The 57347-nt window shown below is 70.5% G+C and carries 51 protein-coding genes (1 of these 51 running past the window's edge); 19 read left to right on the top strand and 32 right to left on the bottom strand.

Features of this window, described 5'->3' with window-relative positions:
- The first annotated feature begins 295 nt into the window (after window positions 1-295).
- The 5 genes from FCL41_RS13480 to FCL41_RS13500 are packed head-to-tail and all read left to right on the top strand — an operon-like array spanning window position 296 to window position 5475.
- Entirely contained in the window at window positions 296-1504 is a 1209-nt protein-coding gene (locus FCL41_RS13480) for a proline-rich domain-containing protein (protein WP_137065140.1), read from the top strand.
- A complete protein-coding gene (locus FCL41_RS13485) occupies window positions 1501-2118 on the top strand; it encodes a DUF4129 domain-containing protein (RefSeq protein ID WP_137065139.1) in 618 nt (205 codons plus the stop codon). Before FCL41_RS13480 ends, FCL41_RS13485 begins: the two co-directional genes overlap by 4 nt.
- Window positions 2115-3215: a DUF4350 domain-containing protein gene (locus tag FCL41_RS13490; RefSeq protein ID WP_137065138.1), complete on the top strand. Its 1101-nt coding sequence runs from the start codon at window positions 2115-2117 to the stop codon at window positions 3213-3215. Before FCL41_RS13485 ends, FCL41_RS13490 begins: the two co-directional genes overlap by 4 nt.
- Window positions 3212-4189 carry an AAA family ATPase gene (locus FCL41_RS13495; protein WP_137065137.1) on the top strand — a complete coding sequence of 326 codons (978 nt, stop codon included), beginning with the start codon at window positions 3212-3214 and terminating at the stop codon, window positions 4187-4189. The genes FCL41_RS13490 and FCL41_RS13495 overlap by 4 nt, the downstream gene beginning before the upstream one ends.
- Window positions 4186-5475 (top strand): DUF58 domain-containing protein, encoded by a 1290-nt coding sequence (locus FCL41_RS13500; RefSeq protein ID WP_137065136.1) that lies wholly within the window; start codon window positions 4186-4188, stop codon window positions 5473-5475. Before FCL41_RS13495 ends, FCL41_RS13500 begins: the two co-directional genes overlap by 4 nt.
- Window positions 5476-5501: 26 nt before the next feature.
- Here the strand turns inward: FCL41_RS13500 and FCL41_RS13505 are convergent, their stop codons facing one another.
- Window positions 5502-6497, bottom strand: a complete 996-nt coding sequence (locus tag FCL41_RS13505) for a stage II sporulation protein M (protein WP_137065135.1) — start codon at window positions 6495-6497, stop codon at window positions 5502-5504.
- Window positions 6498-6535: 38 nt separating this feature from the next.
- On the opposite strand from FCL41_RS13505, the gene FCL41_RS13510 reads away from it, so the two are divergent.
- Complete coding sequence (locus FCL41_RS13510) at window positions 6536-7351, top strand: RDD family protein (RefSeq protein WP_137065134.1); 816 nt, start codon at window positions 6536-6538, stop codon at window positions 7349-7351.
- Between the two features lie 3 nt (window positions 7352-7354).
- Here the strand turns inward: FCL41_RS13510 and trmB are convergent, their stop codons facing one another.
- From trmB to FCL41_RS13555, 9 genes are all read right to left on the bottom strand, one after another.
- Window positions 7355-8077, bottom strand: a complete 723-nt coding sequence (gene trmB, locus FCL41_RS13515; protein WP_239021646.1) for a tRNA (guanosine(46)-N7)-methyltransferase TrmB — start codon at window positions 8075-8077, stop codon at window positions 7355-7357.
- Between the two features lie 22 nt (window positions 8078-8099).
- Window positions 8100-9365 (bottom strand): threonine ammonia-lyase IlvA, encoded by a 1266-nt coding sequence (gene ilvA / locus FCL41_RS13520; RefSeq protein ID WP_212723068.1) that lies wholly within the window; start codon window positions 9363-9365, stop codon window positions 8100-8102.
- Between the two features lie 101 nt (window positions 9366-9466).
- Complete coding sequence (gene tuf, locus FCL41_RS13525; protein ID WP_137065133.1) at window positions 9467-10660, bottom strand: elongation factor Tu; 1194 nt, start codon at window positions 10658-10660, stop codon at window positions 9467-9469.
- Window positions 10661-10729: 69 nt separating this feature from the next.
- Window positions 10730-12844, bottom strand: coding sequence for an elongation factor G (fusA, locus tag FCL41_RS13530; RefSeq protein ID WP_137065132.1), 2115 nt, complete (start codon window positions 12842-12844; stop codon window positions 10730-10732).
- A 78-nt stretch (window positions 12845-12922) separates the two neighbouring features.
- A complete protein-coding gene (gene rpsG / locus FCL41_RS13535) occupies window positions 12923-13393 on the bottom strand; it encodes a 30S ribosomal protein S7 (RefSeq protein WP_137065131.1) in 471 nt (156 codons plus the stop codon).
- The gene (gene rpsL, locus FCL41_RS13540) at window positions 13393-13767 is read right to left on the bottom strand and encodes a 30S ribosomal protein S12 (RefSeq protein ID WP_011757353.1); all 375 of its coding nucleotides are present in this window, start codon (window positions 13765-13767) and stop codon (window positions 13393-13395) included. The genes rpsG and rpsL overlap by 1 nt, the downstream gene beginning before the upstream one ends.
- Window positions 13768-13916: 149 nt before the next feature.
- Window positions 13917-15179 (bottom strand): MFS transporter, encoded by a 1263-nt coding sequence (locus FCL41_RS13545; protein WP_170970197.1) that lies wholly within the window; start codon window positions 15177-15179, stop codon window positions 13917-13919.
- Window positions 15180-15187: 8 nt separating this feature from the next.
- A complete protein-coding gene (locus FCL41_RS13550; RefSeq protein ID WP_212723067.1) occupies window positions 15188-15625 on the bottom strand; it encodes a MarR family winged helix-turn-helix transcriptional regulator in 438 nt (145 codons plus the stop codon).
- Window positions 15626-15736: 111 nt separating this feature from the next.
- Window positions 15737-17218, bottom strand: a complete 1482-nt coding sequence (locus tag FCL41_RS13555) for an NCS2 family permease (RefSeq protein WP_137065128.1) — start codon at window positions 17216-17218, stop codon at window positions 15737-15739.
- Between the two features lie 81 nt (window positions 17219-17299).
- Between FCL41_RS13555 and FCL41_RS13560 the strand changes: the two genes are divergently transcribed.
- Window positions 17300-17611: a DUF2530 domain-containing protein gene (locus FCL41_RS13560; RefSeq protein WP_239021647.1), complete on the top strand. Its 312-nt coding sequence runs from the start codon at window positions 17300-17302 to the stop codon at window positions 17609-17611.
- Window positions 17612-17633: 22 nt separating this feature from the next.
- On the opposite strand, the gene FCL41_RS13565 is transcribed toward FCL41_RS13560, so the two are convergent.
- The 4 genes from FCL41_RS13565 to FCL41_RS13580 form a co-directional block, all read right to left on the bottom strand.
- The gene (locus tag FCL41_RS13565; protein ID WP_239021648.1) at window positions 17634-18395 is read right to left on the bottom strand and encodes a DUF3027 domain-containing protein; all 762 of its coding nucleotides are present in this window, start codon (window positions 18393-18395) and stop codon (window positions 17634-17636) included.
- Window positions 18396-18414: 19 nt separating this feature from the next.
- Window positions 18415-18810, bottom strand: coding sequence for a cold-shock protein (locus FCL41_RS17655; RefSeq protein WP_137065126.1), 396 nt, complete (start codon window positions 18808-18810; stop codon window positions 18415-18417).
- A 117-nt stretch (window positions 18811-18927) separates the two neighbouring features.
- The gene (locus tag FCL41_RS13575) at window positions 18928-20025 is read right to left on the bottom strand and encodes an FHA domain-containing protein (protein WP_137065125.1); all 1098 of its coding nucleotides are present in this window, start codon (window positions 20023-20025) and stop codon (window positions 18928-18930) included.
- Window positions 20026-20108: 83 nt separating this feature from the next.
- On the bottom strand, window positions 20109-20882 hold the full coding sequence (locus FCL41_RS13580) for a PP2C family protein-serine/threonine phosphatase (RefSeq protein WP_137065124.1): 774 nt from the start codon (window positions 20880-20882) through the stop codon (window positions 20109-20111).
- 58 nt (window positions 20883-20940) lie between these two features.
- On the opposite strand from FCL41_RS13580, the gene FCL41_RS13585 reads away from it, so the two are divergent.
- Together FCL41_RS13585 and FCL41_RS13590 are read left to right on the top strand one after the other, a co-directional pair.
- Window positions 20941-23244 carry a helicase-associated domain-containing protein gene (locus FCL41_RS13585; RefSeq protein ID WP_137065123.1) on the top strand — a complete coding sequence of 768 codons (2304 nt, stop codon included), beginning with the start codon at window positions 20941-20943 and terminating at the stop codon, window positions 23242-23244.
- A 59-nt stretch (window positions 23245-23303) separates the two neighbouring features.
- Window positions 23304-24938: a DNA repair helicase XPB gene (locus FCL41_RS13590; RefSeq protein WP_137065122.1), complete on the top strand. Its 1635-nt coding sequence runs from the start codon at window positions 23304-23306 to the stop codon at window positions 24936-24938.
- A gap of 3 nt (window positions 24939-24941) precedes the next feature.
- On the opposite strand, the gene FCL41_RS13595 is transcribed toward FCL41_RS13590, so the two are convergent.
- From FCL41_RS13595 to FCL41_RS13605, 3 genes are read right to left on the bottom strand one after another with little or no spacing between them, the layout of a single operon-like run.
- A complete protein-coding gene (locus tag FCL41_RS13595) occupies window positions 24942-25664 on the bottom strand; it encodes a GntR family transcriptional regulator (protein ID WP_137065121.1) in 723 nt (240 codons plus the stop codon).
- A 60-nt stretch (window positions 25665-25724) separates the two neighbouring features.
- Entirely contained in the window at window positions 25725-28244 is a 2520-nt protein-coding gene (locus FCL41_RS13600; protein WP_239021649.1) for an ABC transporter permease, read from the bottom strand.
- A gap of 52 nt (window positions 28245-28296) precedes the next feature.
- Window positions 28297-29088: an ABC transporter ATP-binding protein gene (locus FCL41_RS13605; protein WP_137065119.1), complete on the bottom strand. Its 792-nt coding sequence runs from the start codon at window positions 29086-29088 to the stop codon at window positions 28297-28299.
- A 137-nt stretch (window positions 29089-29225) separates the two neighbouring features.
- Between FCL41_RS13605 and FCL41_RS13610 the strand changes: the two genes are divergently transcribed.
- Window positions 29226-29837: an alpha-ketoglutarate-dependent dioxygenase AlkB gene (locus FCL41_RS13610; protein ID WP_137065118.1), complete on the top strand. Its 612-nt coding sequence runs from the start codon at window positions 29226-29228 to the stop codon at window positions 29835-29837.
- An 18-nt stretch (window positions 29838-29855) separates the two neighbouring features.
- Here the strand turns inward: FCL41_RS13610 and FCL41_RS13615 are convergent, their stop codons facing one another.
- Genes FCL41_RS13615 through FCL41_RS13635 form a run of 5 tightly spaced genes read right to left on the bottom strand, consistent with a single transcriptional unit; the run spans window position 29856 to window position 37863 of the window.
- Window positions 29856-31022 (bottom strand): DUF2207 domain-containing protein, encoded by a 1167-nt coding sequence (locus FCL41_RS13615; protein WP_137065117.1) that lies wholly within the window; start codon window positions 31020-31022, stop codon window positions 29856-29858.
- Window positions 31023-31052: 30 nt separating this feature from the next.
- A complete protein-coding gene (narI, locus tag FCL41_RS13620) occupies window positions 31053-31787 on the bottom strand; it encodes a respiratory nitrate reductase subunit gamma (protein WP_137065116.1) in 735 nt (244 codons plus the stop codon).
- A complete protein-coding gene (gene narJ / locus FCL41_RS13625) occupies window positions 31787-32485 on the bottom strand; it encodes a nitrate reductase molybdenum cofactor assembly chaperone (protein WP_137065115.1) in 699 nt (232 codons plus the stop codon). The genes narI and narJ overlap by 1 nt, the downstream gene beginning before the upstream one ends.
- The gene (gene narH / locus FCL41_RS13630) at window positions 32482-34143 is read right to left on the bottom strand and encodes a nitrate reductase subunit beta (protein WP_137065114.1); all 1662 of its coding nucleotides are present in this window, start codon (window positions 34141-34143) and stop codon (window positions 32482-32484) included. Before narH ends, narJ begins: the two co-directional genes overlap by 4 nt.
- Before the next feature lie 30 nt (window positions 34144-34173).
- Window positions 34174-37863, bottom strand: coding sequence for a nitrate reductase subunit alpha (locus FCL41_RS13635; RefSeq protein ID WP_137065113.1), 3690 nt, complete (start codon window positions 37861-37863; stop codon window positions 34174-34176).
- A 214-nt stretch (window positions 37864-38077) separates the two neighbouring features.
- On the opposite strand from FCL41_RS13635, the gene FCL41_RS13640 reads away from it, so the two are divergent.
- Window positions 38078-39424 carry an MFS transporter gene (locus FCL41_RS13640; RefSeq protein WP_137065112.1) on the top strand — a complete coding sequence of 449 codons (1347 nt, stop codon included), beginning with the start codon at window positions 38078-38080 and terminating at the stop codon, window positions 39422-39424.
- A complete protein-coding gene (locus FCL41_RS13645) occupies window positions 39421-40815 on the top strand; it encodes an MFS transporter (protein WP_137065111.1) in 1395 nt (464 codons plus the stop codon). Before FCL41_RS13640 ends, FCL41_RS13645 begins: the two co-directional genes overlap by 4 nt.
- A 20-nt stretch (window positions 40816-40835) precedes the next feature.
- On the opposite strand, the gene FCL41_RS13650 is transcribed toward FCL41_RS13645, so the two are convergent.
- The 6 genes from FCL41_RS13650 to FCL41_RS13675 form a co-directional block, all read right to left on the bottom strand.
- The gene (locus tag FCL41_RS13650) at window positions 40836-42068 is read right to left on the bottom strand and encodes an NAD(P)/FAD-dependent oxidoreductase (RefSeq protein WP_137065110.1); all 1233 of its coding nucleotides are present in this window, start codon (window positions 42066-42068) and stop codon (window positions 40836-40838) included.
- A gap of 9 nt (window positions 42069-42077) precedes the next feature.
- Window positions 42078-42515, bottom strand: a complete 438-nt coding sequence (locus tag FCL41_RS13655; protein ID WP_137065109.1) for a hypothetical protein — start codon at window positions 42513-42515, stop codon at window positions 42078-42080.
- 330 nt (window positions 42516-42845) lie between these two features.
- Window positions 42846-44474, bottom strand: a complete 1629-nt coding sequence (gene groL, locus FCL41_RS13660) for a chaperonin GroEL (protein WP_137065108.1) — start codon at window positions 44472-44474, stop codon at window positions 42846-42848.
- A gap of 283 nt (window positions 44475-44757) precedes the next feature.
- Window positions 44758-46332: a TadE/TadG family type IV pilus assembly protein gene (locus FCL41_RS13665; protein ID WP_137065107.1), complete on the bottom strand. Its 1575-nt coding sequence runs from the start codon at window positions 46330-46332 to the stop codon at window positions 44758-44760.
- Window positions 46329-46751, bottom strand: coding sequence for a TadE/TadG family type IV pilus assembly protein (locus tag FCL41_RS13670; protein ID WP_137065106.1), 423 nt, complete (start codon window positions 46749-46751; stop codon window positions 46329-46331). Before FCL41_RS13670 ends, FCL41_RS13665 begins: the two co-directional genes overlap by 4 nt.
- A 147-nt stretch (window positions 46752-46898) precedes the next feature.
- A complete protein-coding gene (locus tag FCL41_RS13675; protein ID WP_170970196.1) occupies window positions 46899-47744 on the bottom strand; it encodes an ATP-grasp domain-containing protein in 846 nt (281 codons plus the stop codon).
- Between the two features lie 102 nt (window positions 47745-47846).
- Between FCL41_RS13675 and FCL41_RS13680 the strand changes: the two genes are divergently transcribed.
- Genes FCL41_RS13680 through FCL41_RS13695 form a run of 4 tightly spaced genes read left to right on the top strand, consistent with a single transcriptional unit; the run spans window position 47847 to window position 50957 of the window.
- Window positions 47847-49082: a DUF2157 domain-containing protein gene (locus FCL41_RS13680; protein ID WP_137065104.1), complete on the top strand. Its 1236-nt coding sequence runs from the start codon at window positions 47847-47849 to the stop codon at window positions 49080-49082.
- Window positions 49079-49552, top strand: coding sequence for a GDYXXLXY domain-containing protein (locus FCL41_RS13685; protein ID WP_170970195.1), 474 nt, complete (start codon window positions 49079-49081; stop codon window positions 49550-49552). Before FCL41_RS13680 ends, FCL41_RS13685 begins: the two co-directional genes overlap by 4 nt.
- Window positions 49553-49593: 41 nt before the next feature.
- Complete coding sequence (locus FCL41_RS13690) at window positions 49594-50121, top strand: DUF2243 domain-containing protein (protein WP_137065102.1); 528 nt, start codon at window positions 49594-49596, stop codon at window positions 50119-50121.
- Entirely contained in the window at window positions 50118-50957 is an 840-nt protein-coding gene (locus FCL41_RS13695; RefSeq protein WP_212723066.1) for a cytochrome c oxidase assembly protein, read from the top strand. The genes FCL41_RS13690 and FCL41_RS13695 overlap by 4 nt, the downstream gene beginning before the upstream one ends.
- On the opposite strand, the gene otsB is transcribed toward FCL41_RS13695, so the two are convergent.
- The 3 genes from otsB to FCL41_RS13710 all read right to left on the bottom strand — a co-directional run bounded on the left by otsB (window position 50928) and on the right by FCL41_RS13710 (window position 52654).
- Window positions 50928-51764: a trehalose-phosphatase gene (gene otsB / locus FCL41_RS13700; protein WP_137065101.1), complete on the bottom strand. Its 837-nt coding sequence runs from the start codon at window positions 51762-51764 to the stop codon at window positions 50928-50930. The genes FCL41_RS13695 and otsB overlap by 30 nt on opposite strands.
- Before the next feature lie 85 nt (window positions 51765-51849).
- Entirely contained in the window at window positions 51850-52344 is a 495-nt protein-coding gene (locus FCL41_RS13705) for a LytR C-terminal domain-containing protein (RefSeq protein WP_239021650.1), read from the bottom strand.
- A 13-nt stretch (window positions 52345-52357) separates the two neighbouring features.
- The gene (locus tag FCL41_RS13710; protein ID WP_137065100.1) at window positions 52358-52654 is read right to left on the bottom strand and encodes a DUF3263 domain-containing protein; all 297 of its coding nucleotides are present in this window, start codon (window positions 52652-52654) and stop codon (window positions 52358-52360) included.
- Between the two features lie 173 nt (window positions 52655-52827).
- On the opposite strand from FCL41_RS13710, the gene FCL41_RS13715 reads away from it, so the two are divergent.
- Window positions 52828-54222 carry an alpha,alpha-trehalose-phosphate synthase (UDP-forming) gene (locus FCL41_RS13715; RefSeq protein WP_137065099.1) on the top strand — a complete coding sequence of 465 codons (1395 nt, stop codon included), beginning with the start codon at window positions 52828-52830 and terminating at the stop codon, window positions 54220-54222.
- 25 nt (window positions 54223-54247) lie between these two features.
- On the opposite strand, the gene FCL41_RS13720 is transcribed toward FCL41_RS13715, so the two are convergent.
- Window positions 54248-54916: a glutamate synthase-related protein gene (locus FCL41_RS13720; RefSeq protein WP_212723065.1), complete on the bottom strand. Its 669-nt coding sequence runs from the start codon at window positions 54914-54916 to the stop codon at window positions 54248-54250.
- A 116-nt stretch (window positions 54917-55032) separates the two neighbouring features.
- On the opposite strand from FCL41_RS13720, the gene FCL41_RS13725 reads away from it, so the two are divergent.
- Window positions 55033-56415, top strand: coding sequence for an MFS transporter (locus FCL41_RS13725; protein ID WP_137065098.1), 1383 nt, complete (start codon window positions 55033-55035; stop codon window positions 56413-56415).
- Window positions 56415-57347, top strand: partial view of a pyridoxal phosphate-dependent decarboxylase family protein gene (locus FCL41_RS13730; protein ID WP_137065097.1) — the 5' portion only. Its footprint extends 498 nt past the window's final position; 933 of the gene's 1431 nt are visible here — the first part of the coding sequence; its start codon is at window positions 56415-56417; its stop codon lies beyond the right edge, outside the window. Before FCL41_RS13725 ends, FCL41_RS13730 begins: the two co-directional genes overlap by 1 nt.

The raw sequence follows: 57347 nt of genomic DNA on the forward strand, positions 1-57347 counted from the left end.
ACAGACCAGGGATTGAGTTGTGGACTTGCATGTGGCATCCGACGGTTCGTCGGTATCGGATCGGGTCTCGGCCTGACAACTCAGGAGTGGTGCTTCAGCACACACGACCACCGAGTCCAGGCACACGATGGACAAGCCATCGGGAGACGCGATTCAGTAGTCAAGGTGTTGACGCACCCCGGCACCCGCCGGAGCAACTTGCCAATCTTGACAGACTTCTCCGTCAAGTTCCAAATCGTCCGTCAAGCTCGACGATCCCGGCGTGGCAAGCGGCCCGACCTGCTTGGATGACGGCATGGCCGGACATGAACAGACTCCCCCATCCGACCCCTCCGACGCCAATCGCGGTTGGGCGGCACCTGGAGACCCGGCCACCGCGCAGGGCGGGCAGGCCCCCGGTTGGTCCGGCCAGGCCGGCCAGTCCCCCTACCCGCAGCCCGGGTATGGCCAGGTGCCGCCCTCGTACGGACTGGTGCCACCGTCGTACGGGCAGGTTCCGCCCTCGTACGGCCAGGTCCCCCCGTCGTACGGGCCACCGGCCCAGTTCGGCACCCGGCAGGCGGCGCACAAGCCGGGGGCGGTCCCGCTGCGTCCGTTGGGCCTGGGCGACCTCCTCGACGGTGCCGTCAAGATCGTGCGGATCAACCCCGGCGCGACGATCGGCGCCAGCACCCTGCTCGGCGCGGTGGCCATCACGGTGCCGGCGGTCGTCAGCACGGTCTTCGGCCTCGGCGGAAGCCTCGACCTGCTGGTCTCCGAGGACTCCACCTTCGTCAGTGACTCCGACGTCATGGGCCTCGTGCTCACGGGCCTGTCCTGGGTCTTCGGCCTCCTTCTGCTCAGCTTCGGCGGCGTGTACGTGCAGGCGATGGTCGCCCACACCGTGCAGGCCGCCGCGATCGGCCGCACGCTCACGTTGGCCCAGGCCTGGGCGGCCACCCGCGGGCAACGCGCGCGCCTGCTCGGCCTGGCCCTCCTGCTCGGACTGATCGGCAGTGCCCCGGTGGCGGTCTTCGTCGTCGTGGTGGCGCTCTTCGCCAGCAGCGGGATGTTCGGCAGCGCCCTGGCCCTGGCCCTCGTGGTCATCCCGGTCCTGATCGCGGTCTACGCCTGGTACTTCGTGAAGGTCTACACGCTCTCCGTGCCGGCCCTGGCCGTCGAGGACCTGCGTCCGCTCGCCGCGATCTCGCGCGGCTCCCGCCTGTCCCGGGGGCACTTCTGGCGGATCCTGGGGACGGTCCTGCTCGTCTCCATCCTGGTGCAGATCGCCCTGTCGTTGATCACGATGCCGATCGGCTTCCTCGCGGTGGTGCCGCCCCTCGCCGGCGCCTCGGAGGCGACCACCCTCGTGTCCCTCGTGGCTGTCCAGGCCCTCACGCTCCTCATCACCACGTCACTGAGCGTCCCGGTGATGGCTGCGGTCGCCGCGCTGCTGCACCTCGACATGCGCATCCGCCACGAGGCCTACGACGTCGAGCTCCTCACCCGGTCCACCTCGTCGTGAACGCGTGGCAGCTCCCACTGGCGTGGGAGGAGGACGAGGCGCGCTCGCTGCTGCGTCGTGAGCTCCTGAAGCCCGAGTACCAGGACTCCGACCTGCTCGGCCGCATGATGCGTTGGCTGGAGAGACTCTTCGCCTCCCTGCTCGGCGACGCCGTGAGCATGCCCGCCCTCTCCTACGTGGCCATCGGGGTGGTGGTCCTCCTGCTGGCCCTGGCTGTCGTGCTCACGGTCAGCCGATGGCGCCGCGCCGGCGCCGTCACGGCGCCCACCACGACCTCGGTGCTCGCCGAGCGGGTCAGCGCCGACGAGCTGCGTGCCCGGGCCGAGGCCGCGCTCACCGCCGGTGACGCGACGGCGGCGGTGGTGGAGGCCTACCGCGCCCTGGCCGTCCGGCAGGTGGAGCGGCGGCGCATCGACGACGTGCCGGGAGCCACCGCCCACGAGGTCGGCGAGATGCTGGCCGCCGCTCTCCCCGAGCACGCCGCCCAGGTGCGCGAGGCCGCGACGCTGTTCGACCTCGCGCTCTACGGCGAGCACCCCGCGACGGGTGAGCAGGCGCATACGCTGCTCGCCCTCGACGACCTGCTTGCCGGCCGCGTCGGGGTGCCGCGATGAAGCGCCGCGGCACCCGCGCGGGATGGGTGATCGGTGCGGTCGTGGCGGCGAGCCTCCTCGCCGCCGTGCTCCTGCGTCCCGACGACGCCCGCACCTCTGCACCGTTGGACCCCCACAACCCCGCCCCGTCCGGAGCCCAGGCCGTGGCGCGCGTCCTGGCCGACGAGGGCGTCGAGGTGGTCGTCGCGCGCGGCCGCAGCTCCCTCGAGGACGTCACCGTGGACGCCCGAACCACCGTCCTGGTCACCTCGACCGAGGAGCTCGGCGCCAGCACGGTGGAGCACCTGCGCTCCCACGCCGGCGCAGGCGACCTGGTGCTGGCGTCGCCGCCTCCCGGGGTCGTCGACCTCTTCGGCGAAGGTCTCGACGCGCTCACCCAGTCGCACGGCCCCACCGACGCCTCGTGCGACGACGCGGTGCTGGGCCGGCACCGGCTGCAGGTCGATGAGGCACTCGTCTTCCCGGGTCCCGGCTGCTTCCCCGTGGACGACGGGGTGCTGCTGGCCCAGGTGGGCGAGCGCGTGCGCTTCCTCGGGGCCGCACAGCTGTTGACGAACGAGCAGGTCACGACCTCCGGCAACGCCGCCGTGGCCCTCTCGCTGCTGGGGTCGACCGGACGCCTGGTCTGGTACGTCCCCGACTCCGCCGACCTGTCGCCCTCCGAGCTCGGCGGGCTGGACGCTGCCCTGCCGCCCTGGATCGGGCCGGGCCTGTGGATCCTGGTGCTGACCGGCGTCGCCCTGGTGCTGTGGCGCGTGCGCCGCCTCGGCCCGCTGGCCGTCGAGCCGTTGCCGATCCCGGTGCGAGCCATCGAGTCCGTCGTCGGGCGAGGCCGCCTCCAGCAGCGCTCCGGCGACCGTACGCACGCCGCCGGCGTGCTGCGCACCGCCGCCCGACGGCGGATCGGCGAGCACCTCCAGGTGCCTGCGGACCGGGTGGAGGACCTCTGCCTGGTCGTCAGCCAGCGCAGCGGCCGCCCCCTCCCCGAGGTCCGGGCGCTGCTCACCCCCGACTCCCCCGCCCCCACGTCCGACACCGCCCTGGTCCGCCTGGCCCAGGAGCTCACCGCACTCACCGAAGAGGTACGCACACGATGAACGACGCCGAGCAGCACCAGGCCCGGGAACGCCTGACCCAGGTCCGCGCCGAGGTGGCGAAGGTGGTGGTCGGGCAGGACGCCGCCGTCTCCGGCCTGCTGGTGGCGCTGCTGTGCGGCGGCCACGTCCTGATGGAAGGGGTGCCGGGCGTCGCGAAGACGCTGCTGGTGCGCACGCTGGCCCAGGCCCTGTCGGTCGACACCCGACGGGTGCAATTCACGCCCGACCTGATGCCGGGCGACATCACCGGCTCGATGGTCGTCAACCAGTCGAACGACGGCGCCCGCACCGAGCTCACCTTCCGCGAGGGCCCGGTCTTCACGCACCTGCTGCTGGCCGACGAGATCAACCGCACGCCCCCGAAGACCCAGTCGGCCCTGCTCGAGGCGATGGAGGAGGGCCAGGTCTCCGTCGACGGCGTGACCCGGCCGCTCCCCCGCCCCTTCCTGGTGGCGGCGACCCAGAACCCGATCGAGTACGAGGGCACCTACCCGCTGCCCGAGGCCCAGCTCGACCGCTTCCTGCTCAAGGTGGTGCTGCCGGTGCCGGAGCGCGACGACGAGCTGGAGATCCTCACCCGCCACGCCGCGGGCTTCGACCCGCGTGACCTGCCCTCCGCGGGCGTACGACCGGTGGCCGGCCCCGCCGACGTGCTGGCGGGCGCAGCGGCCACCGCCGCCGTGTTGGTCTCCCCCGAGGTGGTCGCCTACGTCGTCGACATCGCGCGGGCCACGCGCCGCTCCCCCTCGCTGCAGGCGGGCGTCTCACCGCGTGGAGCCACCGCCCTGATGCGGGCCGCCCGGGCGTGGGCCTGGCTCAACGGGCGCGACTTCGTGACGCCGGACGACGTCAAGGCGCTGGCCCAGGCGACGCTGGCCCACCGCCTCACGTTGCGCGCCGAGGCCGAGCTCGAGGGTGTCGACACCGCCACCGTGCTGGCGAGCGCGCTGGGGTCGGTGCCGGTGCCCCGATGACCCTGACCGGACGCGTCCCCCTGCTGCTCCTGCTCGGTCTGGTGCCGGTGGTGCTGCGCCCCGACGCGCTCACCGTGTGGCTGTGGCTGGCGCTGGTGGCAGTGCTGGTGGCGGTCGACGTCGCCCTGGCTCCGTCGCCGGACGCTCTCGAGGTGGTGCGGCGACCGGTGGAGCCGGCCAGGCACGGCGCACCGACGTCGACCACCCTCGTGGTCACCCACCGCGGCCACCGCAAGGCCCGGGGACTGCTGCGCGACGCCTGGCAACCGACTGCCGGAGACGCCGAGAACCGCCATCGCCTGCGGCTGGCCCCGCAGGAGCGGGTCCTGCTGACGACGGACCTGCTGCCCACCCGACGCGGGACCCTGCGCGCACTGGGCGTCACCGTCCGACTCCTGGGGCCGCTGGGCCTCGCGGCACGGCAACGGACGTACGCGGTGCCCGGAGAGCTCAGGTCGTTGCCCCGCTTCGACTCACGCAAGCACCTGCCCTCCCGTCTGGCACGCCTGCGCGACCTCGACGGCCGCTCCGCGGTGCGCGTGCGCGGCGCCGGCACCGAGTTCGACTCGCTGCGCGACTACGTACGCGGCGACGACGTGCGCTCCATCGACTGGCGCGCCTCCTCACGCGCGCGCAACGTGGTGGTCCGTACGTGGCAGCCCGAGCGGGACCGACGGGTCGTGCTGGTGCTCGACACCTCGCGCACCTCGGCGGCCCGGATCGACGACGTGCCGCGCCTGGACGCGGCGATGGAGGCGGCCCAGCTGCTCGCCGCACTCGCCTCCCGCGCGGGAGACCGGGTCGACATGGTGGCCGGTGACCGCGTCGTACGCCGTCGCCTGCGCACCTCGGGGCCGGGGGCGGTGGGCGAGGTCGCCCGCGCGCTGACCGACGTGCATCCCGAGATCGTGGAGGCGGACTGGCGTTCCCTCGCCTCGGCGGTCACCCAGCTCGGACGCCACCGGGCGCTGCTCGTGCTGCTGACGCCGCTCGAACCCTCTGCCGTCGAGCTCGGGCTGCTGCCGGTGCTGGGCCCGCTCACCCGGCACCACCGGGTCGTCGTGGCGTCGGTGCGCGACCCCGAGCTGGTGCGCACCGCACGTCAGGCTGACGACGCCGAGTCGGTCTGGGCAGCCGTCGCGGCCGAGCAGGTGCTGGCGCGGCGTACCCACACCGAGCGGATGCTGCGCGCCCTCGGGGTCGACGTGCTCGACGTCGACGCCGAGCACCTGGCCCCGGCGCTGGCCGACCACTACCTCTCGTTGAAGGCCCGCGGGCTCCTCTGAGCGGTGCGGCACTGGGGCAGGGAGGGTCAGGCGCGGCTGGCCACCCGGTCCTCGAGGTGGCGGGCGTCGACGTCGCCGTCCTCCCCCTGGGCGGCCGCGCGCCTGCCGACGACGAAGACGTAGCCGAAGAAGACGACCTCTGCGAGCACGCCGATGGCGAGTCGTCCCCAGGTCGGCAGGCCCGAGGGGGTCACGAAGCCCTCGATGACACCGCTGACCAGGAGCACCACGACGAGCCCCAGGGCGATGGTCGCGGCCGTACGCCCCTCCCGGGCGATCGAGCGGGCACGGGTCAGGTCCTTCGGCTCGATCCAGGACCAGAAGAGCCGCAGGCCCGTGCCGGCGGCGACGAAGACCGCGGTCAGCTCCAGGAGGCCGTGCGGGAGCAGGAGCCCCCAGAAGTGGGCGCCGTGGTCGTAGCGGTGCATGATCGCGCCGATCACCGCCAGGTTCGCGATGTTCTGGAAGAGCAGCCAGAAGACCGGCACCCCGAGGATGCCCAGGGCGATGCAGAGGGCCGAGACCCAGGCGTTGTTGACCCACACCTGGGCGGCGAAGTGCGAGGAGGCCGGCTCGGTGTAGTAGTTCTCGAAGTCGTGGGCGACCAGGGCGTCGATCTGCTCCTGGCTCATCATCGACTGCTCCACCGACGGGTGGTGGTAGAGCCACCACATCATCAGGCCGGCGACCACGACGTTGCCGACGAGGGCCCCGAGCCACCAGTACCGCAACCGGTAGAGGGCGGCCGGGAAGCGGTGGGTGAAGAAGTACGCGACTCCGGCCACGGTCGAGGTGCGTGAGGCCAGGGCGCGGCTGCGCGCGTTGGTGAGGAGCACCGACAGGTGCTGGACCAGCGCCGGGTCGGGGCTCTGCGCCCGGACCGCGGAGAGGTGGGTGCCGACCTGCTGGTAGAGGTCTGCCAGCTCGTCGGCCTCGGCCCCGGTGAGGCGACGCCTGCGGGTCAGGGTGTTGAGCCGTGCCCACTCCGCCCGATGGGCCACCACGTATGCGTCCAGATCCACGGCCCCCACCCTAGGGCCGGCCCTATGCTGGGGCTGCCATGTCAGCCAATCTCGAGCACGCCGCCCTCACCGTCGACGACACCGTGACTGGTGAGGCGGTCGCCATCGACCTGCCCGCGGCCGGCATCGGGGTCCGACTCACCTCGGGGATCATCGACGTGGTGTTCACGTCCTTGGTCCTCGCGGCCTGCGCCTTCCTCTTCCTGCTGGCCTCCTCCCCCCTGAGCGCGGCCTTGGTGCAGCTGGCGGTCGTGGCGGTCTCGGTGGTCGCACTGCTCGTGGTGCCCACGACGGTCGAGACACTCTCGCGCGGGCGCTCACCGGGGAAGTGGGTGATGGGCCTGCGCGTCGTACGGGAGGACGCCGGTCCGATCACCGCGCAGCACGCCTTCGTGCGCGCCCTGGTCGGGGTGGTCGAGATCTACGCCCTCGGGGGCGCCCCTGCCCTGCTGTCGGCCCTGTGCAACACCCGCGGCAAGCGCCTCGGGGACTTCGCGGCCGGGACCTACGTGGTGCGCGAGCGCTCCCGGCTCACCCTGCCCGTGCCACCCCCGATGCCGCCCGACCTCGCCGCGTGGGCACAGTCCGCCGACGTCGCCGCGCTGCCTGCCGACCTGGCCCTGGGCGTACGTCAGTTCCTCGCTCGCGCCAGGACGCTCTCGCCCCAGGCACGAGCCACGACCGGCACCGCCCTGGTGGAGCAGGTGATGACGCGCGTGGCCCCGCCTCCTCCGCCGGGCACGCATCCCGAGGCGTTCCTGAGCGCCGTGATGGCGGAGCGCCGCGAACGCGACCTGGCCCGCCTGCACCGCGAGCAGGCCACGCGCGAACGTCTCAACGCCGCCGCACGCTGAGGCTCAGACCCGGCGGTAGGTCAGGTCGGTGATCTCGCGGTCCTTGGCGAGGCCCTTGCGCTCGAACTTGGTGACCGGTCGGGCGTCCCAACGCGGGACGACACCACCGGTGAGCAACGGCTCGGCGTCGAGCACCTCGATCATCTGCTCGGCGTACGGCGCCCAGTCGGTGGCCAGGCGCCACAGTCCGCCCACCTCCAGACGCTCGGCGACGACGTGCGCGAAGGAGGGAGTGACCAGACGACGCTTGTTGTGCTTCTTCTTGTGCCACGGGTCGGGGAAGAAGGTCCAGAACTCGTGCACCGACCCCGGGGCGAGCAGGTGCTCGACCAACCAGGCAGCGTCGACGGAGCAGAAGCGCACGTGGTCGGCACCGGCCTCGGCCACGCGCCACAGGCCGTCGGCCACGCCCGGGACCCAGACCTCGAGCGCCAGCACGTTGACCTCCGGACGCGCAGCGGCGAGCGCAGCAGTCGCCTCCCCCACGCCGGGGCCGATCTCGACCACCAGCGGCGCCTCACGGCCGAACCAGGAGGTGAGGTCGAAGTCCGGGGCGTCGACCGCCTCGTCGGGAATGACCCATGCGTCGGCGTGGGCCTCCCACGACTCGGCCTGCTTCGGCGTGACCCGGGCACCGCGGCGGGTGTAGCTCAGCACCTCACGCATCCTGCGACCGTCGTCGGTCATCTTGAAGTGGGGGCGTGCGGGGCGTACGGAGTCAGACACGAGGAGCCAGTCTACGTCGGGCTCAGAGGAAGAACGTGAAGAGCGGTGACCCCGGCGGCACCTGCTCGATCTGCATGGGGCTGGCCTCCATGCGCTTGAGCAGGCCGGTGATCCGGTTGGCCTGGTCGAGCTCGATGCCCACGAGTGCCGGACCGGTCTCGCGGTTGTTCTTCTTCACGTACTCGAAGAGGACGATGTCCTCCCCCTCGCTCAGCACCTCCTCGAGGAAGTAGCGCAGGGCGCCGGGCTCCTGGGGGAAGGTGACCATGAAGTAGTGGCGCAGGCCCTCGTGCAACAACGACCGCTCGACGATCTCTGCGTACCGGCTCACGTCGTTGTTGCCCCCGGAGACGACGCAGACCACGGCCTCGTCGGCCGGGACGGTGCCCGCGAGGCTGAGTGCGTACGTGCTGGCGAGCGCGCCGGCCGGCTCGGTGATGATGCCGTCCACCTGGTAGAGCTCGAGCATCTCGGTGCAGGTCGCCCCCTCCGCCACCGTGACGACCTCGTCGACGAGGTCGCGCACGACCTGGTAGGTCAGGCTGCCGACCGTGCCGACCGCGGCGCCGTCGACGAAGGTGTCGACCGTCGGCAGGCGCACCGGCCCACCGGCAGCCAGCGCCGCCGTCATGCTGGCCGCGCCGGCCGGCTCCACCCCGACCACGCGCACACCGGGGTAGCGCTCCTTGAGCCAGGTCGCCATGCCCGAGACCAGTCCCCCGCCACCGAGCGGCACGACCACGGTGTTCACCCGGAGACCGGCCTCGCGGGCCTGCGTCATCACCTCGACCGCCACCGACCCCTGACCGAGGATCGTGGCGGGGGCGTCGAAGGGGTGGATGAAGACGGCACCGGCCTCGTCGGCGTGCTGACGGGCGGCGTGCCCGGCCTCGTCGTACGTGGACCCTGTCACCACGAGCTCGACGTCGGGGCCACCGAGGGCGAGGATGCGCTGGCGCTTCTGCCGCGGGGTGTTGCTCGGGACGTAGATGCGGCCCTTGATGCCGAGGCGGGCACACGACCACGCCACGCCCTGGGCGTGGTTGCCCGCGGAGGCGCAGACGACGCCGCGGGCACGCTCGCCGGCGTCGAGCGCCTGGATCGCGTGGTAGGCGCCGCGGACCTTGTAGGACCGGGCGATCTGTCGGTTCTCACGCTTCAGCAGGACCGGGGCACCGATGAGCTGGCTCAGCCGGGGCGACGGCTCGAGCGGGGTGGTGTGCACGATGTCGGCGAGCACCTCGGCAGCGGCCTCGACACGAGCGGCGGTCAACTGTTCTGAAGTCACCGAAACAGCGTAGGACCCGGACGATCCGGAGACCCAACCGGGGAGAAATGCACTGCGGCCCCGGACCAGTGGTCCGGGGCCGCAGCAGGTGGTTCAGAACGTCACTTGATGATCTTCGTGACGCGGCCGGCACCAACGGTGCGGCCACCCTCGCGGATCGAGAACTTGAGGTTCTCGTCCATGGCGATGGGCTGGATGAGCTCGACAGTCATCTCCGTGTTGTCGCCGGGCATGACCATCTCGGTGCCCTCGGGGAGGGTCACGACGCCGGTCACGTCCGTCGTACGGAAGTAGAACTGCGGGCGGTAGTTGTTGAAGAACGGGGTGTGACGGCCACCCTCCTCCTTCGACAGGATGTAGACCGAGGCCTCGAAGTCGGTGTGCGGGGTGGTGGTACCCGGCTTCACGACGACCATGCCCCGCTCGACGTCCTCGCGCTTGGTGCCACGGAGGAGCAGACCGACGTTCTCACCGGCCTGGCCCTCGTCGAGCAGCTTGCGGAACATCTCGACACCGGTGACGGTGGTCTTCTGCGAGGTCTCGCGGATGCCGATGATCTCGACCTCCTCGTTGACCTTGACGATGCCGCGCTCGATGCGACCGGTGATGACGGTTCCACGACCGGTGATCGTGAAGACGTCCTCGACGGGCATGAGGAAGGGCTTGTCGGTGTCACGCTCGGGCTGCGGGATGTACTCGTCCACAGCCTTCATGAGCTCGCGGATCGAGTCGGCCCACTTCTCGTCGCCGTTCAGCGCCGGGAAGGCAGCGATACGAACGACCGGGACGTCGTCGCCCGGGAACTCGTACTCGTTGAGGAGCTCGCGCACCTCCATCTCGACGAGCTCGATGAGCTCCTCGTCGTCGACCATGTCGCACTTGTTGAGAGCGACGACCATGGCCGGCACGCCGACCTGGCGGGCCAGGAGAACGTGCTCACGGGTCTGCGGCATGGGGCCGTCAGTCGCGGCAACCACCAGGATCGCGCCGTCCATCTGCGCAGCACCGGTGATCATGTTCTTGATGTAGTCAGCGTGACCCGGGCAGTCGACGTGGGCGTAGTGACGCGCCTCGGTCTGGTACTCGATGTGGGCGATCGAGATCGTGATTCCACGCTGACGCTCTTCGGGGGCCTTGTCGATGGAGTCGAACGGCGACGCCTCGTTCAGGTCCGGGTAGGTGTCGTGCAGCACCTTGGAAATCGCCGCGGTCAGCGTCGTCTTTCCGTGGTCGATGTGACCGATGGTGCCGATGTTGACGTGCGGCTTGGTCCGCTCGAACTTCGCCTTAGCCACTGTGGGCTCCTCCTGTTGTTGTTACTTGACTCGTGATGGGGTTTGGTGCAGCCGAGGATCCGTGCGAGGTCACTCGCCGCGAACCTTCTTGATGATCTCGTCGGCGATGTTCGAAGGAACCTCGGCGTACGAGTCGAACTCCATCGAGTACGAGGCCTGGCCAGAGGTCTTGGACCTCAGGTCGCCAACGTACCCGAACATCTCGGACAGCGGCACAAGAGCGCTCACGACGATGTCGCCGTGGCTGGTCTCCTGCGCGCGGATCTGGCCACGGCGCGAGTTCAGGTCGCCGATGACGGTGCCGAGGAACGAGTCCGGCGTGGTCACCTCGACGGCGAACATCGGCTCGAGCAGCACGGCCTGGGCCTTGTGCGCGGCCTCCTTGAAGCCCTGCAGACCAGCGATCTTGAACGCGAGCTCCGAGGAGTCGACGTCGTGGTAGGCGCCGTCCTCGAGGGTCACCTTCACGTCGACCATCGGGAAGCCGGCCTTGACGCCGAACTGCATGGCCTCCTGGGCACCCTGGTCGACCGAGGGGATGTACTCCCTCGGCACGCGGCCACCGCTGACGGCGTTGACGAACTCGTAGCCTGCACCGAGACCGGTCTCGGGGTCGATGTTCGGCTCGATCGACATGACGATCTTGGCGAACTGACCCGAACCACCGGTCTGCTTCTTGTGCGTGTAGCTGTGGTTCTCCACCTTGCGGCGGATGGTCTCGCGGTAGGCCACCTGCGGCTTGCCGACGGTCGCCTCGACGCGGAACTCGCGCTTCATGCGGTCGACCAGGACCTCGAGGTGGAGCTCGCCCATACCAGCGATGATGGTCTGGCCGGTCTCCTCGTCGGTCTTGACGGTGAAGGTCGGGTCCTCGTCGGAGAGGCGCTGGATCGCGGTGCCCAGCTTCTCCTGGTCGCTCTTCGTCTTGGGCTCGATGGCGACCTCGATCACCGGAGCCGGGAAGGTCATCGACTCGAGCACGACCGGCTTGGCGTTGTCGGACAGGGTGTGACCGGTCTTGGTGTCCTTGAGACCCATGACAGCCACGATCTGGCCGGCGCCCACCGCCGCGATCTCCTCACGCTTGTTGGCGTGCATCTGGTAGACCTTGCCGATGCGCTCCTTGCGGCCGTTGCTCGAGTTGAGCACGGTCGAACCGGCCTCGAGCTTGCCCGAGTAGACGCGGACGAAGGTCAGCTTGCCCAGGTGCGGGTCGGCGGCGATCTTGAACGCCAGCGCGGCGAGCGGCTCGTCGTCGTTCGGCTGACGCAGGACCTCGGTCTCCTCGTCGTTCGGCTTGTGGCCGACGATCGCGTCGATGTCGAGGGGCGACGGCAGGAAGTCGACGACGGCGTCGAGCAGGGGCTGGATGCCCTTGTTCTTGAACGCGGTGCCGGTGAGGATCGGGTTGATCTCGCCAGCCAGGGTCGCCTTGCGGATCGCGGCCTTGAGCTCGGCGACGGTGAAGTCGTCACCGTTCTCGAGGTAGCGCTCCATGAGCTCGTCGTCGGTCTCGGCGACGGTCTCGACGAGCTTCTCGCGCCACTCGGCGGCCTTGTCGGCCAGATCGGCGGGGATCTCCTCGACGACGTAGTCGTCACCCTGCTGGGTCTCGCCACGCCACGTGAGGGCGCGCATCTCGACCAGGTCGACGACGCCGGCGAAGTCGCCCTCGGCGCCGATCGGCAGCTGGAGGACGGCCGGGGTGGCGTTGAGCTTGTCGACGATGGTGCCCAGGACGCGGTAGAAGTCAGCACCCGTGCGGTCAAGCTTGTTGACGAAGCACATGCGCGGGACCTGGTACTTGTTGGCCTGGCGCCAGACGGTCATCGACTGCGGCTCGACACCGGCGACACCGTCGAAGACGGCGACTGCGCCGTCGAGGACGCGGAGCGAACGCTCCACCTCGACGGTGAAGTCGACGTGCCCGGGCGTGTCGATGATGTTGATCTGGTGGTTGTTCCACCAGCAGGTGGTCGCAGCAGAGGTGATCGTGATGCCACGCTCCTGCTCCTGCTCCATCCAGTCCATCGTGGCCGCACCCTCGTGGACCTCACCGATCTTGTAGCTGATGCCGGTGTAGAAGAGGATGCGCTCAGTCGTGGTGGTCTTGCCGGCGTCGATGTGCGCCATGATGCCGATGTTGCGAACCTTGGTGAGGTCCGTGGTGATTTCAACGGCCACTGAAAGTCAGTTCCTTAGGAAGTTGCGGTTGGTGGGAGCGGGGGCGCACGCGGCACATGCTACGTACGCCCCGCGACGTCACCAGCGGTAGTGGGCGAAGGCCTTGTTGGACTCGGCCATCTTGTGCGTGTCCTCGCGCTTCTTCACAGCGGCACCGAGGCCGTTGCTCGCGTCGAGGATCTCGTTCATGAGGCGCTCGGCCATCGTCTTCTCACGACGGTCGGCGGCGTAGCCCACGAGCCACCGCAGGGCCAGGGTGGTCTGGCGGTTCGGCTTGACCTCGATCGGCACCTGGTAGGTGGCGCCACCGACACGGCGGGACTTGACCTCGAGGGCGGGCTTGACGTTGTCGAGCGCGCGCTTGAGGGTCAGCACGGGGTCGGTGCCGGTCTTCTCACGGCAGCCTTCGAGGGCGGTGTACACGATGCGCTGGGCAACCTGCTTCTTGCCGTCCTGGAGGACCTTGCTGACCAGCTGGGTGACGATCTGCGACCCGTAGACGGGGTCGACGACGATCGGACGCTTCGGGGCGGGACCCTTGCGCGGCATCAGCTCTTCTCCTTCTTCGCGCCGTACCGGCTACGAGCCTGCTTGCGGTTCTTGACACCCTGGGTGTCAAGGGTGCCGCGGATGATCTTGTAACGGACACCCGGAAGGTCCTTCACACGACCGCCGCGCACGAGCACGATCGAGTGCTCCTGGAGGTTGTGGCCCACGCCCGGGATGTAAGCGGTGACCTCGACGCCGGACGAAAGGCGCACGCGGGCGACCTTGCGGAGGGCGGAGTTCGGCTTCTTCGGGGTGGTGGTGTAGACGCGAGTGCAGACGCCACGGCGCTGCGGCGATCCCTTGAGGGCAGGCGTCTTGTTCTTGGACACCTTGTCCTGGCGGCCCTTGCGGACCAACTGCTGAATGGTGGGCACCTGGTGGTTCCCCTTCTGTCTTTTCCTCACGGCCCTGCACGGTGCTGGGCTCGGGGTGATGCGTTGTTGCTTGTGCCTGAAAATCAGCGCGGCACACAGACATGAAGGCCGGGCACGCGCAAGGGTCTGGGCATACCAGACACGAGGACTCAGGCTACTCGCTTCGCCACAACAGGGTCAAAACGAGGAACGGGCCGCCGGAGCAGCACCGTACGGACAGCGACTGCGGCGACCACGCCGAGCACCGTCACCGCTCCCCCGAGCAGGAGGGTCCAGCGGGCGCCGAGCGCCTCACCGACCCAGCCGAGCAGGGGCGCCCCCAGCGGCGTGCCGCCCATCATGACCATGAGGTAGAGCGCCATCGCACGCCCACGGACGGCGGCATGGGTGTTGACCTGCATGTAGCCGTTGGCGCTGGTGATCAGCGTCAGCGCCGTGACGCCCAGCACCGGGCACATCAGCGCGAAGGTCAGGTAGGTCGGCAACGCTCCGGCGATCGTCACCGCGACGCCGAAGACCACGGCCGAGACGACGACCGTACGCAGCGTGAACTCGGCCCGACGGGCGGCGACCAGGGAGCCGGCGAGTGAGCCGACCGCGAGGAAGGAGCCGAGCAGGCCGTACTCGGTGGGCCCCTTGCCGAAGACCTCCGTCGCCATCAGCGCCGAGGTCATCTGGAAGTTGAGCCCGAAGGTGCCGGCGAAGAAGACGACCGCGAGCACCAGCAGCAGGTCGGAGCGATGGCGTACGTAGCTGATCCCCTCGCGCACCGCTCGCAGGCCCTTCGCCGCCACGTGGGCAGGCTCGGCCAGGCGCGAGGTGTCCAGGCGCTGCAGCGTCATCACCGGTGCGACGTAGCTGACGGCGTTGAGCAGGATCACGCAGCCGGTGGCCACCACGCCGCCACCCCAGGCGGCGATCAGCACGCCCGCCAGGCCGGGGCCGACCAGGCGTGCAGCGTTGAAGGAGGCCGAGTTGAGGCCGACGGCGTTGGTGAGGTCCTCGGGCTCCACCATCTCCGACACGAAGGCGTGGCGGGCGGGCGAGTCGAGGGCCGAGGCGACACCGAGGACCAGGGCCAGGACGTAGACGTGCCAGATCTGCGCGGTGCCGGTGACGGCCAGCAGCCCGAGGATGAGCGCGGGCACCGCCATCATGACGTTCGTCAGCTGGAGGACGCGGCGCTTCGGCAGCCGGTCGGCCACCAGGCCGGCGAAGGGCCCGAGCAGCAGGAACGGCAGGAACTGCAGACCGGTGGTGATGCCCAGCGCCGCGGCGCTGTTGCCGGTGAGCAGCAGGATCAGCCAGTCCTGGGCGACGCGCTGCATCCAGGTGCCGACGTTGGAGACGACACCACCGGCGGCGTACAGGCGGTAGTTGGGGTTGGCGAGGGATCGGAACGTGGGGCTCAAGCGTGTTGTCAGTCTTCCTGCGCGAGGCGTTGGAGGATCGGGGCAGCCCGGTGCAGGGCCTCCCGTTCGTCGGAGGTGAGGTCGCCGAGGCGGCTCGCCAGCCAGGCGTCACGCCGCTCACGGTCTGCCAGCAGCACCCCACGCCCGGAGTCGCTCAGCGACACCACGGCGATGCGGCCGTCGGTGGGGTGGGCGTTGCGGACGACGTGGCCGTCCTTCTCCAGGCAGTTGACCGTGCGGGTCATCGACGGCGGCTGGACCCGCTCCCAGGCGGCGAGCTCGCCCAGCGTCATCTCGCCGTGGCGGTTGAGTGCGGCGAGCACGGCCATCGCCGGGATCGAGACCTCGTTGTCGGGGTGACGCTCACTGGCGAGGCGTCGGCGCAACCACATGACGGCCGACCTCAGGTCGGCGGCCAGCGCTGCGGAGTCGTCAGGGGTGCCCATCTGTTTAGCGTAAGTCATTACCTGCGCTAAGTATTCCCGTCGGCGCACTCGCGCCCGAAATTGCTCGAAGGCCCGCCACGCAGGTGCGTGGCGGGCCTTCGAGCGGTGGGGTCAGTTGATCAAGGAGTTGATCGGCGCATAGGCGAAGTAGATGACGAACAGCGCGGCCACCAGCCAGAGCAGCGGGTGGATGTCGCGCACCTTGCCGACCACGACCTTGATCAGGACGTAGGCGACGAAGCCGGCGCCGATGCCGGCGGAGATCGAGTAGGTGAACGGCATCACGACGATGGTGAGGAAGGCCGGGATCGCCAGCTCGAGGTCGCGCCAGTCGATCTCGGTCACCTGCTGCATCATCAGGAAGCCGACGAGGACCAGGGCCGGCACAGCGGCCTCGGAGGGGATGGCGCGCACCAGCGGGGTGAAGAACATCGCCAGCAGGAAGAAGGTGCCGGCGAAGACCGACGACAGACCCGTGCGGGCTCCTTCACCGACGCCGGAGGCCGACTCGATGTAGGAGGTGTTGGAGGAGACGCCTGCTGCGCCACCGGCCATCGCGGCCAGCGAGTCGACGATGAGGATGCGCTGGCTGTGCGGCGGGATCCCGTTCTCGTCGTTGAGCCCGGCCTCGGCGCCGATGGCCGTCATGGTGCCCATGGTGTCGAAGAAGTCGGCGAGCATCAGGGAGAAGACGAGCAGGACCGCGGCCAGGATGCCACCCTCGACGCTCGAGAAGGCCCCGAAGAGGTTGACCTCGCCCAAGGTGGAGAAGTCGGGCATCCCGACGATCTTGCCGTCCACCGACGGCACGGTCAGCGACCAGCCGCCGGGGTTGGTGCTCGCATCACCGAGCTTGGCGATGGCCTCGACGATCACCGCGAGCACGGTCGTGATGACGATGGAGATGAGGATCGCGCCCCGGACGTTGCGCACCCACAGGGCGATCATCAGCAGCAGGCCGAAGACGAAGACCATCACGGGCCAGCCGAAGAGGTGGCCGTCGACGCCGAGCTGGACCGGGACGGTGGTCGTGAAGGAGTCGGGGATGCGCGTGACGAAGCGGGCGTCGACGAAGCCGATCAGGGCGATGAAGAGGCCGATACCGACCGAGATCGCGACCTTCAGCTGCTGGGGCACCGCGTGGAAGACCGCCTTGCGGAAGCCGGTCAGCACCAGGACCAGGATCACGATGCCCTCGAGGAGCACCAGGCCCATGGCGTCGGCCCAGGTGGACTGACGGGCGATCGAGTTGGCCACGAAGGCGTTGAGCCCGAGACCAGCGGCGAGCGCGAGCGGGAAGTTCGCCGCAGCGCCCATGAGGATGGTGAGCACGCCAGCCACCAGGGCGGTGCCGGCAGCGATGGCGGCGAGACCGCTGCCGGGCGTGCTGTCACCACCGAGGAACATGCCCTCGGAGTCGGGCACGAAGCCGAGGATGAGCGGGTTCAGCACGATGATGTAGGCCATCGTCAGGAAGGTGACCAGGCCACCTCGGAATTCCTGGCCGACGGTCGATCCGCGTTCGGTGATCTTGAAGAAGCGATCGAGGCCACCGGGGGCGGCAGTCGCTGGGGAGTCGACGTTATTGGTCACGGGCGATCATTTTGCCACGGCGCCCGGGCCCCCGCTGCATCGAGTCAGAATCCGTGCACGTGGGGTTGGTAGGTTGCCCCTGTGCACGACGAGCAGAAGCCTGACCACGGAATTCTCAACGTGGCCGAGGTGCAACCCCTGGACGTCGACGGCGTACGTGCCGTCGAGATCGGCACCGCTCTGTGGGCGGTGGCCTTCGTGGCGCTGCTGCCCTTCTGGTCGTCGCTCGCCGAGAGCGGCCGCCTGTGGTGGCTGTGGACCTGCACGACCGGGTTGGCGCTCGGTCTCTTCGGCATCGAGTACTGCCGACGCCGTCGTGACCGTGCTCCCCAGGAGTCACCCTCGCGCCCACCCGCACGAGGCGGGGGCGGCGGGCGCCGACGCGCCCGCTGAGCAGACCCAGAAGGTCGAGAGCTCAGAAGGTCTCGAGGTCGACGGTGAAGCTGTCGAAGGCGTGCTCGGGAACCGGCACCGGCTGCTGCTTGCGCGCCAGCTTGACCTCGGAGTGGGCACCGCACCCGTGGTCGTACGTCACCACGCGGCCGTCGTCGTTGGCGTTGCCGTTGCCGCAGACGCCGAACATCTCCGAGAGTGACCCCGCCAGACGCACGAGGAAGCCGCACGACCAGCACGACTGCGGCGCCGACTTGGCGATGGGAGCCTCGGGGCCGCCGTCACCGTCGTGCCACCGCTGCGCGGCCATGTCGCGGCCCTCGACCGAGAGCGTGCGCACCCGGCCGAGACCGAGGTCGGCGGCCACGCCCTTGATCTGCTCGCGGTCGGCCTCGTCGACGTCGTCGCCCACCAGGTAGGTGGGCACGAGGCGGGGGTCGTCGTCGTCGACGGGGAGCAGGTCGCCGGGCGAGAGGTCTCCCGGCTGGAGGCGCTCCTTGTAGGGGACCCAGTGCGGGGCGACGATCGCCGTCTCACCGGGAAGGAGCACGACCTCGTCGACCGTGATCCGGTGACCGGAACCGCCGGCGATCGTGACGGCCCACTGCCAACCGACGTAGCCGGGGTGGGTGCACGTGAAGACGTGGGTGAGCGCGCCCTCCTGCTCGACGTGGGAGGTCACGTGCTCGCCGACCTGGTCGGCGGACACCTCCTCGAGCAGGGCGGCCCGTGCGACGTCGACAGCGTCGGCGAGCGCGGGGTCGACTGCGATGGTGGCGTTCACGCGACAGATCCTCTCACGTTCAGCGGTCCAGCTCGTCGGCCAGGGCGCGGAGCAGCTTGGCGGTCGGGCGGGCGGTCTTGGGCTCGGGATGGCGGCCGTGCCGGTAGCCCTCGCCCAGGTTGTCGAGCAGGCGGATCAGGTCCTCGACGATCGTGACCATCTCCTCGGGGCTCTTGCGCGAGGCGTTGCGCTGGTTGCGCGCCACGGAGGTCGGCGGGTCAAGCAGCCGCACCTGGAGCGCCTGCTCACCTCGACGGCCCTGCGCAATGCCGAACTCGACGCGCGCGCCGTTCTTCAGCGTGGTGACGCCCTCGGGCAGGGCGTCGGCGTGCACGTACACGTCCGGGCCGCCGTCGTGGGACAGGAAGCCGAACCCCTTCTCGGGGTCGAACCACTTCACCTTGCCAGTCGGCACTTCGCCCACCCTCCTCGTACCGGCCGCACCCCACGGCGCGACGTCACGGCAAGGGTAGGACCTGAGCGGGGACAGGGCCACTCCGTCGCCTGTGCGCCGTCGGCCTCCGGCGCAGGGTCACGGCCGGCGGACCTCGATGGTCACTCCGTCACCGAGGTCGATGACCGCCCCCGGGAGCAACGAGACCGGCGAGCCGGGGCGCAGCTCCTGCGAGGAGAGTCCGGGCTGGGCCACCACCGTGCCGTTGGTGGAACCGAGGTCGGTCACCACCGCCGTCCCCAGGTCGATGCCCTCACCGGGACGGATCTCCACGTGGGTGCCGGAGACCTCCTGGTGGGGACTCGGCACCGTGACGAGCCGGGCGCCGGGACTGCCCGCCCGTGCCGTCGGCCCACGACCGATGAGCAGAGGACCGTCGACGGGCAGGGTGGCGCCGTGGTTGAAGACGAGCATCGCGACGGCCCGGTGCGTCGGTGTGGCGAGGGCCTCGGGGACATCGGCGGGCTCCTCGTGCGAGACGCCGAACCCGAGCACACTCAGGCCGCCCTCCTCGAGGGGCAGGTGGTCGGTGATCTCCTCCTGCCAGTCGGGGGCCAGCGGCACCGCCGAGAGGGGGACGGTCTCCAGCCGCTCCTCCTCGTACGCAGGCGGGGAGGTCTTGGCTCGAGACGCAGGCGGGGCGACGGGCGCAGGCGGGGCGACGGGCGCAGGCGGGGCGACGGGCGCGGCCGTGCGCGCTGGCGGCACCTCCCGGGTCGGGACGGGGGCGCTGGGCTGCTCCGGGACTCGCCCCCAGGTCAGGCCCCCGACACGGGCGAGTCCAGGACGCAGCACCGTGCGCTCCAGCGGGTCGCCGGCGACCTCACCGGGCAGCTCGGCGACCAGGGCGACGAGACCCGTGAAGGAGTCCTCGGCCCAGAGCCGGCCGGGGGCCGCGACCCGCACCTGACCCTCGGGCGTGTGGGCGGTCACCACTGCCTCGCCGCGGACGAGGACCCGGGCCCGGTCGCCGTCCGTCTCGACGAGGACGAAGGCGTCCAGTCGGGACAGCCCGTCGACGAGCAGGGCGTCGAGCACTGCCACCAGGCCGGCCCCGTCGTCGATGATCGGCCACAGCGCGACGGCGCGGGCCCGCTCCTCGGCGGGCAGGACCAACGTCACCGACTCACCGGCGACCCCGATCCACTGCCCTGCCCACGCGCTGCGGACGGACACTCCTGCTCCCTCGACCCGATCCACCGTGCTCTCCCCACGAACGTCTGGGTGGTCGTGCACCAGCTCCACGACCACGTCTTTCCTCATCCCACCACATCGACGACGAGCGCCGTCGCGTTGTCCGTCCCCCCTGCGGACAGGGCGGCCCGGACCAGGGCCGTGGCAGCGTCCTGCGGACGGGGGTGGGTGGTCACCGCGGTGAGCGCCGCCAGGTCGTCGGCGCCGACGAGTCCGCTCACCCCGTCGGAGCACAGGAGGAGCCGGGGAGCCGCGACCAGGGGCACGTCGTGGAAGTCCGGCTCCGGCACGTCGCGACTGCTGACGGCCCGGGTGACGACGTGGCGCTCGGGATGCACCCTCGCCTCCTCGGGCGTCAGCTCGCCGCGCGCGACCAGCTCGGCGACCACCGAGTGGTCGGCGGTGAGCGCCTGGGTGTCGGCGGGCAGGACTGCGTAGGCCCGGGAGTCGCCCACGTGGGCGACCAGCCACGCCGGGCCACCGGGGCCACGCACCAGGAGCCCGACGACGACCGTCGTACCGGCGTACGAGATGCGCGAGTCGTCGTCGTGGCGCTCGACGTGGGCCCGGAGCCGTGACTGGGCCTCGACGAGTGCCGCGAGGACGGCCTCGCGGCCTTCGGCTGCCGTGAACTCGCGCCCGCCCAGACGGGCGAGTTCCTCCACGACGAGACGGCTCGCGACGTCACCGCCGGCGTGCCCGCCCATGCCGTCAGCCACCGCGAAGACCGGGGACTCCGCCACCCAGGCGTCCTCGTTGACCGCGCGGACCAACCCCACGTGGCTCGCTCCCGCGTGCCGCACGCGGAGCGCCGAACCGTCACCCACCTCAGACGTCATGTGCTGTCCTGCCTCGACCGGGCCCCCGGGCAGGGACTCTCCGAGTAGCGTAGGAGGGATGTCCGACACGCTGCACCTGCCGCCCCCGCCCGAGGGGTCGACCGCGCCTGCCCGGACCCTCTCGGAGCACCTGCGCGCCTGGCCGGACGAACGGTTGGCCCACCTCTTCACCGTGCGCCCCGACCTCGGCAGCCCGGCCCCCCAGGACTCCGCCCAGGTCGCGTCGCGCGCCGGCACCCGGGCCTCGGTGCTGCGCGCGTTGGACGACCTCACCCGGCTCGAGCTCGCGGTGCTCGATGCCGCCGTCGTGCTCGGCCACGCGACGCGCGAGGAGCTGCTCGCGGTGGTGCGCGCGGACCCCGCGAGCGCCGGCGCCGCGCTCGACCACCTGATGTCCATCGCCCTGGTCTGGCCCTCGACGAGTGGGCTGCGCGCCCTCAACGGCGTCGCGGACGCGCTGCGCGGTGACACCTCCAGCGGTGTCAGCGGACTGCGCCCCGTGCTCCCCCACGCCCTCAGCCGCGACCAGGCCGTCGAACGGGTCGCGGCCCTCTCGGCGCCCGCCCGCGCGCTGCTCCAGCACGTGGCCGACAGCGGCGGGGAGGCGACCACCGGTCGCGCCCGGACTCCCCGCTCTCCCGAGGAGGCGACCACGCCCGTCGAGGAGGTGCTGGCGCACGGGCTGCTCGTGGCCAACCAGAACGGGACCTTCCACCTCCCGGGTCAGGTCGGCCTCGCACTGCGCGGCGGCACCACGACCGAGGAGCCGTGCGACGACGTACCGCCGCTGGCGACGAGCCAGCGTGACCCCGCCCTGGTGGACCGGGTCGCGGCGGGCGCCGCGTTCGAGTTCGTACGCCGCACCGAGCTGCTGCTCGACCACTGGGGCCAGCACCCGCCCACCGTGCTGCGCAGCGGAGGCCTGGGCGTGCGCGACCTGAAGGCAGTCACCACCGAGCTCCACCTGGACACCCACGAGGCGGCCCTCGTGCTCGAGGTCGCCGTCGCCGCCCACCTGCTCGCCGAGGGCCCGGACGCCGACGGCGTGACCGCGTGGCTCCCCACCCACGCCTTCGACGCGTGGAGCGCCTCGGAGCCAGAGCAGCGCTGGCTCACCCTGGCCAAGGCGTGGTGGACCACCCCACGACTGGCCGGTCTGGTCGGCACCAAGGACCCGGCGGGCCGCACCCGCAACGCGCTCGCACCCGACGCCTCCAGCGTCTTCGCCCCCGAGGCCCGCGCCATGGCGCTGCGCGAGATGGTCGCGCTCGCGCCGGGCGAGGCCCTTGCCCCCGGGACCGGACTGCCCTCCCTGGTGGCGCGCATCACCTGGTTGCGCCCGCGCCGCCCGCGCACCCGTGACGAGCTCGTCGTCTGGGCGGTGGCCGAGGCGGCTGCGCTGGGGCTCACCGGCATGGACGCGGCCGCGTCGTACGCCGCTCCCTTCCTGACCCAGGACCACGCCGCTGCCGCCGAGGCCCTCGCCCCGTTGCTGCCGAGCGCCGTCGACCACGTGCTCGTGCAGGCCGACCTGACCGCTGTCGCCCCGGGGCCCCTGACCGCGGAGCTGGCCCGCACGCTGCACCTGGTCGCCGACGTGGAGTCGCGCGGCGGGGCGACCGTCTACCGCTTCACCCCGGCCTCGATCCGTCGGGCGCTCGACGCCGGGTGGTCGGCCGCAGAGATCCACGCCTTCCTGGCCGAGACCTCCCGCACCCCCGTGCCGCAGCCCCTCACCTACCTCGTCGACGACGTGGTGCGCACCTTCGGGACGGTCCGGGTGGGCCACGCCGAGTCGTTCCTGCGCGCCGACGACGAGCAGGCCCTGACGGAGCTGCTCCACCACCCGCAGGCCGCCTCGTTGCAGCTGCGCCGACTGGCCCCGACCGTCCTCATCTCCACCCTCCCGCTCGACCTCCTGCTCCCCCGGCTCCGCGAGCTGGGCCAGGCCCCCGTGGTCGAGGCCGCCGACGGCACGGTGCACGTCGCCCGACCTGACCTGCAGCGGGCGCGCACGCCGCGTACGTCACCGCCCGCCGCGACCCGTGCCCGCGAGGCCGCGCGGGTCAGCGCCGTCGTGGCCGCCGTCCGCGCCGGGGACCGCGCGGCCGAGGCTGCCCCCGCACGCTCGGCCACGGCCACCACCCCCACCTCGGCGTTGCAGGTGCTGCGGGAGGTGATCGAGACGTCGGGCACCGTGCTGATCGGCTACGTCGACAACCACGGCACGACGACCGAGCGCATCGTCGACCCCCGGCGCCTCGAGGGGGGCCAGCTGACGGCGTACGACCACCGCAGCGAGGACGTGCGCGGCTTCTCCGTGCACCGGATCACCGCGGTCACGCCCCTGCCCGCGACCTGAGCCCGCGTCACCAGCGTCGTGGAGTCGGGCCGCGTGGTCCGTGCCCGTAGGATTCCGGGGTGAACGACGGCCCCCTGATCGTGCAGTCCGACAAGACGTTGCTGCTGGAGATCGACCACGAGCGCGCGCAGGACTGCCGACGGGCGATCGCCCCCTTCGCGGAGCTGGAACGCTCCCCCGAGCACGTGCACACCTACCGCCTGACCCCGCTCGGGCTCTGGAACGCGCGCGCCGCCGGCCACGACGCCGAGGAGGTCGTGCACACGCTGCTGGAGTACAGCCGCTACGCCGTGCCGCACGCGCTCCTGGTCGACGTCGCCGAGACGATGGCGCGCTACGGCCGGCTGCGGCTCGAGAAGCACCCCTCCCACGGACTCGTCCTCACCAGCACCGACCGCCCGGTGCTGGAGGAGGTGCTGCGGGCCAAGAAGATCAAGGGGATGCTGGGTGAGCGGCTCGACGACGACTCGGTGGTGGTGCACCCCTCCGAGCGCGGCAACCTCAAGCAGGCGCTGCTCAAGCTCGGGTGGCCAGCCGAGGACTGGGCCGGCTACGTCGACGGCGAGGCCCACGCCATCGACCTCGCCGAGGACGGCTGGGTGCTGCGCGACTACCAGCGTGACGCCGCCGAGTCGTTCTGGCACGGCGGCTCGGGGGTCGTGGTGCTGCCGTGCGGTGCGGGCAAGACGATCGTCGGCGCCAGCGCCATGGCGCACGCGAAGGCCACCACCCTGATCCTGGTCACCAACACCGTCTCGGCGCGCCAGTGGAAGGACGAGCTGGTGCGCCGCACCACGCTCACCGAGGACGAGATCGGTGAGTACTCGGGCGCCGTCAAGGAGATCCGCCCGGTCACGATCGCGACCTACCAGGTGCTGACGCTGCGTCGCAAGGGCACCTACCCGCACCTGGACCTGCTGGACGCCCGCGACTGGGGCCTGATCATCTACGACGAGGTGCACCTGCTGCCCGCCCCGATCTTTCGGATGACCGCCGACCTGCAGGCCCGTCGGCGCATCGGCCTGACCGCCACCCTCGTGCGCGAGGACGGTCGCGAGGGTGACGTCTTCTCGTTGATCGGACCCAAGCGCTACGACGCCCCGTGGAAGGACATCGAGGCGCAGGGCTGGATCGCGCCCGCCGACTGCGCGGAGGTGCGCGTCTCGCTCACCGATGCCGAGCGGCTGACGTACGCCGTCGCGGAGAACGAGGACAAGTACCGCCTCGCTGCCTGCACCCCGGCGAAGCTCGCGGTCGTACGACGTCTGGTGGAGCTGCACTCCGAGCAGCCGACGCTGGTGATCGGCCAGTACATCGACCAGCTCGACGAGATCGCGGAGATGCTCGACGCCCCCGTCATCAAGGGCGACACCTCGGTGAAGGAACGCCAGCGGCTCTTCGACGCCTTCCGCTCGGGCGAGCTCTCGTTGCTCGTGGTGAGCAAGGTGGCCAACTTCTCCATCGACCTCCCCTCGGCCGAGGTCGCCATCCAGGTCAGTGGCTCCTTCGGGTCACGACAGGAGGAGGCGCAGCGTCTCGGCCGCTTGCTGCGGCCGAAGGACGAGGGCAAGTCCGCGCACTTCTACACGCTTGTCTCGCGTGACACCGTCGACGCGGAGTTCGCCGCCAACCGGCAGCGCTTCCTCGCCGAGCAGGGCTACGCCTACCGGATCGTCGACGCCGGCGACCTGTGAGGGTCAGCTCGAAGGGCCGAGCTGGAGGTAGAGGGTGTGCCGGTCGCTGCGGTAGGCCGAGCGTGACACCTCCACCACGCGCTCGCCGTGCAGCGCGCGCCGCGAGACCCGCAGCACCGGAGCCGGGGAGTCGGCACCGATGTCGAGCAGGTCGCGCTCCTCGTCGGTGGCGAGGTCGGCCCGGATCGAGTCCTCCGACCAGGTCGGGCGCAGACCCCGCCTGCAGAGCGCCTCGTACAGGCTCTCGGGCATGACGCTGTCCAGCACGCCGGGGAGGACGTCCGGGGCGAGGTAGACGTCCTGGATGCAGATCGCCTCGCCTCCGGCACGGCGCAGACGGCGCCAGTGGATGACCGGTGAACCGGCCGCGACCTCCAGCGCCCGAGCCACGCCGGGCCCGGCCTGCTCCCTGCGGGCCAGCAGCGTGACGGTCTCGGCGACCTGGCCACGTCGGGCGACCGACTCGGTGAAGCTGGCGACGGGGGTGTGCGTGCGGCGCGGTCGGGCGACGAAGGTGCCGCGCCCGGGCATCCGCTCCAGGAGACCTTCGACCACCAGGGCGTCGAGCGCCTGACGCACCGTCATCCGGGCGACGCCGAACTGGCTCACCAGCTCGCGCTCCGACGGCGCCGGCGTCCCCGGCGCTGCCCCCTGGACGAGGTTGCGTACGTGCTCGCGCACGACGACGTGCTTGAGCTCGCGCGCTGTCTCGACGGTCTGTCCCACGCTCGGCAATCTAGGACGAGGGACCCCTCGGCGTCCGGCGAATGCGACAACCTCACCCCGTCAGGCGGTGGCGATCGCCTGCAGCACGTCGAGCCGGGCAGCGCGTCGGGCGGGGAGCACCGCGGCGAGCACGCCGACCAGGAGCGCCACGGCCCCGAAGAGGCCGAGCTGGCCCGCCGGGACGGCGATGACCTCGAGGCCCTCGTCGCGCAGCGAGGTCATCAGCGCGATCCCGAAGCCGACGCCCAGACCGATCCCGAGGCCGGCCCCGAGCAGGGCGATGACCACGGACTCCACGGTGATCATCAGTCGCAGCTGGGCGCGGTTGAGGCCGATCGCCCGGAGCAGTCCGATCTCGCGGGTGCGTTCGATGACGGAGAGCGCCAAGGTGTTGACGATGCCGAGCACGGCGATGAAGAGGGCGAGCCCGAGCAGGGCAAAGATCATCAGCACCATCTGGTCGATGGGTTCACGCTGCTCGGCGGCGAACTCGCTCTGGTCCTGCAGGAGCAGGGCCGGATTGGCGAGGACCTGGTTCAGCCTGTACTCCACGATCGCCGAGGGCGACACGGCGTCGATGATCAAGAAGTTGTCACGTTCGGGGAGCTCCGCGCGCAGGAAGGTCTGCGGCGAGGTCACGACGGGGAAGGGCACGACCGGGTTGTCGGCGAAGATCCCGACCACGTCGAGGCGCACCCGGCGGTTGTTGATCAGGGCCTTCACCTGGTCTCCCACGCCCAGACCCCGGTCGGCGGCGTACGTCTCCCCCAGGACCGCCTCGCCCGGACGGAGGTCGGCGGTCCTACCCACCACCCGCTCGAGGCCGACCAGCCCTTCGAGCGCCGCGGGCGCCGCTGCGGTGAAGCCCTGCGGGCTGTCCTCACCGTCGAGCGAGACCTGTCCCCAGACGAAGCGCAGCACGGCGACGTCATCGATCCCCTCGACCTTGCGCATCTCCTCGGCGATCTCCGGCGGGAAGGCCTGACCCGAGACGTGGGAGGCCACGTAGTCACCCCGGAAGTTCTCCGCCAGCGCCTTGTCGACGCTGGCCTTGGCTGAGTCGCCCACGATCGCCATCGTGGTGGCCAGCGCCAACCCGATCATCAGGGCCGAGGCGGTCGCGGTGGTCCGGCGGGGGTTGCGCAGCGAGTTCTGGCCGGCGAGGTGACCCACCGTGCCCATCACGGCGCCGAAGAGGTGGCGCGCCACCAGCAGGAAGGGTTGGCACAGCACGGGTGCAGCAGCCGAGACTCCGAGCAGGATCGCCAGGATGCCGCCACCGACGTACCAGACGTTGCCCTCGATCTCCGCGGTCAGGCCGTACCAGAGCGCGAGTCCACCGAGGCCGGCCAGGACCATTCCGCCCATGAACCGGTTGCGCAACGACGCCTCCGGCATCGCCACGTCGTCGCGCATGGCCTGGACCGGGGCGATCCGCGTGGTCCGGCGGGCGGGCAGGCCAGCGGCCGTCATGGTGACGAGGATGCCGACGACGTAGGAGACGACGAAGGTGCGCGGCTCGAAGACGAGCGGTTGTCCCGACAGGTCGAGGCCGAAGGTGGAGAAGAGGCCGCGGATGGCCATCGCCATCACGATCCCCAGCCCGATGCCCAGCGTCGAGCCGACGACCCCGACCACGAACGCCTCCAACAGGACCGAGGCACCGACCTGTCTCCGCGAGGCGCCGAGGGCCCGGAAGAGGGCGAGCTCCCTGCTGCGTTGCGCGACCAGGATCGAGAAGGTGTTGACGATGAGGAAGGCGCCCACCACCAGCGAGATCCCCGCGAAGATGAGCAGGAAGGTGGTGAGGAAGGAGATGCCCTCGAGCAGGCCGGAGGCGGACTCGTCGGCGACGTCGTCACCGGTCCTGGCCTCGTAGCCCTTCGGCAGCACCTTCGCCACGGCGTCGCGCAGGGCTTCCTGACTCACGCCCGGCTCTGCGGTGACCCAAGCGCTGTGGAAGGTGTCGGGCTCGGGGAGGAAGAGCTCCTGGGCCACCCGGGTCTCGAAGGCCACCCAGGTGGCGCCGCTGAACGACCCGCCCTCGGCGAAGTCGGCGACCCCGACGAGCGTGTTCTCGACGACCTCGTCGCCCACGACGACGTTGACCTTGCCGCCCACCGTGTGGCCCGAACGGGTGGTCGTGACGGCGTCCAGCACGATCTCGCCCGGGCCGCGCGGTTCACGCCCCGTGACGATCTGCAGGCCCGTGAGCCCGTGCCCGGCGGGCGCTCCGGTCCAGTTGCTCCCCAGCGACGGCGCTCCGAGCGTGGCCAGCGGCCTGTTCTCGCGGTCGAAGACGAGGGCGGTGGTGGCCAACACGTTGCCGTCGGCGCGGGCCGCACCCTCGACCCTTCCCAGCCTCTCGACCAGGGAGGCGGGCAGGGTCGTGGGGCGCTCCTCGGCCTCCGGGACGGGGGCGGGGCCGTCCGCGGTCAGCCCGTCCGGCGTCACCGGGCTCACGACGACGTCGCCGACCGTCGAGGCGAAGAGGGCGGTGAAGCTGCGGCCCAACGTGTCGGTGAAGACGAGCGTGCCCGCCACGAAGGCGACGCCGAGCACCACGGCGAACGTGCTCATGAGCAGTCTCACCTTGCGGCCGAGAAGGCTCTTGAGGGCGGCTCTGAACACGTCAGACCTCGTGGGCGACCGCAGTCATGGCGGTCATGATCTCCAGCACCCGCTCTCGCGTCGGTTGGCGAATCTCATCGACAATCAGGCCGTCGGCCAGGAAGACCACCCGGTCGGTGTAGGCCGCGGCGACCGCGTCGTGCGTCACCATCACGATGGTCTGCTCGTGCTCGTCGACCGAACGCCGCAGCAGGGAGAGGACCTCGGCACCCGAGTGGGAGTCGAGGTTGCCCGTCGGCTCGTCGGCGAAGACGATCTGAGGGCGGCTGACCAGCGCACGGGCCACCGCGACCCGCTGCTGCTGCCCGCCCGAGAGCTCGTTGGGCTTGTGCTCGAGGCGGTCGTCCAGCCCGACGGTGCGGATCACGCTCCGGTACCAGCGGCGGTCGGGTCGGCGACCCGCGATGGACAGGGGCAGGAGGATGTTCTCCTCCGCCGTCAGCGTCGGGACGAGGTTGAAGGACTGGAAGACGAAGCCGATCTCGTCGCGCCGCAGCTTGGTCAGGGCGTTGTCACCGAGGCGTCCGATCTCCTGGTTGCCGATCCAGACCTCGCCGGAGTCGGGGGTGTCGAGGGCGGCGCAGCAGTGCATGAGCGTCGACTTGCCGGAGCCGCTGGGCCCCATGACCGCGGTGAACTCCCCCGCCTCGATGTCGAGGCTCACCCCAGCCAGGGCGCGCACGGCAGCCGGTCCGCGACCGTAGGTCTTGGTGAGGTCGCGCACGCGCGCCGCCGGCGGCCCGAGCCCGTACGGGTGCCCGGCCTCGGCCGCGTGCGTCACGGCGCCACTCATCCCACTGCCCTCCTCTCCGCGCCGAACAACGACGCGGTCCCTCCCTCGTGTGTGAACCATAGGGGGCAGATGGCTGGACGCAACACCGCGTGGACAAACCCTTGCCTCGTCGAACACCTGTTCGATACGGTGTGGCGATGCAGTTCCAGTCCACTCTCTTCGCCCTCGAGGCCGCCGAGACCGCGCCCTTGGCGCCCGAGCGACGCGAGCTCAGCCACGGCGCGTGGGTCGACGTCCAGCGCAGCTGGCTGGGCGAGGCCGACGACGTCTTCCGCAGCATGGTCGACGAGGTCCCCTGGCGGGCCGAGGAGCGTCAGATGTACGACCGCGTCGTCGCGGTGCCGCGGCTGCTGCACATGTACGGCGTCGGCGCCCCGCTCCCGCACGCGCGGTTGGACGAGGCGCGCGAGGCGCTCTCGGCCCACTACCTGCCCGAGTTGGGCGAGCCCTTCGTCACCGCCGGATGCTGCTTCTACCGCGACGGCAACGACTCCGTCGCCTGGCACGGCGACACCATCGGACGGGGCCGTCGCCACGACACCATGGTCGCCATCGTCTCCCTGGGCGACCCACGGCGCCTCCTCCTGCGACCTCGCGAGGGCGGCACCTCGATCGCCGTGACGATGGGCCACGGCGACCTGGTCGTCATGGGCGGCAGCTGCCAGCGCACCTGGGAGCACGCCGTGCCCAAGCAGGCCCACGCGGGGCCACGGATCTCGGTGCAGTTCCGCCCACTCAACGTCTTCTGAGATTGAGCGCCGTCTGGTTCAGAGTCGCTTGATCCGGGCGGCCAGGCGTCGTCCGGCGTTGGTCCGCTTCGCCGTGGTGCCGGGAAGAACGGCCGGCAGGGCCATCGCGGCAAAGGCACCGGGCACCAGCGCCGCGACCGACATCAGGCCGCCCAGCAGGCTCAGCCACACGACGTACGCCACCAGGGCGGCGACCACGCCGACCGCGAGCAGGCTGCGCGGTCCGGCAGCGGTGACGTAACCCTCGCGCTTCGCCCAGCGCTCCACCTCGGGAGCGACGGCAGGATCCTGCGTCCGGCCGGTGAGGAGGTAGCGCGCCTGCTCCTGGTCGACTCCCTCCGGGAGGTCGTGGCGCGGCAGGCCCGTCGGCTCGTGGTCGAAGGTGCCCGACGCGATGCGACGCCCGAGCCAACCGGCGAAGGCCGCGGCTGCCGCGACGAGCGCGAGCAGCCACCACCACCGGCTCAGCACGGGGTCGAGCCAGACCGGCCAGAGCTGGCGACCATCGGCGGTGGTGGCGGCGACCGGCAGGTCAGCGACGATCCGCACCGGCGTACGCGGCGCCAGTCCCTCGGCGGTGACGCTCACGACCGTGCCGTCGACCTGTGCGCGGCAGGTCTTCGCGCCCTCGGTGCAGGAGACCCGCGACGACGGCTTCGCCGGGAGACGGACGGTCAGCTCGGCTGCGTCGACGGGCTGGGCCCAGGTGCCCGGGACGAGGTCACGGGCGAACTGGGAGGAGTCGGCGCCGGTGCTGCGCAGGACGTCGGCGACCTCGTACTTGAGGACGTAGGTGTGCTCCCCCGCCGTCAGCGTCTTCGCCGGGGCGACGGTGACGACGCGGCGGCGACCCCGTGGGCCGGTCTCCTGCTCGATCGGTGCGCGGCGTCCGTCCAGCGCCGCCGCCAGCCGGCGCGGGACGCCCCGAGAACGCGGAGCCTCGGGGTCGTACTCGTCGAAGAGCCGGGCCAGACCACCGCGGCCCTCCTGTGGGACGTCGACGATCAAGGTCTCGGTGACCTCGAGGTCGCCCTCGTCGTCGACCTCGAGCACGGCGTTGTAGCGGGTGATCCGCCACGAGCCGTCACCGACCGGTGTCGCGTCGGAGGTCCGGTAGTCGAGGGCCGGCAGGAGCGCGACGGCGACGAGCAACGCCAGGACTCCCCACGGGACCACTCGCCTCATGGGCGAGACCCTAGTGGCTGGCGTCGAGGGTCAGGAGCGGCCGACCGGCTCGTCCCAGCCGCGGCGCGGGCGACGTGTGCCCACCACCTCGTCACGCGAGCGGTAGACGATGTAGGGGCGGGTGAGGTAGCCGAGAGGTGCGGAGAAGACGTGCACCAGCCGGGTGAAGGGCCACAGCGCGAAGAGGAGGAAGGCGACCAGGGCGTGGAGCTGGAAGCCGATCGGCGCCTTGGCCATCAGGGACGCGTCGGGGGTGAAGGCGAGGAACGAGCGGTACCAGACCGAGACTCCCTCGCGGTAGTTGTACTCCCCGCCGAGGGTGAAGATCGACCCCGCGATGGTGTTCCACATGCCCAGCAGGATCACGGCCGCCAGGAAGGCGTACATGACCTTGTCGTTGACGGTCGTCGCGCTGAAGACCGGACCGACCGTGCGTCGCCGGTAGATGAGGATGATCAGCCCTACCGTGGCGGCGACGCCGGCCAGCAGGCCGCCGATCACCGCGATGTAGTGGTAGGCGTGGTCGCCGATCCCGATCGCCTCGGTCCACGAGCGCGGCACCAGGAGGCCGATGATGTGGCCGCCGACCACCCCGAGCATGCCGAAGTGGAAGAGCGGCGACCCCAGCCTCAGCAGCCTGTCCTCGTAGAGCTGGCTGGAGCGGGTCGTCCAGCCGAACTTGTCGTAGCGGTAGCGCCACACGTGGCCGAGGACGAAGATCGCCAGGCAGACGTAGGGGACGATGACCCACAGGAAGACGTCCATCAGGGTGCTCCCACCGGGATGCTGGGGGGCGAGATGAGGGTCGGGCCACCCGGACGTGGCGCCGACAGCGCCGGGTCGCCGTAGCCCCCCAGACCGACCTCCTCGGCCGGTGGACCTGCCTCGACGAGACGGCGTACGGCGTCGGCCTCCTCGCCGTCGAGCGGCGGCAGGGTGGCGCAGACGGCGGCGACCACGCCCCACCACGGGGAGCCCGCACCGTCGTCGAAGCCAGCCAGGGCCAGGCGGAGCATCTCCACCCCGGCGCGGTGGTCCAGCAGCAGCCTCAGGGCGGCGGGAGTGTCGACCAGGGCGCCGAACTGCAGGACCACGCTGAGGTGGTCGGGCAGCTCGTCCTCCTCGGGGTCGAACTCGGCGCCTGCCGCACGGTAGGTCTCCTTGAACTCCACCAGGGCCAGTCCGCGGCGTCGGGTGTCACCGTGCGAGAAGTAGGTCAGGTAGGGCGAGCACTTGCGGGTCAGGTCGAACGTCTTGACGTAGTCGACCTGCAGCTCGCGCAGCGGATGCGTACGCAGGTGCTCGATGACGGGTTGCAGGTGGGGGTCGTCGGGCACCAGCGCAGCGATGCCGCCGAGGCCGTCGACCAGGCGCTCGTCGGGGTAGTCGAGCAGTGCCGCGCAGGCCGCCCAGACCGGGCGTACGTCCCTGGTCGCGCCACGCCGCGGACGTCGTAGCTTCATCGCGTACCTCCCGACTTCGGCGGGAAGAGCCCCTCGGGCACGCCCCGGCCGTCCCAGTTGAGCAGGTTGACCCGGCCGGCGTCTGCGGTGCCGCCGGCCATCTCGTCGCTGCGCTCGGACCCCTGACGCTCACGCAGCATCTGCAGGTTCTCCGCGGCCACCGGGTTGAGCGTGCCGGACCCCTCACCGAAGAGGCTCTGCTGGCCGCCGCCGTACTCGGAGACCGGGCAGTCGGTGGCCAGCTCCTCCAAGGCGTGGGCCTGCTCGGTGTGGGCGGGAGGGATGACGTAGCGCTCGGAGTACTTGGCGATGGCCAGCAGCCGGAACATCTCGTACATCGTCTCCCCGTCCATGCCGACCGAGGCGGGGATGGACTCGTCGGGGTCGCGCCCGAGGTTGATGTCACGCATGTAGGAGCGCATCGCCGCCAGCTTGCGGAGCACGCCGTTGACCGGGCCGACGTCGCCGGCGGTGAAGAGGTTGGCCAGGTACTCGACGGGGATCCGCAGGGCGTCGATGGCGGCGAAGAGGTTGTCAGCGTCCTCCGCGTCGTGACCGGTGTCCTTGATGACGTCGACCACCGGCGAGAGCGGCGGGATGTACCAGACCATCGGCATCGTGCGGTACTCCGGGTGCAGGGGCAGGGCGACCTCGTAGCGCGAGATCAGGGCCCAGATCGGCGAGCGACGAGCCGCCTCCACCCAGTCCGCGGCGATGCCGGCCTCCTCTGCGGCCCGCTGGACCTCAGGGTCGAAGGGGTCGAGGAAGCACTCCCGTTGGGCCTGGTAGAGCTCCTGGTCGTCGGCCACCGACGCCGCCTCGAGCACCTTATCGGCGTCGTACAGCACCAGTCCGATGTAGCGCAGCCGCCCGACGCAGGTCTCCGAGCAGACGGTCGGGATCCCGACCTCGACGCGGGGGTAGCAGAAGGTGCACTTCTCGGCCTTGCCGGTCTTGTGGTTGAAGTAGACCTTCTTGTAGGGGCACCCCGTCACGCACATGCGCCACCCGCGGCAGCGGTCCTGGTCGACCAGGACGATGCCGTCCTCGCTGCGCTTGTAGATCGCGCCGCTGGGGCACGAGGCGGCGCACGACGGGTTGAGGCAGTGCTCGCAGATGCGCGGCAGGTAGAACATGAAGGTCTGCTCGAACTCGAACGTCACCTTGTCCTCGATGCCCTTGAGCATCTCGTCGCGCACCGCGTGCTCGGTGGAGCCCCCGAGGTCGTCGTCCCAGTTGGCCGACCACTCGATGTTCATCTGCTTGCCGCTGAGCAGCGAGATCGGCCGGGCGACGGGGAAGTTCTTCGTCGCCGGGGAGCGCAGCAGCGTCTCGTAGTCGTAGGTCCACGGCTCGTAGTAGTCGTTGATCGAGGGCAGCTTGGGGTTGGAGAAGATCGTCACCAACTTCTTCATCCGCCCGCCGGCGCGCAGCTTCAACCGGCCCCGGGGAGTGCGGACCCAACCGCCCTGCCACGCCTCCTGGTTCTCGTACGTCCGGGGGTAGCCGAGGCCGGGACGGGTCTCGACGTTGTTGAACCAGACGTATTCCATGCCGGAGCGGTTGGTCCACGCCTGCTTGCAGGTCACCGAGCAGGTGTGGCACCCGATGCACTTGTCGAGGTTCATCACCATCGCCATCTGGGCCATCACGCGCATCTCGTCACTCCTCCGTCCGTCCGGTCCGACTCAGTACTCGACCGGCGTGCGCCGCTTGCGGATCGTGGTCACTTCGTCACGGTTGTTGCCGACCGGGCCGATGTAGTTGAAGAAGTAGGCGAGCTGGGCGTAGCCGCCGACGATGTGGTGCGGCTTCATCACGATGCGCGTCAGCGAGTTGTGGATGCCGCCGCGCTTGCGGTCGCGCTCGGTGAGCGGGACGTCGATGAGCCGGTCCTGGGCGTGGTACATGTAGACGGTGCCCTCGGGCATCCGGTGGCTCACGATGGCGCGGGCGGCCACCACCCCGTTGCGGTTGACCATCTCGATCCAGTCGTTGTCCTTCACGCCGATCTTCACCGCGTCGCGGTCGGAGAGCCAGACCACCTGCCCACCGCGGGAGAGCGAGAGCATGAAGAGGTTGTCCTGGTACTCCGAGTGGATCGACCACTTGTTGTGCGGCGTCAGGTAGCGCACCGCCACCCCCACCTCGTCGACCGTGCCGAGCTGCGGCTCCCCGAAGAGCCGGGACATGTCGAGCGGTGGCCGGAAGACCGGGAGCATCTCGCCGGTGCCGAGGAACCAGTCGTGGTCGAGGTAGAACTGCTGGCGCCCGGTCAGCGTGTGGAAGGGCTTGCTGCGCTCGATGTTGATGGTGAAGGGGCTGTAGCGCCGCCCTCCGCTCTCCGATCCCGACCACTCCGGCGAGGTGATCACCGGCACGGGCGCGACCTGGGTGTCGGCAAAGGCGATCTGCTTGCCCTCGTGCTCCGCGGAGAGGTCCGCCATCTGGGTGCCGGTGCGCTTCTCCAGGGTCCTGAACCCCTGGGTCGCGAGGTGGCCGTTGGAGACGCCGGACAGGTGAAGGATCGCGTCGGCCATCTGCACGTCCGTCTCGACCTTCGGCTGCCCGTTGCCGGCGCCACCCTGCGCCACACCGTTGCGGCGACGCAGGATGTCCATCTCACGGCGTACGTCGTAGGCGACGCCCTTGGTGAGCATGCCCACCTTCTCCATCAGCGGCCCGATCGACGTCATCTTGTCGTGGACGGCCGCGTAGTCGCGCTCCGCGACCGCGATCACCGGCATGGTGCGCCCCGGCACCGGGTCGCACTCCCCCAGCCGCCAGTCCTTGACGACCCCGTGCTCGGTCGCCATCGCCTCAGGGGTGTCGTGCCACAGCGGCTTGGCGATGACGTCGCGGCGGGTGCCGAGGTGGTCGCGAGCCATCTCGGAGAACCGCTTCGCGATCACCTTCCAGGTGTCCCAGTCCGTCTTCGTCTGCCACGGCGGGGCGATCGCCGGGTTGAAGGAGTGCACGAAGGGGTGCATGTCGGTGGTGTTGAGGTCGTACTTCTCGTACCAGGTCGCCGCCGGCAGGACCACGTCGCTGAAGATCGTGCTGGAGGTCATGCGGAAGTCCAGGGTCGTGAGCAGGTCGAGCTTGCCCTCGGGGGCCTCCTCGGCCCAGCGCACGTCGGTGGGTCGTTGCTCGGGGGCCGCCTCCTGGGCGGTCGCGGCGGAGTCGGTGCCGAGCAGGTGGCGCAGGAAGTACTCATTGCCCTTGGCCGAGCTCCCGAAGAGGTTGGAGCGCCACAGGGAGAGCACGCGGGGGTGGTTCTCCTCCGCCTCGGGGTCCTCCACGGCGAACTTGAGCCGGCCCTCCTTCAGCTCCTGCGCGACGTAGGCCCCGGCGTCCATGCCCGAGGCCGCGGCGTCGTCACCGAGGGTGAGCGAGCTGCGGTCGAACGTGGGGTAGCTCGGCGTCCAGCCCAGGCGTACGGACTGGCAGAGCAGGTCCATCACGCTCTTGCCCGCGAAGAAGCCGGTGCCGGCGTCGAGGTCGTCGGCGGTGAAGGTGTCGTAGCGGTACTGGGAGGTGTTCACGTACCAGTACGCCGTCTGGTTCATGTGGCGCGGCGGACGCTGCCAGTCGAGGGCGAACGCCATGTGCTGGAAGCCCATGATCGGGCGGATCTTCTCCTGGCCGACGTAGTGCGCCCAGCCGCCGCCGTTGCGACCCTGCGCGCCGGTGAGCGTGGTGAGCAGCAGGATCGCCCGGTAGATCTGGTCGGAGTGGTGCCAGTGGTTGATGCCTGCACCCAGCAGGATCATCCCGCGGCCCTCGGTGTCGATCGCGTTCTGAGCCCACTCCCTCGCCAGCCGGGTCACCTGCTGGGCCGGGACACCGGTGTGCTGCTCCTGCCACGCCGGGGTCGCGGGGACGCGTGCGTCCTCGTACGACTCGGGCCAGACCCCGGGCAGCCCGGACCGCTCCACGCCGTACTGCGCCAGCAGGAGGTCCAGGACGGTGGTGACGACACGGTCGCCGACGCGCATCGCCGGCACGCCGCGTGACTCGTGCCGGGCGCGGCCGTCAGCGGCGTCGAAACGCGGCAGGGTGACCTCGACGGCCAGTGCGTCGGCCTCCGCGTGCAGGGTCAGGAGCGGGTCGATGTCGCCGAGGTCGAGGTTCCACTGACCAGCCCCCTCCTCGCCGTAGCGGTGTCCGATCGAGCCCCGGGGAATCCGCACCGCGCCTCCGGCCTCCATCACGGCCGGCTTCCACATCGCGTTCTCGGTGCCGCCCTCGGGGTGGTCGATGTCGCCGGCGACCAGGAACTTGCCGGGCCGGTACGTGCCGTCGTCGGCCGCGTCGAGGGTGATGAGGTTGGGCAGGTCGGTGAACCGCTTGGCGTACGCGGCGAAGAAGGGCGGGATGGTGTCGGCGTAGTACTCCTTGAGCAGCACGTGGCCCAGGCCCATCGCCAACGCACCGTCGGTGCCCGGCGCCGGGGTGACCCACTCGTCAGCGAACTTCACGTTATCGGCGTAGTCGGGTGCGACCGCGATCACCTTCTGGCCGCGGTAGCGGGCCTCGGTCATCCAGTGCGCGTCCGGGGTGCGGGTCAGCGGGACGTTGGAGCCCCACATCATCAGGTAGCCCGCATCCCACCAGTCACCCGACTCGGGCACGTCGGTCTGGTCGCCGAAGGTCTGGGGCGAGGCGTTCGGCAAGTCCGCGTACCAGTCGTAGAACGACAGCATCGGGGCGCCGATGAGCTCGAGGAAGCGCGCCCCGGAGGCGTACGAGACCGGCGACATCGCCGGGATGGGTGAGAAGCCCGCGATCCGGTCGGGGCCCCACCGCTTGACCGTGTAGACGTGGGCCGCGGCGACGATCTCGGCGGCCTCCTCCCAGGTCGCGCGCACCAGCCCGCCCTTGCCGCGGGCGGCCTTGTAGACCTTGGTCTTGAGCGGGTTCTGGACGATCGATCCCCAGGCGACCACCGGGTCGCCGTACTCGGCCAACGCCTCGCGGAACATGTCCAGCAGCACGCCACGGACGTACGGGTGGCGCACGCGGGTGGGGCTGTAGGTGTACCAGGAGAAGGCAGCGCCGCGAGGACAGCCCCGGGGCTCGTACTCGGGGCGGTCGGCACCGGCGCTGGGGTAGTCGGTCTGCTGCGCCTCCCAGGTGATGATCCCGTCCTTGACGTAGACCTTCCACGAGCACGACCCGGTGCAGTTGACCCCGTGCGTGGAGCGGACCACCTTGTCGTGCGACCACCGGTCCCGGTAGAACGCGTCACCCTCGCGTCCACCCTTCGCCGTGATGGTGCGCAGGTCGGGGCTCACCTCGTTGCGGGTGAAGAAGCGGCGACTCGCGACCAGCGCGTCACCCAGCCCTCCGTCGAAGCCCAGCTTGGTGTCGCTCACAGGTCATTCCCTTTCGCTGCACACGCAGACGGTCGAGCTGTGTCCCACCTCACTATTCCCCCCGATGGGGTGCACCGCAAGGGGCACGAATCCGGGCTCGCAGCCAGCCACGTTCACGCTCGAACCGAGGACCTTTGGCCTCTGGACGAGGACCCTCCGCCTCCGTAACGTGCTTCACGAGACCGTCCGATTCCGCGCCTGCCCAGGAGGGCCCATGGCGTCACCGACCACGGCAGAAACCACCTCCGCGCCGCCCCGCCAGGGCCGCAGCGCAGTGCTCTGGCTCTCGACCATCGCCTTCACCCTGATGTTCGCGGTGTGGCTGATGTTCGGCATCCTGGGCAACCCGATCCGCGAGGAGTTCGGCCTCAGCGAGGTGCAGCTGTCGTGGATCGTGGCCGCCGCCACCCTCAACGGCTCGCTGTGGCGCCTGCCCGCCGGCATGCTGGCCGACCGCTACGGCGGCCGGATCGTCATGACGGTGCTCCTGCTCGTCACCGCGGTGCCCACCTACCTGGTGTCGCAGGTGAACTCCTACACCACCCTGTTGGCGCTCTCGTTCCTGATCGGCCTGGCGGGAAACTCGTTCTCCGTCGGCATCGCCTGGAACTCCGCCTGGCAGCCCCGGGACCGCCAGGGCTTCGCCCTCGGGCTCTTCGGCGCGGGCAACGTCGGCGCCTCGGTGACCAAGTTCATCGGGCCACCGATCATCACCGGCACCGCCGGCGCGACCTACTTCGGCATCATCGACGGCGGCTGGCGCCTGGTCCCCGTCGTCTACGCGGTGCTCCTGGTCGTGATGGCCGTCGTGCTCTGGTTCGGGACCCCGCGCCACGACCTGCGGCCGGGGACGGAGGTGCCGCTGCGGGACCAGCTCACCCCGCTGAAGCAGATGCGGGTGTGGCGCTTCAGCCTCTACTACGTCGCGGTCTTCGGGGCGTACGTCGCCCTCTCGTCGTGGCTCCCGCTCTACTACATGGACAACTTCGACGTCTCCCTGCAGACCGCGGCCCTGCTGACCGCCACCTACATCTTCCCGGCGTCGCTGCTGCGCCCGGTGGGAGGCGCGCTGTCGGACCGGTACGGCGCTCGTCGGGCGATGTACTGGACCTTCGGCGCGATGCTGGTGACCAGCGGCATCCTGATGATGCCCAACGGCTTCGTGGTGGTGCAGCTCCCCGACGGCACCGAGACCGAGCACCTCGCCTACCACCTGGGCCTGGTGCCCTTCGTCCTGCTGGTCTTCGTGCTCGGGTGCGCCATGGGCGTGGGCAAGGCAGCGGTCTACAAGCACATCCCGGAGTACTTCCCCGAGAGCGTCGGCGCCGTCGGCGGGCTCGTCGGGATGCTCGGGGGCCTCGGCGGCTTCGCCCTGCCGCCGCTCTTCGCCTACACGAAGGAGTGGTCCGGCTTCCCGACCAGCACCTTCGGCGTGCTGTTCGTGCTGACGCTCATCTGCAGCGTCTGGATGCACTGGACGGTGGTGCGCATGCTCAACCGTGAGTCGCCCCACCTGGCCAACCAGCTGGACCACCCCACCCATGAGGAGACACCGGCATGAGCAAGTCGACCACCTCCCAGTCCGGAGAATGGCTGGAGTCCTGGGATCCGGAGAACAAGGAGACCTGGAACGAGCCGCTGGCCCGGCGCACGCTGTGGATCACCACGTTCGCCCTCTTCCTCGCCTTCGTGGCGTGGTTCCTGCCGAGCGCACTGATCCCCAAGCTCAACGGCCTGGGCTACAGCTTCACCAGCGACGAGCTCTACTGGATGGCAGCCATGCCGGGCCTGTCCGCAGGCCTCTTCCGGCTGGTGTGGATGGTGCTCCCTCCCATCATGGGCACCCGCAAGATGGTGGCGCTGACCTCGCTGCTGCTGATCTTCTCGACGGCCGGGTGGGGCGTGCGGGTCCAGGAGCCGACGGCTCCCTACTGGGAGCTGATGCTGCTGGCGTTCCTGGCCGGCATCGGGGGCGGCGCGTTCTCGGGCTTCATGCCGAGCACCTCGTACTTCTTCCCCCGTTCCAAGCAGGGCACCGCCCTGGGGATCCAGGCCGGCATCGGCAACTTCGGCGTCTCGGCCGTGCAGCTGCTGACGCCCTACCTGATCGCCCTCTCGTGGCTGGGGTTCATCGGGACCTCCCAGACCTTCGCGCTGCCGGGTGGGCAGCCCGAGAAGGTCTGGTACCAGAACGCCGCCTTCGTCTGGATCCCGCTGATGGTGATTGCGGCGATCCTCGCCTGGACGATGCTCAAGTCGGTGCCCATCAAGGCCAGCATCCGCCAACAGTTCGACATCTTCGGCAACGTCGACACGTGGCTCATGACCCTGCTCTACATCATGACCTTCGGCACCTTCGCCGGCCTCTCTGCGCAGTTCGGCCTGCTGATGGGCGAGCTCTACGGCAGCGCCAACCCCGACATCGTCCAAGGATCGGGGGCAGGCGCCACCGTGCTGGTCGAGGGCTACTCGGTGCCCGACGTCGCGAAGTTCGTCTTCCTCGGCCCATTGGTCGGCGCGGGTGCGCGCGTGCTGTTCTCACCGCTCACCGACCGCATGGGCGGCGCGATCTGGACGTTGGTCTCCGGCATCGGACTGGTCGCCTCGATCGCCATCACCATCCCGGCGTTGACCCCCGACACGACCTCGGCCGCGACCCTGGACGCCGGGTTCGACCACTTCCTCTGGGGGATGCTGGCGATCTTCCTCTTCGCCGGGATCGGCAACGCCTCGACCTTCAAGCAGATGCCGATGATCTTCGAGAAGCGCCAGGCCGGCGGCGTGATCGGCTGGACAGCCGCGATCGCGGCCTTCGGTCCCTTCTTCTTCGGCGTCGGCGTGACGTCCATGGGCCCGGTGGCCTTCTTCTCCATCGGCATCGCCTGGGCCGTGATGTGCGTGGTCGTCACGTGGGTGCGCTACGCCCGCAAGGGGGCCCCGAAGCCGGGCTGATCCTCACAGGAACGGGAGGCTCACCGCAGCGGGTCGAAGGGCGCCAGCTCCGCAGGCGTCTCCCCCGTCACCATCGACTCCGCCAGGAGCTGACCGGTGACCGGTCCGAGCGTGATGCCCCACATCCCGTGGCCGCCGGCGACGTGCACCCGGGGCGAGCGCGTACGCCCGACCAGCGGCAACCCGTCCGGCGTGCAGGGCCGCGAGCCCACCCACTCGTCGCGGCGACGGTCGAGGTCGGCACCACGCAGGAAGGGACGGGCCGCCTCGACGATGGCGGTGATGCGACGGGTGTCCAACCCGGCGTCGGCGGGACGGAACTCCATCATCCCCGCCACCCGGAGGCGGTCGCCCGCGGGCGTGCAGGCCACCCGCTGCGCCGGCAGGTAGACGGGACCGCGCGGCACCGTCTCCACCGGGACCGTGAAGGAGTACCCACGGCCCGCCTGCACCGGGAGGCGTACGCCGAAGGGCCGAGCCAGGACGTTGAGCCACGCGCCCGTCGCCACCACGGCGGCGTCGTAGGACTCCCCGGCCACCACGACACGCGTCGAGGTCGCGTGGACGCGGTCGACACGCAGGCCTGCCACGATCCTGCCGCCGCGCTCCTCGACCGAGGCGCCCAGGGCGAGCAGGTAGGAGTTGGGGGTGACGTAGCGCTGACCGTGCAACCGCAGGGCGACGCCGACCTCGTCCGAGAGCGACGGCTCGATGGCCCGGGCCTCGTCACCGGTGAGGACGTCGTACTCCAACGGCTGTCCGCAGGCACGGATGTGCTCGATCTCCTCCAGCAGGGTCGAACGCTCGTCAGCGGTGCGGTAGGCGGCGATGAACGACTCAGCCTCGTGGGTGGGCGCGTCGACACCGCCCTTGCGGAGCAGGTCGAAGGCATCGAGGGCCAAGGAGTTCAGCGGCACCAGGGCGCCCATCGCCCGGCGCCAGCGGGGCATCGTGGAGTTGCGGGCGAAGCGCACCAGGAACTCCAGCAACCGGCGGTCGGCCGTGACGGGGACGTAGACCGGCGAGCTCGGACTGACCACGGCGCGGATGCCGTAGCGCAGGACGGCAGGCTCCGGGAGCGGGGTCGCCAACCCCGGGGTGAGCCATCCCGCGTTGCCCCACGACGACCCGGCCGCCACCCCGGTGCGGTCCAGGACGGTGACGCGGACGCCACGCTCCTGCAGGAACCACGCGGTGGAGAGGCCGACCATGCCGGCTCCGATGACGACGACGTGCCGAGGTGCGTGGGTCATGCCACAGCATCACCGATGATCGGGATCTGCGCCACCCTCCGCTTCCGCCTCCAGCTCAACCTCGTCCTGCTGGCGCGGGGCGCTGGTCAACCAGGTGAGCACGGCCGCGGCAAGGCCGAACCACACACGCGGGTGGCGCACGCCCTTGCCGCGCAGCCACCCCTCGAGCCGGCTGTCGGCCGCCATCCCCAGGACGCTGGCGCCCGTGAGCAGGGCGCCCACCGTGGCGCCGATGGCGGCCCGCTGGGCCGGGGACGCCGACTCCCCCACGGCGACGGCGCCGCCCGCCACCCCGGCCAGGCCGCTGAGGGCATGGATGGTCGTGAGCGGAGGCCCTTGCAGACGTCGCGGGGAGACGAACACGGTGAAGAGGCCGGTGGCGACCGACTGGACGAGGCGCGACTCCGGGGACTCCAGGTCGCGGACGCGGGTGAGGAGGTCAGACATGGGCGTCACGGTAGCCGGGAGCCCAAGACCCGGTACGAGGTGCTCCGACCTGCTGCGGAAATGGCGGAACCCCGCCGTACGTGCGTACGACGGGGTCCTGCCGATCTGCGCAGGGACAGTCACGGCACCCTCACGGGCGCGTGACCGCCCCCTGCTCCGATCAGAAGTCCATGCTGTCGGGACTTCTTCACTGCGCAGGGACAGTCACGGCACCCTCACGGGCGCGTGACCGCCCCCTGCTCCGATCAGAAGTCCATGCTGTCGGGACTTCTTCACTGCGCAGGGACAGTCACGGCACCCTCACGGGCGCGTGACCGCCCCCTGCTCCGATCAGAAGTCCATGCCACCCATGCCACCGGTCGGGTCGCCGCCCATGGGCGCCGACTTCTCCGGCTTGTCGGCCACGACGGCCTCGGTGGTCAGGAACAGCGCTGCGATGGAGGCAGCGTTCTGCAGGGCCGAGCGGGTCACCTTGGCGGGGTCGATGATGCCGGTGGCGATCATGTCGACGTACTCGCCGGTGGCGGCGTTGAGGCCCTCACCGGACGGGAGGTTGCGGACCTTCTCCGCCACGACGCCGCCCTCGAGACCAGCGTTGATCGCGATCTGCTTGAGCGGAGCCTCGGTGGCGACGCGGACGATGTTGGCGCCCGTGGCCTCGTCACCGGTCAGGTCGAGACCGTCGAAGGCGACAGCGGCGGCCTGGACGAGGGCGACGCCACCGCCGGCGACGATGCCCTCCTCGACGGCAGCCTTCGCGTTGCGAACGGCGTCCTCGATGCGGTGCTTGCGCTCCTTGAGCTCAACCTCGGTGGCCGCGCCGACCTTGATGACGGCCACGCCGCCGGCCAGCTTGGCGAGGCGCTCCTGGAGCTTCTCGCGGTCGTAGTCGGAGTCCGACTTCTCGATCTCGGCGCGGATCTGGTTGACGCGACCCTCGATCTGGCCGGCGTCGCCAGCACCCTCGACGATGGTGGTCTCGTCCTTGGTGATGACGACCTTGCGGGCCTGGCCCAGCAGCTCGAGACCAGCGGTCTCCAGCTTGAGGCCGACCTCCTCGGAGATGACCTGGCCACCGGTGAGGATCGCGATGTCCTGCAGCATGGCCTTGCGGCGGTCACCGAAGCCCGGAGCCTTGACGGCGACGGACTTGAAGGTGCCACGGATCTTGTTGACGACCAGGGTCGACAGGGCCTCGCCGTCGACGTCCTCGGCGATGATGACCAGCGGCTTGCCGGACTGCATGACCTTCTCGAGGAGGGGCAGCAGGTCCTTGACGTTGGAGATCTTGGAGTTGGCGATGAGGACGTAGGGGTCCTCCAGCACGGTCTCCATGCGCTCGGGGTCGGTGACGAAGTAGGCCGAGATGTAGCCCTTGTCGAAGCGCATGCCCTCGGTGAGCTCGAGGTCGAGGCCGAAGGTGTTCGACTCCTCGACCGTGATCACGCCCTCCTTGCCGACCTTGTCCATCGCCTCGGCGATGATCTCGCCGACGGTGGTGTCAGCGGCGGAGATCGAGGCGGTCGAAGCAATCTGCTCCTTGGTCTCGACGTCCTTGGCCATCGACAGGAGCTCGTTGGAGACGGCGGTGACCGCAGCCTCGATGCCGCGCTTCAGGCCCATGGGGTTAGCGCCGGCCGCGACGTTGCGCAGGCCTTCGCGGACCATGGCCTGGGCCAGGACGGTGGCGGTGGTGGTGCCGTCGCCCGCGACGTCGTCGGTCTTCTTGGCGACCTCCTTGACGAGCTCGGCCCCGATCTTCTCGTACGGGTCCTCGAGCTCGATCTCCTTGGCGATGGAGACACCGTCGTTGGTGATCGTGGGGGCGCCCCACTTCTTCTCGAGGACGACGTTGCGGCCCTTGGGACCGAGCGTGACCTTGACGGCGTCGGCGAGCGTGTTCATTCCGCGCTCGAGGCCGCGTCGGGCTTCCTCGTTGAAAGCAATCAGCTTAGGCATGACTCCTGCGATTCCTTTTCGGAGTTCGTGGTGGTGCGCCGGCGGGCTGCCCGCGACGGACGACGCCGGTCGACGACGGACCCTTCCCGTCGCTTTCCAGCGCCTCAGCATCACCGGTGCGCATTGTCACTCTCGTGGCGAGAGTGCCAAGCCCAGTTTTAGCACTCGCCACGGGCGAGTGCAAACGCCCCTGCCGCCTTTTGGCACCGTCGCCGTACGCGTCGACGGCGCCGCCCGGTGTGGGCGGCGCCGTCGAGGAGTCGTGCGTGCGTGGAGGTCGCGGTCAGGCAGGCATCTTCATGAGCTTGATGCCCTTGGTGAGCGAGCCGAACGCGGAGCGGAAGATGGTCTCCAGCTCGGCGCCGTTCGCGGCGCAGAAGAAGAAGTCGCCGTCCGCGTTCTCCGCGTTTCGCTGGGCAGTCACGTTGCAGTCGGAGGCGGTGGACGGACCGCCGTCGGGCGCGTTGGACGCCGTCCGGGCGAGCACGTCACGCAACCTGTCGGTCCTGTTGTTGCCCGTGACGCAGTAGTTGTTCGTCACCGCGGCCCCGAAGCCGATGGTGATGATCAGGACGTCCTTGGCCTTGACCTCGTCGGCCATCCGCACCAGGTTGTCGCAGCCCTGCTGCCCCTTCGAGGCGTTGCGGCCCGCTCCGAAGTCGGTGGCGCTGAACAGGTTCTTGTAGCCGTTGGTCAGGACCTCGTCGGGCGAACCGTCCGTCTCGAAGATGAGCACCTTCTTGGGGGTGGGACCAGGACGCACCGGGAGCGACGACAGGTTGTTGGGGGTGCTGCCGAGCAGGTAGCGGGCACCACCCTTCAGGGCCGAGGCGAGGTGCGTGCCGTAGTTGCCGGACTTGGCCCCGGGCATGCACTTCAGCGACTTCACCAGCGGGTCCGTAGCGACGACCGTGCCACTGGGACCGGTGAGGTAGCCGTTGGAGAACGGCGACGCGATCCAGCTGCCAGCGTTCGGCGAGTTGGTGCTCTCGAGCTTCGGGGTGTTGTCACTGTTCCACTGCAGGGTGGCGGGCCTTCCGCTCTCGGTCTGCTTGACACCGGACTCGGCACTCGTGCAGAGCTCCGTGCTGTTCTTGTTCATCCGACGCGCTTCGCTCTTGTGGATGGTGCCGAGCGCGACGTACTGGAGCTCGGGGTTCATGACCGTGAGCGAGCTCTCGATCGCCGCCTTCATCTTGTCGCGGTCAGTGTCGGCCATCGACGGTGTGCGGTCGGCCATGACGAGGATGTCGAGCGGATTCGGCACGTCGTTCCCGCACGTGCCCTTGCAGGCGATCGAGACCACCGCACCTGTGTCGCCTTCCTTGTAGCCGATGGCCGGGGCGAACGCGTAGGGCACGACCTTCGAGTCGGCCACCCGAACGGTGTTGCACTTCACCGCTCCCCCCGTGCTGGCCGTGCGGCGCGGGTCACAAGGGATGAAGCAGACGAACTCGTCACACTTCGTGCCGACGTAGGGCCTCGTGCCGTGCGGGTTGCAGGTCGTCGGGATCTGCGTGTACTGCACCGACTTGGTCGCACCTGTCGAGGCCACGACGCACCACAGGTCGGTCGTGACGCTGGTGTTGACGTCGTTGGCGCGCGCCATGTCACCGACGACGGTCTGGATGTTGTTCTGCTGCTCGGGCAGTGCGTAGGCACCGGCGTGCGCGGCGGCGTCCAAGGTGTCCTTGAGCTGCTGCTTGGCCGAGACCTGGCTGGCGATGTCGACCGAGATGGCCGCCAGCGCAATGAGGAGGACCAGGACCATCGAGAAGAGGATCGCGTAGGCGCCCTTCTCGTCACGACGGCGCGCCGCGCGGGCGGCGAGGCGGGAGACCATGTTCCTCTTCGTCATTCGATTCTCATCTCTGCCTGGCGGGTCAGGTCGAAACCACCCGGGAAGAACATCCCGACGGGGGTCAGCATCTTGTGCTGGTAGGCGATCTTCACGACGGCGGTGTCGCCACTGAGCCTGTTGGCGTCGTAGGCGCCGCACGACGTGTTCGCCGGCGGTCGCTTGCAGGAGACGGTCACCGTCACCGCACCCACCGAGCGGGTGGCGTTGGTGGCCACGGCCACCACCTCGGCCTGGGTGGACTTCAACGAGGCGGCGCGGGCGGCGTCGCGGGCGGCGTTGTTGATCATCGAGCCACGGTTGATCATGTAACCGAAGTCGATGATGCCGAAGAGCAGCATCAGGAAGATGGGCAGAATGAGGGCGAACTCCACCGCTGCCGCCCCACGCTCCCCGCGCTTCCTAGGTCCGAGCGCCATGCGTCCTCCGGTTCGTCCATGACTGAACGCGGGCCCAGGGTCCAGGGCACCGCATCCTGAAGATTAAGGACGAGGGCGCCCCGAGTCCCGAGAACTCGAATTTTGCCGGCCCGCCGGTCTAGTCCATATGGGGTACGCCACTCCCGCTCACGCCAGCCGTCGGAGCACGGCCTCCACGTACGGCTCGACGTTCTCGGGGCAGAGCTCGAGGTAGAGCGCCGGCTCGATGAGCTCGAGCTCGCTCACCTTCCACTCCCCCTCGTGCAGGAGGAGGTCGACACGGCCGTAGTCGAGCGCCCTCCCCACGAGCTCCCCGGCGGCCTCGAAGCCGGCCACCGCGCGCCCGACCACCGCAGCGTCCAGCGACGCACGGGCGTACGTCCCTCCCAGGTGCTCGTGGACCCGCACCTCGCCGGGGCCCGGGACCTTGCGCACCTGGGCGGCGGGGCGGCCACCGAGCACGAAGACCGACAGCTCGCCGGCGTCACGGACCGAGTGGACCAGGGGTTGGACCAGCAGGTCTCCCGCCGGAAGGTCGACGGCCGACAACGGCTCCTCCGCGCCGACCACCACGACGCCGACGCCCCCGGCGCCGACGCGCGGCTTCACCACGACGTCACCCCACTCGCCCCGTGCCCGCGCGAGGTCGTCGGGGCCCTCGAGCAGGCGCGAGGGAACCACCGGAACCTGTCCTCCCTCACCCAGGGCGACGAGGTACGCCTTGTCCATGTTCCACGCCATGACGTCACTGCCGTTGAGCAGTCGTATCACGCCTTCGACCCGCCTGGCCCAGGCGAGGAACGCCTCGGGACGTTCGACGTAGTCCCAGGTGGCTCGGACGGCCACCAGGTCGGCAGCACCCCAGTCGACGTCCGGGTCGTCCCAGACCGCCCAGGTGGCGTCGACGCCACGTTCCGCGAGGGCCGCATCGAGCAGCTCATGACCCGGCTCCCCCTCGGGAAAGGCGGTGCAGGTGGCCAAGATGACCTTCATCGGTCCTCCGAGGGCGAGGCAGCGGGTCGCTGCGGTGGTCGTCAGGGCAAATGAGTAGCCCGTCTCACGACCTCCACGCAACGCGTGGCGCATCCTTGCCCCATGACGACGACTGTCCCGACGCCCCCGCCCCCGGCGCCGCCCACCGAGGCGGTCTCCGGACGGCACCTGGAGTGGCTGCGTACCGAGGTCTCCGAATGGCGTGCCGATGGCCTGCTCACCGACGCCCAGGCTGCCTCGATCCTCGGTCGCTACCACGAGTCACGGGTCTTCTCCCTGACGCGCCTGTTGCTCGCGCTCGGTGCCGTCTTCGTCGGCGTCGGCGTCATCTGGTTGGTCGCCGCGAACATCGACGCGCTGCCGCCCCTGGTCCGCTTCGTCGGCGTCACCGCGCTGTGGCTGGCCCTGCTCGTGGGCGCGGAGGCGCTGTCGTCGCGCGGCAGCCGGCGACTGCTGGTCGGCGCGCTCCGCATCATGGCGGCCTTCGCGATCGGCGGCGTGGTCTTCCAGGCCGCGCAGAGCCTGCAGGTGCCGGCGTACGAGGCCACGCTCGTCGGCGTGTGGGGTGCTGCGGCGCTGCTGCAGGCGTACGCCTTCCGGGCCGTGGGTCCGCTGGTCGTCGGTGTCGCCGGGTTCGTCGGGTGGAGCCTGTGGCAGGGGCTCACCCCCGACCCGAGCTTCGCCGACGTCGTCTTCGTGGTCGTGCTGACCGGCCTCGTGGCCCTCGGCCTGGCGGCCCTGGACGACACCCACCACCGGGCCTTCGCAGCCGTGTGGCGAGCCACCGGCGCGGCGCTGCTGCTGGCCGGCCTCTTCATCTCCGCGCTGCCCGTGGACGACGACTTCACGCTGTCGGGACAGTGGTGGAACCTCACCCTGGTCGGGCTGGCCGTCGTGGCGCTCGCGGCCGGTGCGTTGCGGGGCCGCGAGCGGACGTCTCACGTCGAGCTGGCCGGCGGCGTGGTCACGTTGCTCCTCGCCCTGCTCCTGGCGGCGTGGTCTGCCGGTGCGTCCGTCGAAGAGATGACCCTGGCGACCTGGGCGCACACCGCCGTGGCCGTGGTCGGGTACGTGGCACTGGCCGTCGGGGTCGCGGTGCTGGGCACCCTGCGGGACTCGCGGACCCTCACCTCGATCTCCACCCTGGCCCTGGTCATCTTCACCACCTCCCAGAGCTTCACCGTCTTCGCCGCGGTGATCGAGGGGGCCTGGCTCTTCCTCTTCCTCGGCCTCGTCCTCCTCGGCACCGGATGGGCCTTCGACCGCGGACGCCGCCGGCTGGCTGCCGCCATCGAGACCGATACCACCCCCACCCCCACGGACGGAGCAGCACGATGAAGCGCCCACTCCTGGTCGCCGCCGTCGCCGTGGCCCAGCTCGCCTTGGTCGTGGTCGCGGTGGCACCCCAGCTCTCGGCCCGCGTGACCGGCGAGACGTACGAGTTCGCCGTCGCCCCGATCGACCCGCACGACCCCTTCCGGGGGGCGTACGTCGACCTCGACTACCCCGACCTGCGGCCGCCGGACGACTGGTCCACGCCGTCCGGCACCCCGGACGTCTACGTCGTCCTCGAGGAGAAGGACGGCCTGATGCGCGCCACCGACTGGAGCTGGCAGCGACCCGCCGAAGGCACCTACCTCAGCTGCTCGACCTCGGGCGGGCCCTTCAGCTGCGGCATCGAGTCCTGGTTCGCCGACGCCGACGAGGCGCGGCGCATCGAGGACGCGATGCGCACCGACGGGGCGATCGCAGAGGTCCGCATCGACGGTCGTGGCAACGCGGCGATCGTGAGTGTGCGCGCGAGGTGAGCGGGTACCGCTCCTGCGACTGAGGCAGGGGAGGTTTCAGGATGAGTGCGCCAGCGCCACGGGTCCGCGACGTCGACGAGCAACCGCGCAGCATCACCGCGCCGGGGATCGTGCTCGGCATCGGCCTCGGCGGCTTCGTCGACGGGATCCTGCTGCACCAGGTGCTCCAGTGGCACCACATGCTGACGAGCACCGACACCGACACCATCGGGGTCCCCTACTACCCGGCGACCACCGTGCACGGCCTCGAGATCAACACGCTGTGGGACGGCCTCTTCCACGCCTTCACCTGGCTGATGGTCCTGATCGGGATGGCGATGCTCTTCTCCCGCGTGCAGCACGGACGCGGGGCGGCGTGGCGCCACCGCACGTTGTGGGGGTGGGTGCTGGTCGGCTGGGGGCTCTTCAACCTCGTGGAGGGCACCGTCGACCACCACCTCCTCGGCATCCACCACGTCCGCAGCGGTGACCACCAGCTCGCTTGGGACCTCGGCTTCCTGGGGCTGGGGGCGATGCTGGTCCTGGTCGGCTGGCTCCTGGCGCGCACGGCTCCCGCGACCGACACGTGATCGTCTCCACACTCGTCTCCAGCCACGGCACCGGCCACGGAGCCGACGGCTCCGACACCACCCTGCTCGCGGAGCTGGCCGCCTGGCTTCCCGTGGCCGTGGTCGCAGCGGTGGGTGTCGCGTACGTCGTGCTCGCGGCACGCGCACGCCACCGTCAGGGGTGGCCGCCCGGCCGGACCCCGGCGTTCGCGACAGGCATCGCGCTCCTGGCGCTCGGCCTCACTCCGCGCTTCGACGCCGTCGCCGCGCAGGACTTCGGAGGCCACGCGGCACAGCACCTGCTGATCGCCATGGTGGCGCCACTCGCACTGGTGCTGGGCAGCCCCGTCACCCTGCTGCTGCGGACCCTGCCGCACGCGGCGGCCCGACGCCTCGGGCGCCTGCTCAACTCACCGGTCGCGCACGTGCTGACCCACCCCGTGACGGCACTCGTCCTGAGCAGCGGCGGCCTGCTCGTCCTCTACTTCACGCCGTTGTACCGGCTCAGCACCGAGCAGACGTGGGTGCACGTGCTCGTGCACCTGCACCTGGTGCTCTCCGGCTTCCTCTTCGCGTGGGTCATCGCCGGCCTCGATCCTGCGCCGCGACGAGCCGGGGTGCGCACCAGGCTCGTGGTGCTGGGGGTCTCGATCTTCGTGCACGCCTGCGTCTCCCAGCTCCTGTACGCCGGGATCTGGGTGCAGGTCGACGCACCCGTCGCACAGCTGAGGGCGGCGGGGAACCTGATGTACTTCGGCGGCGACATCGCCGAGCTGGCCCTCGCGCTCGTCATGCTGCTGGCCGCGCGACCGGACCGGGCGGAACGATCAGGAGAGGTCGTGCACCAGCGCGCGTAGGAGCTCGACCACCCCGTCGGGTCCGTCGACGACGAGGTCAGCCAGCTCCTCGAGCTCCTCGGGACCGTCGCCGCCGTGCGAGCAGACGGCCATCGTGGCGACGCCTTCGGTCCGCATGGCGCGCAGCTCGGTGAACGCCTCCACGTCACCCAGGTCGTCACCGGCGAAGAGGAAGCCCTTGGCGCTCCACTCCTCGGCGAGGCGCCTGACGGACAGCCCCTTGTGCATGCCGGGCGCCCGGACCTCGACGACGAGGCGGCCCGGTTCGACGGCGAGGCCGTGGCGCGCGGCGGCGTCGGTGACCAGCGGCAGCAGACGGGCGAAGGAGCCGGCAGGGTCGTCCAGGCGCCGGGTGTGCAGCGCGACCGCGAGCCCCTTGGGCTCGACGTAGGCGTCGGGGGCGCCGGCACGGCGTACGAGGGACGGGACCTCGCGCAGGAAGCCGGCGAGGCCGGCGGGGGGACGGGGCGACACGACGCGGCGATCCACGGCGGTCCACCGCTCGTTGCCGTACTGCCCGAGCACGAGGAAGGAGCGGTGGAGGTCGTTGATCCGGCTGCCGACCTGGTCGAGGTCGCCGAGGGCCAGCGCCTGTCGCACGGGACGACCGGTGACGACGGCGACGCCGCGGACGACCTCGCTGAGGGCGACGAGCAGGTCCGGCACCTCGGGGTGCACGTGGGCCCGGGTCGGGTCCTCCACGATGGGCGCAAGGGTGCCGTCGAAGTCGAGACCGACGACCAGGTCGCCGCCCGAACGGACGACGGCCTCGTAGAGAGCGGACGCCGAGGGGTCGGTGAAGTCCATGGGTCCTACTCAACCAGACCTTTCCCGACGGGCGGGCGTGAAGGTCGTCACCCTCGACGCGCTGGTGCCAGGACGCGCGCTGGGGTCAGCCCGTGAGGATGACGGTGAGGCGATCCAGCTTCATCGGGGGGACGGCCTCCTTGGTGCGACGGATGCCGAGGTCGAGGGCCAGCTGCTTCGCCGCGGCCTTGAGGCGGGGCGGGTGGTAGACGGTCGGCTCGGGGATGTGGCCGACCCAGTTGTCCGAGCCGACGACCTGCCAGCCGGCAGCCGTGATCTGGGAGGCGGTCCGACCCGCGAGGCCCTTGACGCCGGAGTTGTTGTAGACCTCGACGTAGACCTTGCTCCGGTCCAGCTTCGGCTTCGGCTTCGCCTTCTTCGTGGGCGTGGCCGACGGCGTGGGGTCGGGCGTCGGGGTCGGCGCGCTCTGGGCGACGTTCTCGACCTTGCGCTCGGCCTCGGGGGCGTCCTTCGTCGCGACGAAGGCGAAGCCGGCCATCGCCACGGCGATGACGCTCAGCATGACGACCGGCGAGGGGAAGGCGACGCCGCGCTCGTTGCGGCGCATGGAGGGCTTCACGATGCTCTCCTGCTCAGATCTCGAAGCCGAGGCGGCGGGCGGAGCGCTGACGCTGGCGCTGCTGACGCAGGCGGCGGAGGCGACGCACCAGCAGGGGGTCGGCCTCGAGGGCAGCCTGGGAGTCGATCAGCGCGTTGAGCACCTGGTAGTAGCGCGTCGAGCTCATGTCGAACTTCTCGCGGACCGCCTGCTCCTTCGCGCCGGCGTACTTCCACCAGTGCCGCTCGAACTCCAGGATGTCGCGGTCGCGCTCGCTCAGGCCGGCGGCCTGTTCGGCTCCGTTGCCCTTGAGGGCGTTGGCGGCGTCCATGTGCGTCTCCCAGTGTGCGTGCGTCGAACCGTGCTGCTGCGTCCACTGTAGGTGACGAACCACAACCATGTCATTCGCTTGGCGGCGCGCCGCCCCGCGGCCCGGCCGACCCGTCTCGGGCCACTCCGCACGGGCGGCGGCCGGGTGATTGCGGGCACCGTTAAGGTGAGGGCGTGACCACAGCCACAGCCGACCTCGTGATCGTGGCCAACCGTCTCCCCGTGGACGAGGTCGTCAACCCTGACGGATCCACCTCGTGGGGCCGCTCCCCCGGGGGCCTGGTGACGGCCCTTGAACCGGTGCTGCGTGCGCAGCACGGCGCGTGGGTCGGCTGGCCCGGTGGCACCGACCAGGAGATCGAGCCCTTCGAGTCCGACGGTCTCACCCTGGTGCCCGTGCCCCTGAGCGCCGACGACATCGAGCACTTCTACGAGGGCTTCTCCAACGGAACGCTCTGGCCGCTCTACCACGACGTCATCGCCAAGCCGCTGTTCCACCGCGAGTGGTGGGACGCCTACGTCGACGTCAACCGCCGCTTCACCGAGCGCGCCGCCGAGGTCGCTGCCCCCGGTGCGACCGTGTGGGTCCAGGACTACCAGCTCCAGCTGGTGCCGCAGATGCTGCGCGAGCTGCGCCCGGACCTGCGCATCGGTTTCTACCTGCACATCCCCTTCCCGCCGGCCGAGCTCTTCGCCCAGCTGCCGTGGCGCCGCCAGATCCTCGAGGGCCTGCTCGGCGCCGACCTGATCGGCTTCCAGCTCCCCGGGGCGGCCGCCAACTTCATCCGCCTCGTGCGCACCAGGGTCGGTCATCGCACCCACAAGGACACGGTGCAGATGCCGGACGGCCGCCTCGTGCGCGCTTCGGCGTTCCCCATCTCCATCGATGCCGAGGAGTTCGAGACGATGGCCCGCTCCGAGGCGGTGCAGTCCCGAGCCAAGGAGATCCGCGAGCAGCTCGGCAGCCCGAAGACGCTCTTCCTCGGCGTCGACAGGCTCGACTACACGAAGGGCATCCACGCCCGTCTGCGCGCCTACTCCGAGCTCGTTGCCGAGGGCCACGTCGACGTCAACGACGCCGTCTTCGTGCAGGTCGCGACGCCGTCCCGCGAACGGGTGGAGCAGTACCGCATCCTGCGCGACGAGATCGACCGCCTGGTGGGCCGGATCAACGGCGACCTCGGCCATTACGGTCGCCCCGCCATCGACTACCAGCACGCCTCCTTCCCCCGCGAGGAGATGGCCGCCCTCTACCGGGCGGCCGACGTGATGGTGGTGACTCCGCTGCGCGACGGCATGAACCTGGTCGCGAAGGAGTACGTCGCCTGCAAGTACGACGACGAGGGCGCCCTGGTCCTCTCGGAGTTCGCTGGCGCCGCGCACGAGCTGCGTCAGGCCTGGATGGTCAACCCCTACGACATCAACGGCATGAAGGCGACGCTGCTCGACGCCCACCGCGCCTCCCCGGAGGAGCGGCGCCGCCGCATGCGAGCGATGCGGGTGCAGGTCAAGGAGAACGACGTCGCTCGCTGGGCCGAGAACTTCCTCGGTGACCTCGCGGGCCGCTGAACCGCCTCATCCCCTGAACCGCTCCTCAGCCGTCGTCCTCGCCCTGGTCCTCGCCGAGGTGAGCCATGACGTGGACGAGGTCGTCGGTGAGTCCCTGCGAGAGCTCACCCCACCCGGGCTCGTAGCCGTAGAGCTGGCGCAGCGGCACCGCTGAGCGCTGCCCGTCGAGGATGTCGATGTCGTCGGCGGTGAGCAGGCCGGGATGCACGACCCCCACGGCCTCGGAGACCTTGAGCAGGTCGCGACGCAGGGCCAGCACGTAGTTGGCCAGCCGCTGTGTCTTCGACGTGGGGTCCAGGCCCCGGGTGTAGCGCGGATTCTGCGTGGCCACCCCGACCGGGCAGTGGTCGGTGTGGCACTTCTGCGCCTGGATGCAGCCGATGGAGAGCATCGCCTCGCGGCCCACGTTGACCATGTCGACCCCGAGCGCGAAGGCGACGAGGGCGTTCTCCGGCACGCTGGCGTAGACCCAGCGGCGCTGGTCACGCGAGAAGGGCCGCTCCTCGTCGTTGCTGGTGACGATGTACTGGCGCAGCTCCGGCCCCACCGTCTCCACCCAGTAGCGGAAGTGTCCGATCACCGGGAAGTTGCGCAGGATGGCGTGCTGCCGCTGCGTCAGGTCGTGGGCGACCACGCCCCCCAGTGCTGCTGCAGCCAGCCCTGCCACCTTGCCGCCCGTCGAAATCCGTCCCATGCCACAGGTCTAGTCGCAGGGCTCCACTCTGTCGACCCCGGGGAGTGGTGCCGCTGACGAACCCTGTTGGGCGCGATTGCATGCGACGGTGGTCGACGCGCCCCTAGGGTCGGCGCATGACCACTGACGTCCCGACCCTCGGGCGGAACGCGCTCCCGCGCGGCGTGCGCCTGGGCTACGGCTCGGGGTCGGTCGCCACCGGCGCCTTCGGGACGGTTCCGGGCCTGATGCTGCTCCCGTTCCTCACCGACACCCTCGGGATCGCTGCGCTGTGGGCCGGCCTCATCGTCTTCGCCCCCAAGGCGTGGGACGTGCTGCTCAACCCGGTCGCCGGACGGATCAGCGACCGCACGGTCGACCCGCGTGGTCCGCGCCGCCCGTGGTTGCTGCGGGCGGGGCTGCTGCTCGCCGCCGGCTTCGCGTTGATCTTCGCGGTCCCCGAGTTCGGCTCGAAGGGCCTGGAGGCCACGTGGGTGCTGGTCGCCTTCCTGGCGACTGCGACGGCGTACGCGTTCTTCCAGGTGCCCTACGTGGCGATGCCCGCGGAGATCACCGACTCCTACGACGAGCGCACCCGCCTGATGACCTGGCGGGTGGCGATCCTCGCGCTCACGATCATGCTCGCGGGCGCCACGGCGCCGTTGATCCGCAACGCCTTCGACGGCCGTACCGGCTACGCGGTGATGGGCGCCGTGATGGCCCTCGTCATCGCCGCCGGGGCCACCGCTGCGTACGCCGGCACCCGCCACGCCCCCGTCGTCACTGTCGAGGCCGGTACGGGCTCGCTCGGCGAGCAGCTGAAGGTGGTGGCCTCCTCAACCAACTTCCGGGTCCTGCTCGTCACCTTCGTCGTGCAGGCCCTGGCCACCGGCGCCATGCTCGCCGGCGTCGACTACCTCGCCGAGGAGGTGCTGGGCAGCACGGCGGCGACCACGGTGCTCTTCGTCTGCTTCGTCGGACCGGCGCTGGTGCTGACGCCGCTCTGGGCCCGGATCGGCGCCCGGATCGGCAAGCGCCAGGGCTTCACGCTCTCCTCCCTCGTGCTGGCCTCGGGCGCCCTGCTGGCGAGCACCGCGCTGGTCGCCCCGTCGTGGGTGGTCTTCGCGGCGGTCGGCCTGGTGGGAGTGGGCTATGCCGGGTGCCAGGTCTTCCCGATGGCGATGCTGCCCGACGCGGCTGCCGTGGACGCGCACGTGACCGGGGAGAACCGCATCGGTGTCTACACCGGCGTGTGGACGGCGGGCGAGACCTTCGGCCTGGCCCTGGGCCCCAGCCTGTTCGCCCTCGTCCTCACCCTGGGCGACTACCGCTCCTCCACCGACGGCAGCGCCGTCCAGCCCGACTCCGCGCTCACGGCAATCACCGTCGGCTTCAGCGTCGTACCCGCCCTCCTGGTGGTGGCCAGCCTCTGGTGGCTGCGCCGCTACTCCCTCACCGCCGCCGACGTCGAGGCCGCCCTGGCCGCCGCGACGACGCCCACCCCCAAGGACACCGAGTGATGGTCCGTTCCGACGCCCTGGCCCGACTGCACGCGATGCAGGCCGGTGACCTTCCGGTCCACGGCGGCCGGACGCTCGCCTACGTCTACGACTCCGGCCTGGCCGAGGTCGACCGCATCGGCAGGGAGGCCGTGGCAGCGTACGCAGGCTCGAACGGCCTCGACCCGACTGCCTTCCCCAGCCTGCTGCGCATGGAGAACGAGCTGGTCGGCTTCGCCGCCGACCTGCTCAACGCCCCGGACGAGGCCGTCGGCACGGTGACCTCCGGCGGCACCGAGTCGATCCTGCTGGCGGTCCAGGCCGCGCGTGACTCCCGCCCCGAGGTCGTCTCCCCGTCGATGGTGCTCCCGGAGACGGCCCACGCTGCCTTCCACAAGGCCGCGCACTACTTCGGGGTGCGGACCGTGGTGGTGCCGGTCGGTGACGACTTCCGACCCGACCCGTGGGCGATGGGGCGGGCCATCGACGGCACGACGGTGCTGGTCGTGGCCTCGGCGCCGTCCTACGCCCACGGCGTCGTCGACCCGGTCAGCGAGATCGCCGCCCAGGCCAAGGCGAAGAAGGTGCGGTGCCACGTCGACGCCTGCATCGGCGGCTGGGTGCTGCCCTACGCGGAGCGTCTGGGCCGCGACGTCGGGGAGTGGGACTTCCGCGTGCCGGGCGTCACCTCGATCTCCGTCGACACCCACAAGTACGCCTACACCCCGAAGGGCACGTCGGTGCTGCTCCACCGCTCCCCCGCCCTGCGGCGGGCGCAGTACTTCGCCTCGGCCCGGTGGCCGGGCTACACGATGCTCAACGCCACGACGCAGTCGACGAAGTCGGGCGGGCCGCTGGCGGGCGCGTGGGCGGTCGTCACGACCCTGGGCGACGAGGGCTACCTCGCGCTCACCGAGCAGGTCCTCGGCGCGGTCGACCGACTCGTGGCCGGC

The organism is Nocardioides jishulii, from assembly GCF_006007965.1.
GTDB lineage: Bacteria > Actinomycetota > Actinomycetes > Propionibacteriales > Nocardioidaceae > Nocardioides > Nocardioides jishulii.

Bases quoted from the DNA above. Each gene is read 5' to 3' on its own strand.
- FCL41_RS13640 (WP_137065112.1), top strand. From the start codon at position 38,078: ATGGCGTCACCGACCACGGCAGAAACCACCTCCGCGCCGCCCCGCCAG.
- FCL41_RS13585 (WP_137065123.1), top strand. From the start codon at position 20,941: ATGTCCGACACGCTGCACCTGCCGCCCCCGCCCGAGGGGTCGACCGCG.
- narH (WP_137065114.1), bottom strand. From the start codon at position 34,143: ATGCGCGTGATGGCCCAGATGGCGATGGTGATGAACCTCGACAAGTGC.
- FCL41_RS13580 (WP_137065124.1), bottom strand. From the start codon at position 20,882: ATGACGTCTGAGGTGGGTGACGGTTCGGCGCTCCGCGTGCGGCACGCG.
- FCL41_RS13605 (WP_137065119.1), bottom strand. From the start codon at position 29,088: ATGAGTGGCGCCGTGACGCACGCGGCCGAGGCCGGGCACCCGTACGGG.
- FCL41_RS13600 (WP_239021649.1), bottom strand. From the start codon at position 28,244: ATGAGCACGTTCGCCGTGGTGCTCGGCGTCGCCTTCGTGGCGGGCACG.
- narI (WP_137065116.1), bottom strand. From the start codon at position 31,787: ATGGACGTCTTCCTGTGGGTCATCGTCCCCTACGTCTGCCTGGCGATC.
- FCL41_RS13610 (WP_137065118.1), top strand. From the start codon at position 29,226: ATGCAGTTCCAGTCCACTCTCTTCGCCCTCGAGGCCGCCGAGACCGCG.
- FCL41_RS13500 (WP_137065136.1), top strand. From the start codon at position 4,186: ATGACCCTGACCGGACGCGTCCCCCTGCTGCTCCTGCTCGGTCTGGTG.
- FCL41_RS13615 (WP_137065117.1), bottom strand. From the start codon at position 31,022: ATGAGGCGAGTGGTCCCGTGGGGAGTCCTGGCGTTGCTCGTCGCCGTC.
- narJ (WP_137065115.1), bottom strand. From the start codon at position 32,485: ATGAAGCTACGACGTCCGCGGCGTGGCGCGACCAGGGACGTACGCCCG.
- otsB (WP_137065101.1), bottom strand. From the start codon at position 51,764: ATGGACTTCACCGACCCCTCGGCGTCCGCTCTCTACGAGGCCGTCGTC.
- FCL41_RS13645 (WP_137065111.1), top strand. From the start codon at position 39,421: ATGAGCAAGTCGACCACCTCCCAGTCCGGAGAATGGCTGGAGTCCTGG.
- FCL41_RS13490 (WP_137065138.1), top strand. From the start codon at position 2,115: ATGAAGCGCCGCGGCACCCGCGCGGGATGGGTGATCGGTGCGGTCGTG.
- FCL41_RS13690 (WP_137065102.1), top strand. From the start codon at position 49,594: ATGAGTGCGCCAGCGCCACGGGTCCGCGACGTCGACGAGCAACCGCGC.
- FCL41_RS13655 (WP_137065109.1), bottom strand. From the start codon at position 42,515: ATGTCTGACCTCCTCACCCGCGTCCGCGACCTGGAGTCCCCGGAGTCG.
- FCL41_RS13710 (WP_137065100.1), bottom strand. From the start codon at position 52,654: ATGGACGCCGCCAACGCCCTCAAGGGCAACGGAGCCGAACAGGCCGCC.
- FCL41_RS13680 (WP_137065104.1), top strand. From the start codon at position 47,847: ATGACGACGACTGTCCCGACGCCCCCGCCCCCGGCGCCGCCCACCGAG.
- rpsG (WP_137065131.1), bottom strand. From the start codon at position 13,393: ATGCCGCGCAAGGGTCCCGCCCCGAAGCGTCCGATCGTCGTCGACCCC.
- groL (WP_137065108.1), bottom strand. From the start codon at position 44,474: ATGCCTAAGCTGATTGCTTTCAACGAGGAAGCCCGACGCGGCCTCGAG.
- FCL41_RS13670 (WP_137065106.1), bottom strand. From the start codon at position 46,751: ATGGCGCTCGGACCTAGGAAGCGCGGGGAGCGTGGGGCGGCAGCGGTG.
- FCL41_RS13685 (WP_170970195.1), top strand. From the start codon at position 49,079: ATGAAGCGCCCACTCCTGGTCGCCGCCGTCGCCGTGGCCCAGCTCGCC.
- FCL41_RS13725 (WP_137065098.1), top strand. From the start codon at position 55,033: ATGACCACTGACGTCCCGACCCTCGGGCGGAACGCGCTCCCGCGCGGC.
- FCL41_RS13510 (WP_137065134.1), top strand. From the start codon at position 6,536: ATGTCAGCCAATCTCGAGCACGCCGCCCTCACCGTCGACGACACCGTG.
- FCL41_RS13550 (WP_212723067.1), bottom strand. From the start codon at position 15,625: ATGGGCACCCCTGACGACTCCGCAGCGCTGGCCGCCGACCTGAGGTCG.
- FCL41_RS13720 (WP_212723065.1), bottom strand. From the start codon at position 54,916: ATGGGACGGATTTCGACGGGCGGCAAGGTGGCAGGGCTGGCTGCAGCA.
- FCL41_RS13665 (WP_137065107.1), bottom strand. From the start codon at position 46,332: ATGACGAAGAGGAACATGGTCTCCCGCCTCGCCGCCCGCGCGGCGCGC.
- FCL41_RS13480 (WP_137065140.1), top strand. From the start codon at position 296: ATGGCCGGACATGAACAGACTCCCCCATCCGACCCCTCCGACGCCAAT.
- FCL41_RS13675 (WP_170970196.1), bottom strand. From the start codon at position 47,744: ATGAAGGTCATCTTGGCCACCTGCACCGCCTTTCCCGAGGGGGAGCCG.
- FCL41_RS13495 (WP_137065137.1), top strand. From the start codon at position 3,212: ATGAACGACGCCGAGCAGCACCAGGCCCGGGAACGCCTGACCCAGGTC.
- FCL41_RS13650 (WP_137065110.1), bottom strand. From the start codon at position 42,068: ATGACCCACGCACCTCGGCACGTCGTCGTCATCGGAGCCGGCATGGTC.